The sequence below is a fragment of the Bradyrhizobium sp. ISRA442 genome (assembly GCF_038085055.1).
Lineage (GTDB): Bacteria > Pseudomonadota > Alphaproteobacteria > Rhizobiales > Xanthobacteraceae > Bradyrhizobium.
The window spans coordinates 115344-171815 of record NZ_JALGCN010000014.1; the positions used below are offsets into that span (position 1 = coordinate 115344).

The 56472-nt window shown below is 64.9% G+C and carries 52 protein-coding genes and 1 pseudogene (2 of these 53 running past the window's edge); 29 read left to right on the top strand and 24 right to left on the bottom strand.

What is annotated here, in order from left to right:
• Nucleotides 1-830: the 3' portion of a CHASE domain-containing protein gene (locus MTR72_RS26595; RefSeq protein ID WP_280966814.1), read on the top strand. The gene continues 829 nt to the left of window position 1, outside the view; only the last 830 of its 1659 coding nucleotides appear in the window; its start codon lies off the left edge, out of view; its stop codon occupies nt 828-830.
• Nucleotides 831-1068: 238 nt separating this feature from the next.
• On the opposite strand, the gene MTR72_RS26600 is transcribed toward MTR72_RS26595, so the two are convergent.
• Together MTR72_RS26600 and MTR72_RS26605 are read right to left on the bottom strand one after the other, a co-directional pair.
• Nucleotides 1069-1617, bottom strand: coding sequence for a sigma-70 family RNA polymerase sigma factor (locus tag MTR72_RS26600; protein WP_027521710.1), 549 nt, complete (start codon nt 1615-1617; stop codon nt 1069-1071).
• A complete protein-coding gene (locus MTR72_RS26605) occupies nt 1617-1847 on the bottom strand; it encodes a NepR family anti-sigma factor (RefSeq protein ID WP_280966813.1) in 231 nt (76 codons plus the stop codon). The genes MTR72_RS26600 and MTR72_RS26605 overlap by 1 nt, the downstream gene beginning before the upstream one ends.
• Before the next feature lie 236 nt (nt 1848-2083).
• Between MTR72_RS26605 and MTR72_RS26610 the strand changes: the two genes are divergently transcribed.
• The 3 genes from MTR72_RS26610 to MTR72_RS26620 all read left to right on the top strand — a co-directional run bounded on the left by MTR72_RS26610 (nt 2084) and on the right by MTR72_RS26620 (nt 4335).
• Complete coding sequence (locus MTR72_RS26610; protein ID WP_280966812.1) at nt 2084-2890, top strand: response regulator; 807 nt, start codon at nt 2084-2086, stop codon at nt 2888-2890.
• Between the two features lie 177 nt (nt 2891-3067).
• Nucleotides 3068-3688, top strand: coding sequence for a nuclear transport factor 2 family protein (locus tag MTR72_RS26615; RefSeq protein WP_341511555.1), 621 nt, complete (start codon nt 3068-3070; stop codon nt 3686-3688).
• 254 nt (nt 3689-3942) lie between these two features.
• Nucleotides 3943-4335 carry a hypothetical protein gene (locus tag MTR72_RS26620; protein WP_341511556.1) on the top strand — a complete coding sequence of 131 codons (393 nt, stop codon included), beginning with the start codon at nt 3943-3945 and terminating at the stop codon, nt 4333-4335.
• Between the two features lie 91 nt (nt 4336-4426).
• On the opposite strand, the gene MTR72_RS26625 is transcribed toward MTR72_RS26620, so the two are convergent.
• The 3 genes from MTR72_RS26625 to MTR72_RS26635 form a co-directional block, all read right to left on the bottom strand.
• Complete coding sequence (locus MTR72_RS26625) at nt 4427-4882, bottom strand: hypothetical protein (RefSeq protein WP_280966809.1); 456 nt, start codon at nt 4880-4882, stop codon at nt 4427-4429.
• Between the two features lie 79 nt (nt 4883-4961).
• Entirely contained in the window at nt 4962-5333 is a 372-nt protein-coding gene (locus MTR72_RS26630; protein ID WP_280971133.1) for a DUF883 family protein, read from the bottom strand.
• 78 nt (nt 5334-5411) lie between these two features.
• Complete coding sequence (locus MTR72_RS26635; protein ID WP_280966808.1) at nt 5412-6527, bottom strand: AI-2E family transporter; 1116 nt, start codon at nt 6525-6527, stop codon at nt 5412-5414.
• Nucleotides 6528-6740: 213 nt separating this feature from the next.
• Between MTR72_RS26635 and MTR72_RS26640 the strand changes: the two genes are divergently transcribed.
• Nucleotides 6741-7523: a L,D-transpeptidase gene (locus tag MTR72_RS26640; protein ID WP_280966807.1), complete on the top strand. Its 783-nt coding sequence runs from the start codon at nt 6741-6743 to the stop codon at nt 7521-7523.
• 22 nt (nt 7524-7545) lie between these two features.
• On the top strand, nt 7546-8202 hold the full coding sequence (locus MTR72_RS26645; RefSeq protein ID WP_280966806.1) for a DUF2865 domain-containing protein: 657 nt from the start codon (nt 7546-7548) through the stop codon (nt 8200-8202).
• 140 nt (nt 8203-8342) lie between these two features.
• Here the strand turns inward: MTR72_RS26645 and MTR72_RS26650 are convergent, their stop codons facing one another.
• Entirely contained in the window at nt 8343-10439 is a 2097-nt protein-coding gene (locus MTR72_RS26650) for a methyl-accepting chemotaxis protein (RefSeq protein WP_280966805.1), read from the bottom strand.
• 267 nt (nt 10440-10706) lie between these two features.
• Here MTR72_RS26650 and MTR72_RS26655 point away from each other — a divergent pair, with 267 nt between their 5' ends.
• A complete protein-coding gene (locus MTR72_RS26655) occupies nt 10707-10862 on the top strand; it encodes a Thivi_2564 family membrane protein (protein WP_341511557.1) in 156 nt (51 codons plus the stop codon).
• Nucleotides 10863-11139: 277 nt separating this feature from the next.
• Here MTR72_RS26655 and MTR72_RS26660 read toward each other — a convergent pair whose 3' ends face one another.
• From MTR72_RS26660 to cysD, 4 genes are all read right to left on the bottom strand, one after another.
• Nucleotides 11140-11340, bottom strand: a complete 201-nt coding sequence (locus MTR72_RS26660) for a CsbD family protein (RefSeq protein ID WP_280966804.1) — start codon at nt 11338-11340, stop codon at nt 11140-11142.
• A gap of 80 nt (nt 11341-11420) precedes the next feature.
• Nucleotides 11421-13586 (bottom strand): malate synthase G, encoded by a 2166-nt coding sequence (locus MTR72_RS26665; protein ID WP_280966803.1) that lies wholly within the window; start codon nt 13584-13586, stop codon nt 11421-11423.
• A 416-nt stretch (nt 13587-14002) separates the two neighbouring features.
• Complete coding sequence (gene cysC, locus MTR72_RS26670) at nt 14003-15940, bottom strand: adenylyl-sulfate kinase (protein ID WP_280966802.1); 1938 nt, start codon at nt 15938-15940, stop codon at nt 14003-14005.
• 20 nt (nt 15941-15960) lie between these two features.
• A complete protein-coding gene (gene cysD, locus MTR72_RS26675) occupies nt 15961-16755 on the bottom strand; it encodes a sulfate adenylyltransferase subunit CysD (RefSeq protein ID WP_280971132.1) in 795 nt (264 codons plus the stop codon).
• 244 nt (nt 16756-16999) lie between these two features.
• On the opposite strand from cysD, the gene cysG reads away from it, so the two are divergent.
• The 12 genes from cysG to MTR72_RS26735 all read left to right on the top strand — a co-directional run bounded on the left by cysG (nt 17000) and on the right by MTR72_RS26735 (nt 28335).
• A complete protein-coding gene (gene cysG, locus MTR72_RS26680) occupies nt 17000-18427 on the top strand; it encodes a siroheme synthase CysG (RefSeq protein WP_280966801.1) in 1428 nt (475 codons plus the stop codon).
• Nucleotides 18424-18741 carry a DUF2849 domain-containing protein gene (locus tag MTR72_RS26685; protein WP_280966800.1) on the top strand — a complete coding sequence of 106 codons (318 nt, stop codon included), beginning with the start codon at nt 18424-18426 and terminating at the stop codon, nt 18739-18741. The genes cysG and MTR72_RS26685 overlap by 4 nt, the downstream gene beginning before the upstream one ends.
• A 10-nt stretch (nt 18742-18751) precedes the next feature.
• Nucleotides 18752-20407: a nitrite/sulfite reductase gene (locus MTR72_RS26690; protein ID WP_280966799.1), complete on the top strand. Its 1656-nt coding sequence runs from the start codon at nt 18752-18754 to the stop codon at nt 20405-20407.
• On the top strand, nt 20394-20909 hold the full coding sequence (locus MTR72_RS26695; protein WP_280966798.1) for a DUF934 domain-containing protein: 516 nt from the start codon (nt 20394-20396) through the stop codon (nt 20907-20909). The genes MTR72_RS26690 and MTR72_RS26695 overlap by 14 nt, the downstream gene beginning before the upstream one ends.
• Nucleotides 20906-21637: a phosphoadenylyl-sulfate reductase gene (locus tag MTR72_RS26700; protein ID WP_280966797.1), complete on the top strand. Its 732-nt coding sequence runs from the start codon at nt 20906-20908 to the stop codon at nt 21635-21637. The genes MTR72_RS26695 and MTR72_RS26700 overlap by 4 nt, the downstream gene beginning before the upstream one ends.
• A 112-nt stretch (nt 21638-21749) precedes the next feature.
• Nucleotides 21750-22751, top strand: a complete 1002-nt coding sequence (locus MTR72_RS26705; RefSeq protein ID WP_445819641.1) for a sulfate ABC transporter substrate-binding protein — start codon at nt 21750-21752, stop codon at nt 22749-22751.
• A gap of 38 nt (nt 22752-22789) precedes the next feature.
• The gene (gene cysT, locus MTR72_RS26710) at nt 22790-23626 is read left to right on the top strand and encodes a sulfate ABC transporter permease subunit CysT (protein WP_341511559.1); all 837 of its coding nucleotides are present in this window, start codon (nt 22790-22792) and stop codon (nt 23624-23626) included.
• Nucleotides 23627-23636: 10 nt separating this feature from the next.
• Nucleotides 23637-24548, top strand: a complete 912-nt coding sequence (cysW, locus tag MTR72_RS26715) for a sulfate ABC transporter permease subunit CysW (RefSeq protein ID WP_280966795.1) — start codon at nt 23637-23639, stop codon at nt 24546-24548.
• Entirely contained in the window at nt 24538-25572 is a 1035-nt protein-coding gene (locus MTR72_RS26720) for a sulfate/molybdate ABC transporter ATP-binding protein (RefSeq protein WP_280966794.1), read from the top strand. The genes cysW and MTR72_RS26720 overlap by 11 nt, the downstream gene beginning before the upstream one ends.
• Nucleotides 25573-25787: 215 nt before the next feature.
• A complete protein-coding gene (locus MTR72_RS26725; protein ID WP_280966793.1) occupies nt 25788-26291 on the top strand; it encodes a CAP domain-containing protein in 504 nt (167 codons plus the stop codon).
• A 78-nt stretch (nt 26292-26369) separates the two neighbouring features.
• The gene (locus tag MTR72_RS26730; RefSeq protein WP_280966792.1) at nt 26370-27554 is read left to right on the top strand and encodes a DUF3734 domain-containing protein; all 1185 of its coding nucleotides are present in this window, start codon (nt 26370-26372) and stop codon (nt 27552-27554) included.
• Nucleotides 27547-28335: a 3-hydroxybutyrate dehydrogenase gene (locus tag MTR72_RS26735; protein ID WP_280966791.1), complete on the top strand. Its 789-nt coding sequence runs from the start codon at nt 27547-27549 to the stop codon at nt 28333-28335. The genes MTR72_RS26730 and MTR72_RS26735 overlap by 8 nt, the downstream gene beginning before the upstream one ends.
• 207 nt (nt 28336-28542) lie before the next feature.
• Here the strand turns inward: MTR72_RS26735 and MTR72_RS26740 are convergent, their stop codons facing one another.
• From MTR72_RS26740 to MTR72_RS26750, 3 genes are all read right to left on the bottom strand, one after another.
• Nucleotides 28543-29367 (bottom strand): sulfite exporter TauE/SafE family protein, encoded by an 825-nt coding sequence (locus MTR72_RS26740; RefSeq protein WP_280966790.1) that lies wholly within the window; start codon nt 29365-29367, stop codon nt 28543-28545.
• Between the two features lie 152 nt (nt 29368-29519).
• Complete coding sequence (locus MTR72_RS26745; RefSeq protein WP_280966789.1) at nt 29520-30923, bottom strand: flippase; 1404 nt, start codon at nt 30921-30923, stop codon at nt 29520-29522.
• 261 nt (nt 30924-31184) lie between these two features.
• On the bottom strand, nt 31185-32027 hold the full coding sequence (locus tag MTR72_RS26750; RefSeq protein ID WP_280966788.1) for a protein-disulfide reductase DsbD domain-containing protein: 843 nt from the start codon (nt 32025-32027) through the stop codon (nt 31185-31187).
• Between the two features lie 140 nt (nt 32028-32167).
• On the opposite strand from MTR72_RS26750, the gene MTR72_RS26755 reads away from it, so the two are divergent.
• Nucleotides 32168-32812, top strand: a complete 645-nt coding sequence (locus MTR72_RS26755; protein ID WP_280966787.1) for a YqgE/AlgH family protein — start codon at nt 32168-32170, stop codon at nt 32810-32812.
• Between the two features lie 194 nt (nt 32813-33006).
• On the opposite strand, the gene MTR72_RS26760 is transcribed toward MTR72_RS26755, so the two are convergent.
• Nucleotides 33007-33894: a TauD/TfdA dioxygenase family protein gene (locus MTR72_RS26760; protein ID WP_280966786.1), complete on the bottom strand. Its 888-nt coding sequence runs from the start codon at nt 33892-33894 to the stop codon at nt 33007-33009.
• A 98-nt stretch (nt 33895-33992) separates the two neighbouring features.
• Nucleotides 33993-34772, bottom strand: coding sequence for an SDR family NAD(P)-dependent oxidoreductase (locus MTR72_RS26765; protein ID WP_280966785.1), 780 nt, complete (start codon nt 34770-34772; stop codon nt 33993-33995).
• A gap of 101 nt (nt 34773-34873) precedes the next feature.
• On the opposite strand from MTR72_RS26765, the pseudogene MTR72_RS26770 reads away from it, so the two are divergent.
• Nucleotides 34874-35609: pseudogene (locus MTR72_RS26770) on the top strand (SDR family NAD(P)-dependent oxidoreductase).
• 64 nt (nt 35610-35673) lie between these two features.
• On the top strand, nt 35674-36051 hold the full coding sequence (locus MTR72_RS26775) for a CsbD family protein (RefSeq protein ID WP_280966783.1): 378 nt from the start codon (nt 35674-35676) through the stop codon (nt 36049-36051).
• 196 nt (nt 36052-36247) lie between these two features.
• Here the strand turns inward: MTR72_RS26775 and MTR72_RS26780 are convergent, their stop codons facing one another.
• Complete coding sequence (locus MTR72_RS26780) at nt 36248-37966, bottom strand: SGNH/GDSL hydrolase family protein (protein ID WP_280966782.1); 1719 nt, start codon at nt 37964-37966, stop codon at nt 36248-36250.
• 171 nt (nt 37967-38137) lie between these two features.
• On the bottom strand, nt 38138-39496 hold the full coding sequence (locus MTR72_RS26785; protein ID WP_445819642.1) for a lytic murein transglycosylase: 1359 nt from the start codon (nt 39494-39496) through the stop codon (nt 38138-38140).
• Between the two features lie 220 nt (nt 39497-39716).
• On the opposite strand from MTR72_RS26785, the gene MTR72_RS26790 reads away from it, so the two are divergent.
• Nucleotides 39717-40592, top strand: coding sequence for a UTP--glucose-1-phosphate uridylyltransferase (locus MTR72_RS26790; RefSeq protein WP_280966780.1), 876 nt, complete (start codon nt 39717-39719; stop codon nt 40590-40592).
• A gap of 230 nt (nt 40593-40822) precedes the next feature.
• On the opposite strand, the gene MTR72_RS26795 is transcribed toward MTR72_RS26790, so the two are convergent.
• Entirely contained in the window at nt 40823-42319 is a 1497-nt protein-coding gene (locus tag MTR72_RS26795) for a sensor domain-containing diguanylate cyclase (RefSeq protein WP_280966779.1), read from the bottom strand.
• A gap of 147 nt (nt 42320-42466) precedes the next feature.
• On the opposite strand from MTR72_RS26795, the gene MTR72_RS26800 reads away from it, so the two are divergent.
• Nucleotides 42467-42727 carry a DUF7662 domain-containing protein gene (locus tag MTR72_RS26800; protein ID WP_280966778.1) on the top strand — a complete coding sequence of 87 codons (261 nt, stop codon included), beginning with the start codon at nt 42467-42469 and terminating at the stop codon, nt 42725-42727.
• Nucleotides 42728-42916: 189 nt separating this feature from the next.
• On the opposite strand, the gene MTR72_RS26805 is transcribed toward MTR72_RS26800, so the two are convergent.
• Together MTR72_RS26805 and MTR72_RS26810 are read right to left on the bottom strand one after the other, a co-directional pair.
• The gene (locus MTR72_RS26805) at nt 42917-45793 is read right to left on the bottom strand and encodes an EAL domain-containing protein (RefSeq protein WP_280966777.1); all 2877 of its coding nucleotides are present in this window, start codon (nt 45791-45793) and stop codon (nt 42917-42919) included.
• 141 nt (nt 45794-45934) lie between these two features.
• Nucleotides 45935-46933 carry an NAD(P)H-quinone oxidoreductase gene (locus MTR72_RS26810; RefSeq protein ID WP_280966776.1) on the bottom strand — a complete coding sequence of 333 codons (999 nt, stop codon included), beginning with the start codon at nt 46931-46933 and terminating at the stop codon, nt 45935-45937.
• Nucleotides 46934-47047: 114 nt separating this feature from the next.
• On the opposite strand from MTR72_RS26810, the gene MTR72_RS26815 reads away from it, so the two are divergent.
• Together MTR72_RS26815 and rcdA are read left to right on the top strand one after the other, a co-directional pair.
• A complete protein-coding gene (locus MTR72_RS26815) occupies nt 47048-47239 on the top strand; it encodes a DUF1192 domain-containing protein (protein WP_280966775.1) in 192 nt (63 codons plus the stop codon).
• A gap of 536 nt (nt 47240-47775) precedes the next feature.
• On the top strand, nt 47776-48285 hold the full coding sequence (gene rcdA, locus MTR72_RS26820; RefSeq protein ID WP_280966774.1) for a protease adaptor protein RcdA: 510 nt from the start codon (nt 47776-47778) through the stop codon (nt 48283-48285).
• 115 nt (nt 48286-48400) lie between these two features.
• Here rcdA and rpmE read toward each other — a convergent pair whose 3' ends face one another.
• Entirely contained in the window at nt 48401-48628 is a 228-nt protein-coding gene (gene rpmE / locus MTR72_RS26825; RefSeq protein ID WP_063701089.1) for a 50S ribosomal protein L31, read from the bottom strand.
• A gap of 202 nt (nt 48629-48830) precedes the next feature.
• Here rpmE and MTR72_RS26830 point away from each other — a divergent pair, with 202 nt between their 5' ends.
• Nucleotides 48831-50678 (top strand): ABC transporter ATP-binding protein/permease, encoded by a 1848-nt coding sequence (locus MTR72_RS26830; protein WP_280966773.1) that lies wholly within the window; start codon nt 48831-48833, stop codon nt 50676-50678.
• A gap of 275 nt (nt 50679-50953) precedes the next feature.
• On the opposite strand, the gene MTR72_RS26835 is transcribed toward MTR72_RS26830, so the two are convergent.
• From MTR72_RS26835 to MTR72_RS26845, 3 genes are all read right to left on the bottom strand, one after another.
• Complete coding sequence (locus tag MTR72_RS26835; RefSeq protein WP_280966772.1) at nt 50954-51400, bottom strand: GNAT family N-acetyltransferase; 447 nt, start codon at nt 51398-51400, stop codon at nt 50954-50956.
• Nucleotides 51400-52428 carry a peptidoglycan -binding protein gene (locus MTR72_RS26840; RefSeq protein ID WP_280966771.1) on the bottom strand — a complete coding sequence of 343 codons (1029 nt, stop codon included), beginning with the start codon at nt 52426-52428 and terminating at the stop codon, nt 51400-51402. Before MTR72_RS26840 ends, MTR72_RS26835 begins: the two co-directional genes overlap by 1 nt.
• A gap of 104 nt (nt 52429-52532) precedes the next feature.
• Complete coding sequence (locus tag MTR72_RS26845) at nt 52533-53549, bottom strand: flagellar motor protein MotA (RefSeq protein ID WP_280966770.1); 1017 nt, start codon at nt 53547-53549, stop codon at nt 52533-52535.
• A gap of 412 nt (nt 53550-53961) precedes the next feature.
• Between MTR72_RS26845 and MTR72_RS26850 the strand changes: the two genes are divergently transcribed.
• Together MTR72_RS26850 and MTR72_RS26855 are read left to right on the top strand one after the other, a co-directional pair.
• The gene (locus MTR72_RS26850; protein ID WP_280966769.1) at nt 53962-55158 is read left to right on the top strand and encodes an efflux RND transporter periplasmic adaptor subunit; all 1197 of its coding nucleotides are present in this window, start codon (nt 53962-53964) and stop codon (nt 55156-55158) included.
• A gap of 6 nt (nt 55159-55164) precedes the next feature.
• Nucleotides 55165-56472: the 5' portion of a multidrug efflux RND transporter permease subunit gene (locus MTR72_RS26855; protein ID WP_280966768.1), read on the top strand. Its footprint extends 1842 nt past the window's final position; only the first 1308 of its 3150 coding nucleotides appear in the window; it begins with the start codon at nt 55165-55167; its stop codon lies off the right edge, out of view.

A 56472-nucleotide genomic window follows, 5' to 3' on the forward strand; every position in this document is an offset into this window, starting at 1 on the left:
GCGGCCGCGATTGGCAGCTCAGCTATTACGCGAAGACCAATTCGGCACGGCGCGCCGAGCAGACAGCCATCATCGTCGCGGCGATCGGTTTCGCCATCACGGCGATGGTGTGCGGCCTGTTCGGATATGTCGCCTACAACAATTTGCGGCTCAGCCGGGAAATCCAGGTGCGGATCGGCTTCGAGCGTCGGCTGACGGCGGTGATCGACGAGCTGAACCATCGCGTCAAGAACATCCTGGCTGTGATCCAGTCGATCGTGACGCGCACGCTGCGCCACGGCTCCGATATCGACGTCGCGCGCGAGCTGCTGATCGGCCGCATTCACGCCATGTCCAACGTCGTCTCGCTGCTGAGCGAGAGCCAGTGGCAGGGTGTCAAGCTGAAGGGCCTGTTCGAGGCGCGCGCCATCCCGCATGCCGATCGCATTGCCGTCAGCGGGCCCGACATCGCGGTGAGTGCGCGCGCAGCGCAAAGCCTCTCGCTGCTGTTCTTCGAGCTCGCTTCGCATTCCGACGAGGGGCTGTCGCTGGTCGGCAAGCATCCGCACATCACGGCGAACTGGACGGTGACGGGCGAAGAGGGCGAGGAGATGTTCCATTTCCGCTGGGAGGAGCTCAACACCAGCGAAGCGACGCGCCGCCCCGATTCCGATTTCGGTTTGATCCTGCTCGATCGAGTCGCCCCTGAAGCACTCGGCGGCACCGCCAAGCGCTACTTCACCGACGCCTCCTACATCTACGAGCTGACCGCGCCGATGGAGACGGTCGTCGACATGACGGAGCGCGATCGCACCGAGAAATTTTCGGCACCGGTGCGGCCGGTGCGCTAGAGCATGATCCGGAAAAGCGTGGAGCGGTTTTCCGAAAAAAGGTGGCGCGAAGCGCCGGATGAGGGGCTTTATCCGCGAGTTCAAATCGAGAGATTGATGCGCGGAGCGAGACCCCTCATCCGTCGCGCTTAGCGCGACACCTTCTCCCACAAGAAGGCGAGAAGGGAAGACACGCGCGTAGAGGCGGCCGCTCAAGCGGCCGCCTCTACCTTCGTGCGCTTGTTCTGACTGCCGGCCTCTAGCCGCCGCTGCCGCCGATCACGGCGCGCACGGTCTCGTCCGGGCCGAAATCCTCGGCGCCGTCGACATAGAGCAGGGCCGCGAGCTTCGAGCGGGCGCGGTTGACACGGCTCTTGATCGTGCCGACCGCGCAGCCGCAGATCGAGGCCGCGTCCTCATAGGAGAAGCCGGAGGCGCCGACCAGGATCAGTGCTTCGCGCTGGTCCTGCGGAAGCTTGTCGAGCGCCGCGCGAAACTCCTCGAACTCGAGATGCGCGTTCTGCGACGGCTGCGTCTTCAGTGTCTTGGCGTAGTTGCCTTCCGCATCCTCCACCTCCCGCCGCCGCTTGCGATAGTCGGAGCGGAACAGGTTGCGCAGGATCGTAAACAGCCACGCCGGCAGGTTGGAGCCGGGTTGGAACGAGTCGATGTTGGCGAGCGCCCGCAGCAGCGTTTCCTGCACCAGGTCGTCGGCGCGATCAGCGTTGCCGCTGAGTGAGATGGCGAAGGCGCGCAGGCTCGGCACGGCCGCCAGGATGTCGTCGCGCAGGGATTCCGTGAGGGGCATTAGTCCCTCCCATTGTTGTCATTGGTTCCCCCATCGTTTTCCACCTGGGGTGTCGCTCCCGGCGCATCAAGCTTTTTGATAAGCTCCGCGAACCGGTCGGGAACGCCCTGCCGCACGACATCGTCGTACATGGCGCGCAACTGGTGCCCAATCCGAGATTGAATCTCCGGCGTGAGGCCACCCTTGCCGGGGGTCGTGTTCTTGCTTGCTTGAGACTTTAGATCTTTCATGACCTGAGATCTTTCATGACCTGTTCCACGTTTCCCCGAGTTAAGTGACTGCAAAACAGAGGCTTTTTCTCAACCGGGAGCCGTTCCCTGGATAGGCCTAATGCAAGGGCGGAGGAAAAGTTCCAGCCGTCCCGGAACTTTTCTTGAGTTCGGGCGTAGACTGGGCGAGCAGGGGAGGTCCGGGCCGCCCTTGTGTGGGTCTCGTGCGGATTGGCCCGAAGATGAATGGAGTGGGGATGTCCCGTTCACAGCTTGTTGCTGAGCACTTGCCGTTATTGCGGCGGTATGCACGTGCCCTGACGGGCAGCCAGCCGTCCGGTGACGCCTACGTCGCAGCCATGTTGGAAGCCATGCTCGGGGATCCGTCGGTGCTCGACGAGAGCCACGGACCACGGGCCGGCCTGTTCCGGCTGTTCACCCAGATATGGAATTCGGTCTCCGTCAACGACGACGCCGAGGTCACGCCCTTGCCGATGCCGCCCGAGCGGCGGCTGTCGAACATCACGCCGCTGCCGCGGCAGGCATTCCTGCTGCTGTCGCTCGAAGGATTCTCCGAAGAGGAGGTCGCCTACATCCTCAATACCGATGTTGCGGAGACACGCCGGCTCGCCGACGCCGCGGGACGCGAGATGGCGGCCGAGATCGCTACGGATGTGCTGATCATCGAGGACGAGACCTTCATCGCCATGGACCTCGAGAGTCTGGTGAAGAATCTCGGCCACAACGTCGTCGGTGTCGCCCGCACCCATTCGGATGCGGTGGCGCTCGCCAAGAACAAGCGGCCCGGCCTGATCCTCGCCGACATCCAGCTCGCCGATGGCTCCTCGGGCCTCGATGCGGTCAACGAGCTCCTGCGCACTTTCGAAGTGCCGGTGGTGTTCATCACCGCCTATCCGGAGCGCTTCCTCACCGGCGAGCGCCCCGAGCCGGCGTTCCTGATCTCAAAGCCGTTCCAGCCAGCGATGGTGTCGGCAGTGGCGAGCCAGGCGCTGTTCTTCCAGCGCAACTCGCGCAACCGCACGCCCAAGGCGCCGGCGGCGTAGAGAAGGCGCCTGCAGCGTAAGGAAGGCGCCTCGGCGCTTGATGACGATCAGATCCGGCGTGCCGAAGGTGCGCCGGATTTTTGTTGCCGGCTTACCGCGCTTGACGGCCACCGAATGCATCGCTCATACCTCGTGGAGCAGCCGCGTTGCGGCCGCTAGGCAACCGGAGACGTGTTCATGGACCAGCCGCAGCTCGATCGCCTCGCCATCCGCGACCTCGTCGAGAACTGGGCGGTGTGGCGCGATGCCGGCGACTGGGAGCGCTTTGCCACCGTCTGGCATGAGGAAGGCTGGATGTCCGCCACCTGGTTTCAGGGGCCGGCGAGGGATTTCATCCGCGTCAGCCAGGAAGGCTTTGCGAAGGGCGTACGCATCCTGCATTTCCTCGGCGGCACCAGCATCGATCTCTCCGGTGAGCGCGCCGTCGCGCAGACCAAGATGACCATCTCGCAGCGCGCGGCCGTGCATGACGTGCTCTGCGACGTCGTCTGCACCGGGCGCTTCTATGATTTCCTGGAGAAGCGGCAAGGCAAATGGGGCATCGTCCGCCGCCAGCCGATCTACGAGAAAGACCGGATCGATCCGGTCGATCCGTCGGCGACGCTCCGCCTCGATGCGCACGCTCTGGCGGCACTGCCCGAGGGCTACCGCCACCTCGCCTACATGCAGGAGCTGATCGGCTACAAGGTCAAGCGCGACATGCTGGGCCTGACCGGCGCCGAGGTCGAGAAGCTTTATGCCGAGGGACGCGAGTGGCTTGTCGCGAAGGCCAAGGAAGGCCACGTAGGCCGCACATGAAAGTCAGCCGCAGATAAAAGTAAGGCGCGACTGGCATCACCACAGTCGCGCCCTACGTCGCCGGTTTATGGGGCAGGGGGGAATAACCGGCTGCTGAGACGACTCCCAGGCGCGAAAGTCGTTCCAAGCCATTCCAAGATTTTTTGCACCCCGCGATTTTTTCGCACACGGTTAAGTGATCGTAACAGCCAAGAACTTCGGACATTCCGGCAGCGTTGTTCCGTCGATCGCCATGGGGCGAGGGACGAACACTCATGTCACAGATTCAAAAGGTATTTTTGAGCGCCGTCGCAATTGCCGCGACGCTTGGTGCAATGCAGTTGGCCTCCGGCCATGATCTCGCCGACCGCTGGCAGGCGATTTCCGACAAGCCAGGCCACCTCGTCAATCGTGCCGGCAAGGCGGATCGGCTCGCCGAGCCGAAGCCGGCGGCGGTTTCCACCCGGACCGTCTCGATGCGGCTCAACGATCTCGCCGACACGTCGATCCTGCTGCGGGTTCCTGCGGTAATCGAGACCGGCAACGCCAAGCCTTCGCTTCTGCTGCAGAAGCAGGGTCGCAGCAAGCCGACGGTCGCCTGCGAGCCGATGGTGAGTTCGCTCACCGAGGTCGCAAAGCTGCTTCAGCCTGGTCGCTGCGTGACCTGATACCGCTCGTTGCGAGCCAAGAACGCGGTTCACCTTTTCCCGCTCGGGAGAGGTACCTGAGCAATAGGTCGTATTCAATTTGCTCTGGCGTTCATTCGGCCGGCTCGGCCGAGGCGTCTTCAGGCGCGCCAGCGCGGCTCGCCAAGATTCCGAGCGCGACGCCGCCGATGGCCAGGATCGGCAGCAGGCGCTTGACGCCGATGGCACGGACGATCTGAAGCCCGGTTGCGAGCAGCATGGGATCGGCCAGCATGCTGTGCGCCGCCGACTTCGCTGCGCGCTCGGCGGCGATGCGGGCGCGATTCTCCACGGCCCGCTTGTAGCCCAAATACGTGCCGGCCGCTGCGAGCGTGAGCAGGAAGAAGACCCCGGCGCCGGTGAGGCACGCCTGCACCGGACCATATTTCTCCAGGACCGCGATGAACGCTGCCGCGCACAGGAAGCTTGTCGTGATGAAGAGCGCGAGGGCGGCGCCTGCAGCAAGCGAGGTCAGCCGCAGCGTCGTGCCGGTCGAGGCGCTGATGCTGTCGATGATGCGCTGAAACATGGCCTTGCTCCTCAACCCCCACACGCCGGCGGCGGCGCGGAGCGCCGCCATCAATTCAATGAACGGTCGTTCCGCATCGTCAGCGACGCCAGGCGATGCCGATCAGGAAGCCGATGCCGAGTGCGAGCCCGACGGTCGCGAGCGGGCGCTGCGTGATCGCGTCCTCCAGCGTCTCCTCGATCGAGCCGTAGGCGTCCTGTGCAGCGTCCATCATCGCGCTGCCGCGGTCCGACATGTCCTCCATCGTCGAATCCATGTTCTGGCGCGCCTGGCGATAGCCGCGCCGCGCCTGCTTGCCGGCGGAATTGGCGAAGGTGTTGAGCGCATCGGTGATCTGTTCTGTGAGGGTTGCGATATCGCTTTTCACGGCTGCTACATCCTTCTCGAGGCGTTCTCTGGTGGCTTTGTCGGTCCAGTCGCTCATCCCGGTTTCGCCATTGGTCGTCGACATCACGAGCTCCGAATTGTTGGCGGCTGAGATGACCGGGAAACGTTTCGCCATCGCGTAAGTTCCGTTACCGGAAACCGGTCAGTCCTGCGGAAGCTGCGGCGAATCCGCCGGCAAAAGATGCTCCTTCACGATCAGGGCGACGATCAGCAGCGGCGACGACAGGAAGGCGCCAACCGGTCCCCACATCCAAGTCCAGAACGCCAGCGCGAGCAGGACGGCCAGTGCGTTCAGCGCCAGGTGCCGGCCGATGATCGTCGGCGTGACGAAGTGCCCTTCCATGAAGGTGATGCCGCCGAAGGCGAGCGCGGCGGCGAGGCCGCCGCCGATGGTCGGGAAGGCGACAAGCCCCACCACCACCAGCACCGCGAACATCGCGATCGGCCCGATGATCGGGATGAAGTTCAGCGTCGCGGCGAGTGCGCCGAGCCCGGCGGGATTGGGCATGCCGGTGAGCGCGCAGACGATCCCGGTGGCGATGCCGACGCCGATATTGATGACGGTCACGGTCAAGAGGTAATTGCCGAGATGAATCTCGATCTCGTTGAGGATCCGAAGCGTGCGCAGTCGCGCGTCGTGGTCGCTGAAAGTCATGATCAGCGCCCGCCGCAGGTCGCGCCAGCTCGCGATGAACAGGATCAGGGTGGCGAAGAACAACAGGAATTCGGTGAAGGTCGGTGACAGGAATTCCAGCGTCGGCTGCACCCATTCAAATTTCGGCATCTGGAAGCTCGGCAGCCCATCCGGGCTGCCGCCGACCATCGTCTGCAGCTCCTGCCAGAACGCGAGCGGCCGATCGAAGACGTGCAGCTTCTCCTTCAGCTCCGCACCCAATTCCGGCAGGCGCGAGCGCCACTCCATCGCCGGCGAGGCGATCAGCGCGACGACGAAGGCGACGACGGTGGTCACCGCGATCACGATCAGCACCGCGCCGAGCGCGCGCGGTACCTTCCGCCGCTCCAGGAAGCTCGCCGCCGGCGACAGCATCGTGCCGGTGACGAAGGCCATCACGACGGGCAGGAAGAACGCCTTGCCGACATACAGCACGGCGGCGATCGCAATCACCAGCAGCCCCGCCAGCGCAAACGCGACGAACTCGGTACGACGGATGATGGGCGGCAGCTCGCGGTGGCTGTCGGAAAGTGGTGCGCCCTCGCCGTTGCCGGGAATGAGACGTTCACTGGGAAGGACGCGCACAATACCTCTCCCGCACGGAAAATCTGCTCCGCGCGCCCATTGATGAAGCCACAACGCGCCAGGCGTATGTGGGTTCCGTCGCGCCTTCGCGAAGAAGCACTCGCTTGACTGTGACGTCGCTGCCGCAAATGGCCTCGGAACCTGAGTCGGTCCCGCGGCGTTTGTTGGGGCAGTGCGTCATCACCCAGATGCACACATCCCATGGGGCAGCACATGACAAAGTTATCTGCAGTCCGCCGCCGCTTCTCGCCGCGCGCCGCCACCGCGCTTGCCTTCGCGACCGCATTGTTGACCGCGCCGTTCGGCGCCGCGCACGCCCAGATGTTCGGTTATGCGCCGATGCAGCCGCTGGCGTATTCGCACGGCCAGGCTGCTCCGCAGGCCACCCTGAGCGAGGAGCCGCAAACCTCCGACGATACCGCGCTGCCCGAGCGCCTTCGCCGGCAGATCGTCAGCTTCGACCGCAGCGAGCCGGCCGGTACCATCGTCATCGATACCGGCAACACCTATCTCTATTATGTGCTCGGCAACGGCCGCGCCATTCGCTATGGCGTCGGTGTCGGCCGCGAGGGCTTCACCTGGTCGGGCGTGCAGAACGTCGCGCGCAAGGCGGAATGGCCGGACTGGCATCCGCCGGCCCAGATGATCGCGCGCCAGCCCTATCTGCCGCGTTTCGTCGCCGGTGGCCCGGGCAATCCGCTCGGCGCACGCGCGATATATCTCGGCTCGAGCGAATACCGGATCCACGGCACCAACGATCCCACCACGATCGGCAAGTTCGTCTCCTCCGGCTGCATCCGCATGACCAACGAGGACGTCATCGACCTGTTCGGCCGCGTCAATCTCGGCGCCAGGGTCGTGGTGCTGCCGAAGAACGCGCCGCTGATGGCCAAGGGAAGCGGGGGCGACAGGAGCGGCGATCCCGTGCGCAAGCGCCCGGCGGTGACGACGCAGCCTTCCGGCCGCCAGGCCCTGAACATCTCGGCGTCGTCGTGAACTGAAGAGTACATGAGGTCGCATGACGAGACGTTCGATCAGCAAACCGGCCCTGACCGCGGCGGCGCTATTTGCCGCCGCCTCCCTCAGCCTCGCGCTGACGACGCCGCCAGCGTATGCGGAGGATTTCTTCTCGGCGCTGTTCGGCGGTTTCCGCCTGCGGCCGCCGCCACAGATCCAGTTGCCGTTCCCGACCGACGACATGCCGCGTTACGACACACCACGCTCGCGGGCGGTCTACGGCGGCGGCGCGGCCTATTGCGTGCGCGGTTGCGACGGACGCTACTTCCCGGCGCAAGGGAATGACGCCGAGAGCAAGGCGCAATCCTGCAAGAGCTTTTGCCCGGCCGCGGAAACTTCGCTGGTCTATGGCAGCAACATCGACGACGCCACGACCGACAGCGGACAATCCTATTCCGACCTGCCGAACGCATTCCGCTATCGCAACGAGATCGTGACGGGCTGCACCTGTAACGGCAAGGACACGGTCGGACTCGCGCCGGTCAAGGTCGAGGACGACCCGACGTTGCGCAAGGGCGACATCGTCGCCGGCCGGAACGGCCTGGTCGTCGCCAATCGCAACGCCGACGATCGCGGTGGCGGCGCGATGAACTTCTCCCCGCTGCCGGCGAAGGTCCGCGCCAAATTCCGCCATCTGCCGGTGGTCGCGAAGGAGTAGGGACGGTGGGGTAGGGCGGTCGGGTCATCGCTCCACCGTCGTCCTGGCTTTCGCCAGGACGACGTCGCGTGAGTTGCGACACTCCCGCCTCAATCTCCGCCTTCGCCGGGACGACACTGAGGGTGTGACGCCGCCGCGCCCTACGCCGCCCGGATCTTGCCGAGGAAGTCGCTGACCTGCTGGTCGAGCTGATGGCTCTGGGTTTCCAGCATCTCCGAAGCCTGTCTCACGTTCTCCGCCGCGCCGGCCGCGGTGTCGGCGTCGGCTTTGACGCCGGTGATGTTGTCCGAGACGTTCTTGGTGCCCTGCGCCGCATATTGCGTGCTGCGGGTGATCTCCTGCGTTGCCGCACCTTGTTCCTGCACGGCGGCGGCGATGGCGGTGGCAACCTCGTTGACCTCGCCGATGATACCGCCGATTGCCTGGATCGCGTTGATGGCGTCGCCCGCGACCCTCTGGATGTCGGCGATCTGCTCGGAGATCTCCTCGGTCGCTTTCGCCGTCTGGCTCGCCAGCGACTTCACCTCGGATGCAACCACCGCAAAGCCGCGGCCTGCCTCGCCGGCGCGCGCCGCCTCGATCGTGGCGTTGAGCGCCAGCAGGTTGGTTTGGGCCGCGATGGTGTTGATCAGGCCGACGACCTCGCCGATACGCCCGGCAGACTTCGCCAGGCCCTGCACGGTGCCGTCGGTCTCGCGCGCCTGGCTGACGGCGCGGCCGGCGATCCCTGCGGCATGCGCGGCCTGCTGGCTGATATCGTTGATCGAGGCGCTGAGCTCCTCGGCCGCCGAAGCGACGCTGTCGACGCTCATGGAGGCGTCGCCTGAGGCCTTGCCGGCCATCTGTACCCGTTCGTTGGTCTGACGCGAGACCGCGGAGAGTTCTGAAGAGGTCTTGCGCATCTCGCCCGAGGCCTGGTTTAGCCGGTCGAGGGTGTTGCGCACCATGCCCTCGAACTCGCCGACATGAAGCTCGATTGCCCGTTGACGCGCTGCCGCGACCGAATTGTGCTCGCGCTCCTGCGCCTCGATTCTCAGCTTGTCGGCCGCCTGCTGCTTGAATGTCTCCAGCGCGCCGGCGAGCGCGCCGATCTCGTCCTGGCGGTCGAGATAGCCGCTGTCGACCGTCAGGTCGCCGCCAGCGACCTTGAGCACGGCGTCACGGATATTGTGCAGGGGGCGGATGACGCGGCGGGTGACCGTGATCATCGCGCCGGCCGTCAGCAGTATTGCGAACAGCAGCATCGCGAGCTGCACCGCGAGCGCACGACCCGCCGCCGCGTACTGGACGGCAGAATCGTCGCGGGCCTCGTCGAGCGCGCGCTCGGCCACCGCGACCGCGGTGCCCATGCGCTGCGAGGTCAGCGGCGTCCACTGATCGGCGCTCATGTCGGTTTTCGAGCCGACCATGATCTGGTCGATCAGCCGGTCGCGTAGCGCGAGATAGTCCGGATTGAAATAGGCGGCCTTGGCCGCGCCCATCGCGCTGGCGAGCTCCGGAGACAGCTTCATGCCCAAGGTCGAGGATTCCAGCCCGCTCCATGCGTTCTCGATCGCGCCGACGGATTTGGTGTAGGTCTGCTGCGCTTCCAGCGGCAGGCTCCCGGTCGCGACCAACCCGCTGGCGACGAGGTCCGAGGCCTCGCCAGCGGTATTGCGCAAGAGCCAGGCGGCCTGCTTGATCGACAGGAGCTGGTCGATCAGCGGATCGTTGTGATTGACGACTGCGGTCAGTCGCGCCGAGATCGTCTCGAGCGTTCCGAGCAGTGCGCCGGTCTGGTCCGTGTACTCCTTCGACAGCGCCGCCCGCCGCGCCTTCTTCGGCTTACGCATCTCGTCCCAGGCTTCGGTCTGGAGCGCCCCCAGCTTGTCGAGTTGCCGGTTCAACTGATCCAGCAGCGTCGCCTCCTCGGCGAACGGGATCGACGGCAGCAGCGCAGCGGTGGCGCGGATCGCCGGCACCTCGGCGTCGTGAATGCCACGGAGGAATTTTTCGATCTCGGGTGACACCGGCGCCTCGCCGTTCAGCACCCGGGGCGTCGACGAGCGGTCGGTGCGCAGATTGTGCATCGCCTTGAAGGCATTTGCGGAGGCCTCGGCGACGGCCGCGATGTGGCCGGTCGCGCGCAGCCGCTCCCAGGATTGCCAGGCGGTCGTTACCAGCAGCGCCACCACGCAAGCGGCGAGAAGTGCGATGACGGACTGGAGCAGCGCCGAAACAGTCAGACGTCGAAGCATGATGGAATCCCCCCGAACCCCGCATTTTTTCGCAAAAAGGGATAAATAGACCTGTAACGCGCACGTTACGTGCTCGACGAAGCCTGCGACTTGTGCGCGGAGAGCGGACAAGTCGCGGGCTTAACAGATCGTTACCGGTGAATTCTGCGAGCGCTCCGCCCGACGCCGGCTTGGCAACCGGAAATTGCAGTGACTTGCCGACGTGGAACCGGGAATGCGTGGCTCGCGTTAGGACATCGTTAGGAATCGCCTGAAGGGGGCTTTGCAATGCTGATCGGCGTACTTGTCACCTTTCTCGTCGTTATTCTCGTTCTTTATCTCATCAACATGCTGCCGATGTATGGCCGCGCCAAGCAGATTGCGCGCATCATCGTCATCATTATCGGTGTCGTGTCGCTGCTGAAATATCTCACGGTGTTCTAGCGGAGCAGCGAATCCAAGCTCAATTTGTTCGATGTCGTCCTGGCGAAAGCCAGGACCCATTACCCCAGGATTCAGTTGCGGCGCGGCACTGCGAGCAGCAAGTGTGCTAGCACGCAGAGCGGTGGTAATGGGTCCTGGATCGGCGCTCGCTATTGGACAACGCTGCGCGTTGCCAAGCGCTCGCTTGCCCAGGACGACGATGATGGATTCATCGGCGCAGCTACGAGCCTTCCAACAAAAAAGCCCCGGCGTGCGCCGGGGCTGGTTGCATGCCGCTCTAGTGCAGCGACTTGAGCCAGTCGTCGACGTCCTGACGAACCTGGTCCTTGGCTCTGCCGTAGCGTTCCTGGAGCCGGCCTTCGAGTTGTTCGCGACGGCCCTCGATCAGCCTGAGGTCATCGTCAGTGAGCTTGCCCCACTTCTCCTTGGCCGAGCCCTTGAACTGCTTCCAGTTTCCTTCGATCCGATTCCAGTCCATGACCATCTCCAATCGGTTGATGGCCGGACAACGCGACCGGCGCGCCGCCGTTCCGCTGCGCGCCGCGACGTTTCGCCTGATCAGCCCAGGGCCTTGGCCTCGCGGCGGCGGGCGGTGAGGATGTATTCGGTGTAGCCGTTCGGCTGCGTACGGCCCTTGAAGACGAGGTCGCACGCGGCCTTGAAGGCGACGCCGTCGAAGGACGGCGCCATCGGCTTGTAGAGCGCGTCGCCTGCGTTCTGCTTGTCGACGACGACGGCCATGCGCTTCAGCGATTCCATCACCTGTGGCTCGGTGATGACGCCCTGATGCAGCCAGTTGGCGAGATGCTGGCTGGAGATGCGCAAGGTCGCACGGTCTTCCATCAGGCCGACGTCGTGAATGTCGGGCACCTTGGAGCATCCGACGCCCTGGTCGATCCAGCGCACGACATAGCCCAGAATGCCCTGGCAGTTGTTGTCGATCTCCTGCTTGACGTCGTCGGGCGCCCAGTTCGACTTCGACACCGGAATGGTGAGGATGTCGGAAAGTTTCGCGCGCGGACCGCCCTTGGCGAGCTCCTGCTGGCGCGCGATCACGTTGACCTGGTGATAGTGCAGCGCATGCAGCGTGGCTGCGGTCGGCGAGGGCACCCAGGCGGTGGTGGCGCCGGCCTGCGGATGTGCGAGCTTCTGGGCCAGCATGTCCGCCATCTTGTCGGGCGCGGCCCACATGCCCTTGCCGATCTGGGCATGGCCGGGCAGCCCGTCGATCAGGCCCATGTCGACGTTCCAGTCCTCATAGGCCTTGATCCACGCTTGCGCCTTCATCTCGTTCTTGCGGATCATCGGACCCGCTTCCATCGAGGTGTGGATCTCGTCGCCGGTGCGGTCGAGGAAGCCGGTGTTGATGAAGACGATGCGCTTCAAGGCCTGCTGGATGCAGGCCTTGAGGTTGACGGTGGTGCGCCGCTCCTCGTCCATGATGCCGACCTTGAGCGTGTTCTCCGGCAGCGACAGCATCTTCTCGACGCGCCCGAAGATCTCGCAGGTCAGCGCCACCTCGTCGGGGCCGTGCATCTTCGGCTTGACGATATAGACCGAGCCGGTGCGACTGTTCTTGACCTTGGACAGGCCCTTGAGGTCGTGGATAGCGAGAAGGCCGGTGACGGCGGCATCGAGGATGCCTTCCGGAATCTCCTCGCCCGTCTCGTCCAGTACCGCGTCGGTGAACATGTGGTGACCGCAGTTGCGGATCAGGAGCAGGCTGCGGCCATGCAGCTTGACTTCGCCCTTGCCGTCCGGCGTCTTGTAGCTGCGGTCGGCGTTGAGCGCACGCGTCAGCGTCTTGCCGCCCTTTTCGAAATCTGCCGACAGCGTGCCGTCCATCAGGCCGAGCGTGTTGCGATAGACCAGCACCTTGTCCTCGGCATCGACCGCGGCGACCGAGTCCTCCATGTCGAGGATGGTGGAGACCGCGGCCTCCATGATCATGTCGGCGACGCCGGCCGGATCGTCCTTGCCGATCGGGTTATTGCGGTCGATCTTGACCTCGACGTGCAGGCCGTTGTTGACGAGCAGCACCGCGGAAGGTGCCGCCGTATCGCCCTGGAAGCCCGCGAACTGGCCTGCGTTCTTCAGCGCGGTGGCATTGCCGCTCTTCAGCTTCACCGCGAGCTGGCCGGCGACGACGCTGTAGGCGGTGACGTCGGTGTGGCTGCCGGTCGCCAGCGGCACGGCAGCATCGAGGAACGCCTTGGCCTTGGCGATCACCTTGTCGCCGCGCGCCTTGTTGTAACCCTTAGCCGTATTGGAAGGATCATGCGGGATCGCGTCGGTGCCGTAGAAGGCGTCATAGAGCGAGCCCCAACGCGCGTTCGCCGCGTTCAGCGCGTAGCGCGCATTGGTGAGGGGCACGACGAGCTGAGGGCCGCAGATATTGCCGATCTCCTCGTCGACATTGGCTGTCTCGACCTTCTGCGTCGCCGGCTCGGGCAGGAGATAACCGATCTCCTTCAGGAACGCGGTGTAGGCATCGATGTCGAACGGCTTGCCCTTGTTGGCGCGGTGCCAGTCGTCGATCTTGGCCTGGAGCGTGTCGCGAACCGCAAGCAGCGACCGGTTTTTCGGCCCAAGATCCCCAAGGATGGCGGCCAGCCCGGCCCAGAACGCGTCCGGCGCGATGCCTGTCTTCGGGGCCGCTTCCTTGGCGATGAAATCAAACAGGACCGGGGCGATCTTCAATCCATGGGCGTCGACGCGTTTCATGATGGGCTTTCTTGTTGGAATTGGCTGTTTTGGGCTGCTTTTGACCCGACAGCAGCAAAATGCGCCCGCAAAGGACGGCTTCGGGGCCCTATTAGCCCCAAAACCGGGGCCGTGAGAAGGCCCCTAAACGCTTGTCAAAATGTCAAGAAGTGGTGCGGCTTAGCGTGCTGAGCTCTTGCTCAGAAGGGAGCCTCGATCGCGAAGCAGGCACAGTGCGCTCCCTCCCCCTTGCAGGGGAGGGCGGGGGAGGGGGTAGCCCAAGAAAAGGTGTGTCCGAAATCGACGGAGCGAGCGCTTCGCTTAATGATTGAGAGAGTATGCCGTGTGGCACCCCTCCCTAGCCCTCCCCCGCAAGGGGGGAGGGGACGCGGTCGCTTGTGCGGATCAAGCGCGACGCCTCTCGCGAAAGAGCCGCCTCAAATATTCGCCGCGAGGTCGACCATCTCGTCGAACAGCACGCCGGTCGCCTTGAGCATGCGCTCGATCTCATCCGTCGCATCCGCGACCGTCCGCGCCGAGGTGTCGATCACGAGCTCGGCGGCCTTGGGCGTCTCGTAGTCGTTGCCGATGCCGGTGAAGGCGGCAAGCGCGCCGGCTCTAGCCTTCTTGTAGTGGCCTTTGGGGTCACGCTCCTCGCACACGGCTGCCGGCGTTGCGACATGGATCTCGCGAAACGCGGTGTCGGCGATGCGGCGCGCGGCGGCGCGGTCCTCGCGGGCCGGCGAGACGGCGGCGACGATCGCGATATGGCCGTTGCGCGCCAGATGCGTGGCGACTTCGGCGAGGCGGCGGATATTCTCGCTGCGATCGGCGGTGGAGAAGCCGAGATCGCCGTTGAGTCCGGCGCGCAGCGTGTCGCCGTCGAGCAGGATGGGAGAGCCGCCATTCGTAAACAGCCGCCGCTCCAGCGCCTTCGCCAGCGTCGACTTGCCGGATGCGGGCAGGCCGGTGAGCCAGATCACCGCGCCGTTGTGACGGTAGCGCGCGGAGCGCTCGTCGGGCCGCAGCGCCGATTCCACCGGCACGATGTCGACGGGCACGGCGCGCTGGCCGGCATCGACGGACAGCACCAGGCCGCCGCCGGCGATGCGTCCCGACACCTCGATCACGAGGCGCCCGGTGCGCGGATTCTCGGTGTAGGGATCGGTTGCGATCGGATTGGAAAGAGAGATGTCGATCTCGCCGACATGGTTGCGGCCGATCGCCTTGTTCTCGGTGCTCGACAATTCGCCGGGATCGACCGCCTTCTCGATCGCGACAACCGTGGCGCGGCTCTCCTTCGGTCCACAGCGCACCAGGAGCTGGTCGCCCTTGGCAAGCGGCTTGTCGTGCAGCCAGAAGATACGCGCGCGCAGCCGTCGCGTGTCGCGCGGCGCGGTGCCAGCATGCGCGACGATGTCGCCGCGTTCGACGAACAGTTCGCGGTCGAGCGTGATGCCGACCGATCGTCCCGCGCCCTGCCGCGTCGCGACCGGCGTCACCGGCCAGCTCTCGACCGTCTTGATCTTCGCGATCTTGCCGGCGGGCATGATCACGATCTCGTCGCCCGCTTTGAGGCTGCCGGATTCGATGCGGCCCGCGACGATGCGGCGGTCGTCGAACTTGTAGATCGCCTGAACGGGCAGGCGCAGTGCCAGCGTTTCGAGCGGGCGCGCAGGCTCGAGCCGGTCGAGCGCCTCGACCACGGTCGGACCTTTGTACCAGCCGATGCGGTCGGTACGTTCGGCGACGCCGTCGCCGTCACGGGCGGAGATCGGGATGATCGCGGTCGGCGTCACGCCGAGGCCCTCGAGATGTGTGGAGATCTCGTCGCTGATCGCCTTGAAGCGGTCGGCGGCGAAGTCGACGCGATCCATCTTGTTGACGACGATCGCGACCTGCTTCACGCCAAGCAGATGCAAGAGATAGCCGTGCCGCCGGGTCTGGTCGCGCACGCCTTCGAGCGCGTCGATGATCAGCACCGCGCCGTCGGCCTGCGAGGCACCGGTGATCATGTTGCGCAGGAATTCGGCGTGGCCGGGCGCGTCGATCAGCACGATGTCGCGCGAATTGGTGCGGAATCGGATCTGCGTGGTGTCGATGGTGATGCCCTGGTCGCGCTCGGTCTGCAGCGCATCGAGCAGGAACGACCATTCGAACGGCATGCCGCGCCGCGCGCTGACGGCTTTGAGCATCTCGAGCTTGCCTTCGGGCAGGCTGCCGGTCTCGTGCAGGAGACGGCCGACCAACGTCGACTTGCCATGGTCGACATGGCCGACGATGACGATGCGGACTTGCGGTCGCGTCGTGCCATTTGGCATCGACGTGGTGCCGTTCGGAGTGGCGGGCGAAGCCGTGGTGACGATCATGTTCATAGCCGCGTTACGTCCTGAGGTCAGAGATAGCCGGCGACGCGCAGGCGCTCGAAGGCGTCCTCGGTCTCGTGGTCGAGCGCGCGGCCGGCGCGCTCCGGCACCTTGGTCTGTTCGAGCTCGATCAGGATCTCGTCGATGTTCGCCGCCGTCGAATTCACCGGGAAGGTGATGTCGGCATCGCCCAATGAGCGGTAGCGCTTGCCGTTCTGCGACAGATAGAGCGGGATGATCGGAATGTTCTCGCGCTTGGTGTAGGCCCAGATGTCGGCCTCGGTCCAATGCAGGATCGGATGGATGCGCAGATGCGCGCCCGGGGGCGGCGAGGCGTTGAACTGGTCCCAGAATTCCGGCGGCTGGTCGCGCACGTCCCAATTGCCTTCGAGCCCGCGCGGCGAGAACACGCGCTCCTTGGCGCGCGTCGCCTCCTCGTCGCGACGGATGCCGGCGATCAGGCCGTCGAAGCCGTATTTGGCGAGCGCCATCTTCAGACCTTCGGTCTTGCGCGCGGCCGACCGCGCCGCCGGCGGCAAGGTCGGATCGACGGCATCGATCGGCGGGCAGGGATCGACGCGGAGGTCGAGCTCCCACTCTTTCCCGTAGTGATCGCGGAAGCGATACATCTCCGGAAACTTCTTGCCGGTATCGACGTGAAGGGCCGGGAACGGCATGCGGCCGAAGAACGCCTTGCGCGCCAGCCAGATCATGACGTTGGAATCCTTGCCGAGCGACCACAGCAGGGCGATCTTCTTCAGCCGGGCGAAGGCTTCCCGGAAGATGTAGATGCTCTGCGCCTCGAGCTGATCGAGGTGGTCCATGCTCGGGGCAAGGTCGGCAGAAAATTCTTGCGCGCGCACGCGCTCGGCGAGCGCTGCGCTGCTCAGTCCGTCGGCTGCGGAATCGTCCTTGAGAAGATGCATCTCTGCCACTTTGCGTTTGGAGGCGAAAATTCTATAGTTGCAGTGCAGAAGAGAAGAAAAAATTTTCTCTTTGCGCGCTAGAAACGACACATATATAGAAAATAATTCCAGTCAACCCCGAATTGGGGGAAGCGAGTATCGCATGCGGTTCTTGCCGGTGTTCCTCGATCTCAAGGCCGGTCCGGTGGTTCTCATCGGCGCGGGCGAGCTTTTGCGCGCCAAGCTGCGCGTGCTCGCCGCAGCCGGTGCGCGCATCCGCGTGCATGCGATCGACGGCAATCATGACCTCGGCGGGCTTGCTCCCGACGACGTGGCGCGCATCGAATTCGCTGTCGGCGATCCGTTGACTGCCGACCTTGCTGGCGTCATCGCCATCGTCTGCGCCGGGGCGGGCGACATTGGGGTGGCGATGTCGGTTCGCGCCAAGGCGCTCGGCCTGCCCGTCAACGTGATGGACGACCTCGAGCATTCCAGCTTCATCTTCCCGGCAATCGTCGATCGCGGCGATGTCGTGGTCGCAGTCGGCACCGGCGGCACCTCGCCGGTGGTCGCGCGGCGCGTCCGCGAGAAGATCGAGGCACTGCTGCCGGCCCGCATCGGCGAGCTCGCCGAGTTCATCGGCGGCTTCCGCAAATCCATCAACGAGCGCATCGCCGAGTTTCCGCTGCGCCGCCGCTTCTGGGAGCGCGTGATCGATGGTCCGATCGGCGCCTCCGTGCTCGCCGGCCGCAAGGGCGAGGCGGAAGCTGCGCTTGCGCAAATTTCCGATCCGTCCGCCTTCGCACGCGCTGGCAAGCCGGAGGGCTCCGTGACGCTGGTTGGCGCCGGCCCCGGCGATCCTGATCTGCTCACCATCAAGGCGCTGCGCGCGTTGCAGGATGCCGATATCGTCTTTCATGACGAGCTGGTCTCGGTGGAAATTCTCGACCGCATCCGCCGCGACACCACCCGCGTTGCCGTCGGCCGCCGTGTCGGCAAGCCCGGCATCGGACAGGACGCCATCAACAGGCGGATGATCGAGGCCGCACAGGCCGGACAGCGCGTGGTGCGGCTGAAGGGCGGCGATCCCTTCGTGTTCGGCCGCGGGGGTGAAGAGATCGAAGCGCTGCGAGCGGCTGGCGTTGCCTATTCGATCATTCCCGGCATCACCGCTGGCATCGGCGGCGCCGCCGATTTCGAGGTGCCGCTCACCTACCGCCATGAAGCGACCCGCGTCACCTTCCTTACCGCGCACAAGGCGCGCGACGCCGAGACCGTCGACTGGTCGACGCTGACCGACACCAGGATGACCGTCGTCGTCTACATGGGCATGACTGCAGCGCCCGCCGTGCGCGCAGGCTTGTTCGCCGCGGGACGTTCACCAGAGACGCCGGTCGGCGTGTTTGCCCGCGTCACCCGGCCCGATGCACAAGCCGCGATCGGCACGCTGCGTGACCTGCCCGAGCTCGTCAGGCGGACCAATGGCGGTCCTGCCATTCTCATCATCGGCGAGGTGGTCCGGCATGCCGGTTCCCTTCGCCGTGAAACCCCCAAGCAAATCATCTCAGACCTGTTGGATGCAGCCGAATGACCTCCCCACTTGAACAGAAGAAGATCCGCATCGCCGGCCCCTCGGTCGTCACTGCCAACCGCACCTGGGATGGTGCGGTGGTCTATCGCACCGCCGCCAAGGACTGGTCCGCCGACCTCTCGCAGGCCGCGATCGTGTGCAACTCCGATGACGCGAAAGCGTTGCTCGCGGAGTCCGTTGCTGATGACGTCGGCGCCGTGGGCGCCTATATCGCCCCGGTGCAGGTCGGCGACGACGGCAAGATCGAACCCGGCAATCTGCGCGAACAGATCCGCCGCACCGGTGTGACCATCGGGCAGCCGGTCCAGGCTTAAGGCACTTTTTATGTACGCTTACGATGAAATCGACCGCACGCTGGTCAACGAGCGTGTCTCGGAATTTCGCGACCAGGTGAAGCGGCGCCTTTCCGGCGAGCTCACCGAGGACGAATTCAAGCTCCTGCGGCTTCAGAACGGCGTCTATCTGCAACTGCACGCCTATATGTTCCGCGTCGCGATTCCCTATGGCACGTTGGCGTCGAAGCAGTTGCGACGACTGGCGCATGTCGCGCGGACCTACGATCGCGGCTACGGCCATTTCACCACGCGGCAGAACATCCAGTTCAACTGGATCAAGCTCGCCGAGCTGCCGGATGCGCTGGCCGATCTCGCCGAGGTCGGCATCCATGCGATGCAGACTTCCGGCAACAACATGCGCAATGTCACCTCGGACCAATGGGCCGGCGTCGCCCCGGGCGAGATCGAGGATCCCCGCATCTGGTCGGAGCTGATCCGCCAGCACACCACGCTGCATCCCGAGTTCTCGTTCCTGCCGCGAAAGTTCAAGATCGCGATCACCGCGTCGGACCATGACCGCGCCGCGATCAAGATTCACGACATCGGCCTCAGGCTGGTCAGGAACGAGAAGGGCGAGACCGGTTTCGAAGTGCTGGTTGGCGGCGGTCTCGGCCGCACGCCGTTCATCGCCAAGACCATCAAGCATTTCGTGCATGGCCGCGATATCCTGAGCTATATCGAGGCGATCTTACGCGTCTACAACCAGTACGGCCGCCGCGACAACATCTACAAGGCGCGCATCAAGATCCTGGTGCACGAGCTCGGCATCGAGAAATTCTCCCGCGAGGTCGAGGACGAGTGGCAGCACATTCGCAACTCCTCGCTCCAGATCGACGATGAGGTGATCGAGGACATCCGCTCGCGCTTCACCTATCCGGCCTACGAGAAGCTCCCGCACATGCCGGACGAGCTGCGCCAGGCCGCGGCCGATCCGGACTTCGAGGCGTGGCGCAAGAACTCGGTCGCCGCGCACAAGGTCCAGGGCTATTCCATCGTCACGATCTCGCTGAAGCCGACCGGCAAGCCTCCGGGCGATGCCACTGCCGAGCAGATGGATGCACTCGCCGATCTCGCCGACAAATATTCCTTCGGCGAAATCCGCGTCGGCCACGAGCAGAACCTGGCGTTGCCGCACGTCGCCAAGCGCGACCTGCCGGCGCTGTGGAAGGCGCTCGACAAGCTCGGGCTGGCTACGCCGAACGTCAACCTGATCACCGACATCATCGCCTGCCCCGGGCTCGACTATTGCTCGCTGGCGAATGCGCGCTCGATCCCGATCGCGCAGGAGTTGACGCGGCGGTTCGCCAATCACGAGCTCGCCAACCTGATCGGGCGGCTGCACATCAACATCTCGGGCTGCATCAATGCCTGCGGCCATCACCATGTCGGCCATATCGGCATTCTCGGCGTCGAGAAGAACGGCGAGGAGGTCTATCAGATCACCATCGGTGGCCGCGCCGACGAGAATGCCGCGCTCGGCAATCTGATCGGCCCCGGCGTGAAATTCGACGAGGTCGCCGACGTCGTCGAGGACGTCGTGGAAGCCTATCTCGCGTTGCGCGAACGTCCGGAAGAGCTGTTCATCGACACGGTGAAACGTCTCGGCGTCGAGCCCTTCAAGGAGCGTGTCTATGCCACTCGTTAACGGCGGAAAGATCGTCGACGACAGCTTCACCAAGCTCGCCGTCGACACGCCGCTGCCCGAAAGCGGCGACATCCTGGTGCCGGCTGAGCGCTTCCTCAGCGATGCGGAGGCCTTCCTCGCGCGCGCCGGCAAGGTCGGCGTGATCTGGCCGAACAACCGCGACGTCGACGAGCTCGTGCCCTATCTCGGCAGGCTTGCGGCGGTGGCGCTGGTGTTTCCGACCTTCCGTGATGGACGCGCCTACAGCCAGGCGCGGCTCTTGCGCGAGCGCTTCGACTATCGCGGCGAGCTGCGCGCAACCGGACAGGTGCTGCGCGACCAGTTCGTGTTCATGCTGCGCGCGGGCTTCGATGCCTTCGACGTCAAGAAGCAGGCCGACGCGGAAGCCTTCATGCAGACCGCCAAGCGCTATTCGGTGTTCTATCAGCCGACCGGAGATGGCCGCATCACGGCGCTGCACCGGCGCATGCAGCTCCGCCATTCCGAGGGTGTTGGCACGTGAACGCGATCGCGCCTCAGGTTTCGTCCACGCCGGTATCCGCATTGCCCTCGGCGGAAGAACTCGCCCGCAGCCTGCGCGATGCGTCACCCGCGGAGATCATCGCCGCGGCGCTGAAGGCGGTTGGCCGCGACAAGCTCGCACTGGTCTCGTCCTTCGGCACGGAATCGGCAACGCTGCTCAAGGTGATGGCGGACGTCGATGCCGCCATCCCCGTGATCTTCCTCGATACCGGCTGGTTGTTCGAGGAGACGCTGGCCTACCGCGACACGCTGATTGCGACGCTCGGGCTGCAGGACGTCCGTTCGATCAAGCCGGCGGAGGAGACACTGTCGCGCGAGGATCCGGACCGCGAGCTCTGGTTCTCCGATCCGGACGCCTGCTGCCGCATCCGCAAGGTCGAGCCGCTGGCGCGTGCGCTAAAGCCGTTCTCGGCCTGGATCAATGGCCGCAAGCGCTTCCAGGGCAACGCGCGCGCCGACATTCCAGTGGTCGAGGACGATGGCGCGCGGTTGAAGTTCAATCCCTTCGCGAATGTCTCGCGCGAGGAGTTGGAAGCGATTTTCATCCGCGCCAAATTGCCGCGGCACCCTTTGGTCGCGTCAGGATTCCTGTCCGTTGGCTGCATGCCTTGCACCAGCCGGACGGCCGAAGGCGAGGATTCCCGCGCCGGCCGGTGGCGCGGCCGGACCAAGACAGAATGCGGCATTCACACGATGAAGATTTCGTAGCACAGTCGGGCTGCCACGCTGCGAACAAGGAAATCCGGTTCCGTTGACTTAAGCGCATTTCGCCCCGAGTTATGTCTGCACGCCTTCGCTGACACTGACGTCACCGAAGTGAATGGAGATGGATATGATGCGTCGTATCGTTCCGCTCGCTGCAGGACTGCTCTGGGCAAGCTCGGCTCTCGCCGCTGACATCAATCTGTTGAACGTGTCGTACGATCCGACGCGCGAGCTCTACGTCGAATTCAACAAGGCGTTTTCACGCGTCTATCAGAAGGAGACCGGCAAGAGCGTCGAGATCAAACAGTCGCACGGCGGCAGCGGTTCACAGGCGCGCGCGGTGATCGACGGATTGCAGGCCGATGTCGTGACGCTCGCGCTCGCCTACGACATCGACGCCATTGCCGCCAAGGGGCTCACTGCCGCCGACTGGCAGAAGCGGTTGCCGCAGAATTCATCACCCTACACCTCGACCATCGTCTTCCTGGTGCGCAAGGGCAATCCCAAGGGCATCAAGGACTGGGACGATCTGCTCAAGCCCGGCGTTGCCGTGATCACGCCGAACCCGAAGACCTCGGGCGGCGCGCGCTGGAATTATCTGGCGGCCTGGGGTTTTGCGCAGAAGAAGTATGGTTCGGCCGACAAAGCCAAGGACTTCATCGGAAAACTCTACCAGCAGGTTCCGGTGCTCGATACCGGTGCGCGCGGCGCGACCGTGACCTTCGTCGAGCGCGGCGTCGGCGACGTCTTGCTCGCCTGGGAGAACGAGGCGTTCCTCGCCCTGAAGGAGTTCGGCGCGGAGAAGTTCGAGATCGTGGCGCCGCCGCAGTCGATCCTCGCCGAACCGCCGGTCGCGATCGTCGACAAGGTTGCCGACAAGAAGGGCACCCGCAACGCCGCCGATGCCTATCTCCAGTACTGGTACACGAGGGAAGGCCAGGAGATCGCCGCGCACAATTTCTACCGTCCGCGCGATCCGGAGATCGCCAAGAAGTACGAAAGCTCGTTCGCCAAGGTCGAGCTATTCACGATCGATGACGTGTTCGGCGGCTGGACCAAGGCGCAGCGGGAACATTTCGCCGATGGCGGCGTCTTCGATCAGATATACAAGAACTGATCGGGCATTGCGCAACGACGGCTGTCACAGGGGTTCTGGTGAGCGCAATCGCAACACGACGCCGGACGTTGCCGGGCTTCGGTCTCACGATGGGACTGACGCTGTCCTGGCTGTCGATCATCGTCCTGATTCCGCTCGCCGGGCTGTTCCTGAAGTCGCTCGAGCTTAGCCCCGAGCAGTTCTGGAACATTCTCTCCAGCCGCCGCACCCTGAACGCATTACGGGTCTCGTTCGGACTCGCCTTCGCGGCGGCCTGCGTCAATCTGGTCATGGGCAGCATCATCGTCTGGGCGCTGGTGCGCTACCGCTTCCCCGGCCGGCGGCTGTTCGATGCCATTGTCGACGTGCCGTTCGCGCTGCCGACGGCGGTTGCCGGTGTCGCGCTGACCTCGCTGTTCGCCGAGAAGGGTTGGCTGGGCGCACCGCTCGCTGCCCTCGGCATCAAGGTGGCGTTCACGCCGCTCGGCATCTTCGTTGCCATGATCTTCATCGGCATTCCCTTTGTGGTCCGCACCGTGCAGCCGGTGCTCCAGGATCTCGATCCCGAGATCGAGGAGGCCGCAGGTAGTTTAGGGGCGAGCCGCTGGCAGACCATCGTCCGCGTGATCCTGCCCTCGCTCGCGCCCGCGCTGCTGACTGGACTTGCGCTCGCCTTTGCGCGCGCCGTTGGCGAATATGGCTCGGTGATCTTCATTGCCGGCAATCTGCCCAACGTCTCCGAGATCGCGCCGCTCCTGATCGTGATCCGGCTCTCCGAATTCCGCTATGCCGATGCGACCGCGATCGCGGCCGTCATGCTCGTCGTGTCATTCGTGGTCATCTTCGCGGCGAACCGGTTGCAACGCTGGGCGCATACCCGGATTCCGGCACGTTGAGGCGGATGCGATGACCATGCAGATCGCAGATATCGTCTCGCTCTCGTCGTCGCAAGCGAAGGCGCGTGCGCACGCGGCGGCCGCGCAGGACAACCTCCGCACCGAACCGAAGGCGGTGCGCATCGCCATCATCACGCTTGCAGTCCTCTTCCTTACCGTCTTCGTCGTGCTGCCGCTGGTGGTGGTATTCACGCAGGCGTTCTCGAAGGGCATCCTGGCCTATCTTGCTGCGCTCTCCGAGCCCGAGGCGCTGGCTGCGATCAAGCTGACGCTGCTGGTTGCCTTGATCTCGGTCGGCCTCAATCTCGTATTCGGCCTGGTCGCGGCCTGGGCGATCGCCAAATTCGACTTCAAGGGCAAGACCTTCCTGATCACGCTGATCGACCTGCCGTTCTCGGTGAGCCCGGTGATCTCGGGCCTCGTCTTCGTGCTGTTGTTCGGCGCGCAAGGCTACTTCGGCGGTGCCTTGCGCGAGCACAATATCCAGATCCTGTTCGCGGTGCCCGGCATTGCGCTGGCGACCACCTTCGTGACCTTCCCGTTCGTCGCGCGCGCGCTGATCCCGCTGATGCAGGAGCAGGGCACGCAGGAGGAGGAGGCCGCGATCTCGCTCGGCGCCTCGGGCCTGCAGACCTTCTTCCGCGTCACGCTGCCCAACATCAAATGGGGCGTGCTCTACGGCGTCCTGCTCTGCAACGCGCGCGCCATGGGCGAGTTCGGCGCGGTGTCGGTCGTCTCCGGCCACATCCGCGGCGAGACCAACACCATGCCGCTGCTGGTCGAGATTCTCTACAACGAGTACCAGTTCGTTGCCGCCTTTGCGATCGCCTCGCTGCTCGCGATGCTGGCGCTGATCACGCTGATCGCCAAGACCGTTCTCGAACGTCATCTGCGCGAAGGACACGACGACCGTGACCATTGAAGTCAGGAATCTCGTCAAGAAGTTCGGCAGCTTCGCGGCGCTCGATGGCGTCGACCTCAAGGTCGACAATGGCGAATTGCTGGCACTGCTCGGCCCATCCGGCTCCGGCAAGACGACGTTGCTTCGGATCATCGCCGGACTCGACTGGCCTGATGCCGGCGAAGTCTCCTTCAATGGCGAGGACGCGCTGGCGCAGGGCGCGCGCGAGCGCCACGTCGGCTTCGTATTCCAGCACTACGCGCTGTTCCGCCATATGACGGTGTTCGAGAACGTCGCCTTCGGCCTGCGCGTGCAGCGGCGCGCCATCCGCAAGAATGAATCGACCATTCGTGCGCGCGTCAAAGAGCTGCTCGACCTCGTGCAGCTCGACTGGCTCGCCGACCGCTATCCGAGCCAGCTCTCCGGCGGCCAGCGCCAGCGCATCGCGCTTGCCCGTGCGCTCGCGATCGAGCCGCGCTTTCTGCTGCTCGACGAGCCGTTCGGCGCGCTCGATGCGAAGGTACGAAAAGAACTGCGCAAATGGCTGCGCTCGCTGCACCACGAGATCAACGTCACCTCGATCTTCGTCACCCACGACCAGGAGGAGGCGCTCGAAGTCGCCGACCGCGTCGTGGTGATGGACAGGGGCAAGATCGAGCAGATCGGCTCGCCCGACGAGGTCTACGACAATCCCGCCACCGCCTTCGTGCACGGCTTCATCGGCGAATCCATCGTGCTGCCGGTCGAGGTGGCGGGTGGAGCAGTCCGGCTCGGCGATCGCCCGCTCAATCTGATAGCCGAGGGCATCACGCCTGGCGCGTCACGACTGTTCGTGAGGCGACATGACATGCTGGTCGGCCCGGCCGGCAGCGGAGCCTTTGAGGGCGCCGTGCAGCAGGTCCGGAATTTCGGCCCGGTGCAGCGAGCCGAAGTGGCGCTGTTCGGTGGCGAAACCATCGAGATCGACGCCCCCCGCGACAAGGAACTTCGCGCCGGCGACACGATCGGCCTCGAGCCCCGTCGTTACCGGATATTTGCGGGCTAACCTCCGGTCATTCCGGGGCGATGCCGCCGGGTCCGGCGTTCGGCCGGTCCGATGACAGGCTCTGCATCGAACCCGGAATCCCGAGTTTGTGGCGCGAGATTCCCGGTCTGCGCGTCGCGCAGCCTGGAATGACGTCGGGTGCAATTTTCTTCAAAATTCACCTTTCAGCCACGGTTGGTATGCAACAACGGCCCCCTCATTTGGGGGCCTTACTCATGCGCGCCGCGGCCGCAATTCTCATTCTTTTGCTGCTCTCCGGCTGTGCGGGCAACGAAGCGCCGATCCAGCAACCGTCCATGTATGCGGACATGGCGGTCCCGGGCGCGAAGCTCGATGCGCAGGCGGCCGCAGTGATGATCTCGCAGTACCGGCAGAACAACGGGCTCGGCACCGTCATCATCGACCCCGACCTGACGATGCTCGCCGAATCCCAGTCCAACGCCATGGCGGCGGCGAACAAGATGGACCATGACGTCCGCGCACCCCTGGGCAAGCGCCTCAATGCAGGCGGCTATCCGGCCACCGTCGCGGTCGAGAACATCTCGGCCGGCTATCATACGCTGGCAGAAGCGTTTTCCGGCTGGCGCGACTCGCCTCCGCACCGGGCCAACATGCTCAAGAGCGGTGTCACAAAATTGGGCATAGCGGCGAGCTACGCTCCGGGCACCAAATACAAGGTGTTCTGGACCATGATCCTGGCCTCGACCGACCCCCGATAAGCCAGACTTGATCCCGGGATGCATTGACGCCGCGGCGGACTGTCGCCACGGTGGCTCGCCTTTTGCTATTGTTCCCGCATGACCGATCATAGCCCGGAAGTCGCCAGTGTCCCCGCAAATGCGCAACGTGTCCTGGTCTTGCAGGGCGGTGGCGCGCTCGGCTCCTATCAGGCCGGTTCCTATCAGGCGCTGTGCGGCTACGGCTTCGAGCCGGAATGGGTTGCCGGCATCTCGATCGGCGCCATCAACGCGGCCATCATCGCCGGCAATGAGGGCCTCACCCGCGTCAAGCGGCTGAAGGAATTCTGGGAGATGGTCTCGGCGCCGGTGCCCTGGAAGCCGATCGGCAAGAGCGATCACAGCCGCGAACTGTTCAACTCCACCAGCGCCGCACTGATCGCGACCTTCGGCGTGCCCGGCTTCTTCGTCCCGCGCGTCCCGCCCGCGCCGCTCTGGCCGCCGGGCCATCCCGAAGCGGAGAGCTATTACGACACCGCGCCGCTGAAGAAGACGCTGGAACGGCTGGTCGATTTCGACCGCATCAACGACCTGAAGACGCGCCTGTCGGTCGGCGCGGTCGGCGTCACCTCGGGCAACTTCAAATATTTCGACAATTACGAGTTCAAGAAGCTCGGCAAGAAGATCGGCCCCGAGCACATCATGGCCTCCGGCGCGCTGCCACCGGGCTTTCCCTCCGTCATGATCGATGGCGAGCATTATTGGGACGGCGGCATCGCCTCCAACACGCCGCTCGACTACGTGCTCGATGCCGAATCCCAGCGCGACATGCTGATCTTCCAGGTCGACCTGTTCAGCGCGCGCGGGGATTTGCCGACCTCGCTGCTCGAGGCAGCCGAGCGCGAGAAGGACATCCGCTATTCCAGCCGGACGCGGATGAACACCGACAAGAACAAGCAGCTCCACAATGCCCGCCGGGCCGTGCGCGACCTGATCGGCAAGCTGCCGGACTATCTGAAGAACGATCCGTCCGTCGAATTCCTTTCCAAGGCGGCGTGCGAAAGCACCGTGACCGTCGTGCACCTGATCTATCGCAGCAAGAACTACGAATCCTCATCCAAGGATTACGACTTCTCGCACGTCGCCATGGTCGAGCATTGGGAAGCCGGGGTGCGCGACGTCCATCTGTCGATGCGCCACAAGGATTGGCTCGAGCGGCCGCAGTCCGGCGAGACCATGGTGACCTACGATCTCACAGGGGACGTCTCCGCGCCCCCGGCCAAAAGGAGCGAACAAAATGGGTAGTCTGTCAGGCAAGAACGCCGTCGTGACCGGATCAACCAGCGGCATCGGGCTCGCTTATGCACGCGCCTTCGCCAGCGCCGGCGCCAACGTCGTCATCAACGGCTTCGGCTCGCCCGAAGACATCGAGAAAGAGCGCGCGAAGATCGAGTCCGACTTCAAGGTGAAGGCGATCTATTCGCCCGCCGATATGAGCAAGCCGGCAGAGATCGCGGAGATGATAGCGCTCGGCGAAAAGACATTCGGCTCGGTCGACATCCTCGTCAACAATGCCGGCATCCAGTTCGTCTCGCCGATCGAGGAATTCCCGATCGAGAAGTGGGACCAGATCATCGCGATCAACCTGTCTTCGGCCTTCCATGCCATCCGCGCCGCGGTGCCAGGCATGAAGAAGCGCGGCTGGGGCCGCATCATCAACACGGCGTCGGCGCACTCGCTGGTCGCCTCGCCCTTCAAGTCGGCTTACGTGTCGGCCAAGCACGGCATCGCCGGCCTGACCAAGACAGTGGCGCTGGAGGTTGCGACGAACAAGATCACCTGCAACTGCATCAGCCCGGGCTATGTCTGGACACCGCTGGTGGAGAAGCAGATCCCCGACACGATGAAGGCGCGCAATCTCACGCGCGAGCAGGTCATCAACGATGTGCTGCTCGACGCGCAGCCGACCAAGGAATTCGTCACCTCCGAGCAGGTCGCGGCGCTGGCGCTGTTCCTGTGCAGCGACGATGCCGCGCAGATTACCGGCACCAACCTCTCGATCGACGGCGGCTGGACGGCGGAGTAACGGACTGGCTCCTCGTCATGCCCCGGCTCGCCGCCTTCGCCAAAGCTTCGGCGGCCGAGCACCCTCGTGGCCCGGCGTAGCCTTGGCGGAGCCGGGACCGATGCATCCAGTACGCCGCGGCTTCTCCGTGTCCTCGTGCTGTCTCTGGAATACTGTCATCGCCCGCCTGCGCGGGCGATGACAGTGAGAGTGAGGCGCGCCGTTCGTTTAATGGCTCCAGGCCAGAGCCGTCACGATGGCGGATGACAGGTTCAGTTCCGTGAACATGATCTTGCTGGCGACCACGACGAGTACGCAGGCCAGTGCGAGGCGCAGCACCGTTTCCGGCATGCGGGTCGCGCTGTAGCTGCCGACGATGATGCCGGGCAGCGAGCCCATCAGCAGCACGCCCATCAGGTGCCAGTCGACCGAGCCGAGGATCCAGTGCCCGGTGCCGGCCACCAGCGTCAGCGGCACCGCATGCGCGATGTCGGAGCCGACGATGGTCGCCATCGGTAGGCGCGGGTAGAGCAGCAGCAGCACGGTCACCCCGACCGCGCCGGCCCCGACCGAGGAAATCGACACGAGCACGCCGAGCACGACGCCGGTGACGACAGTCGCAATCGCCGTGGCGCGGTCATCGAGCCGTTCCAGGCGCCGGCGATAACGCTCCATGATCGACTTGCGGAAGATCAGTGAAATCGCGGTCAGCATCAGCGCAAAGCACAGCACCAGATTGACCAGATTGCGCTCGGCATCGCTCTTGAGATCGAGCTCCCACAGCACGAACAGCGTCAGCGCGCTCGCTGGAATGCTGCCGCTGGCGAGCCGCAGCACCGCCGGCCAATGCACGCTGCGCGACCAGCCATGCACCACGCTGCCGCCTGTCTTGGTGCCGGCGGCATAGAGCAGATCGGTCCCGACCGCGGTCGATGGATGGACGCCGAACAACAGGATCAGGAGCGGCGTCATCAGCGAGCCGCCCCCCACGCCGGTCATGCCGACAAGCAGGCCGACACCGAATCCGGACGCGACGTAGAGTGGATCGATCATGCGAGGGAATCTTAGGTTTATCTCGTCATTTGGGCAATATGACGTAGAATAAACTTTCCCTGCGGCGCAACCGCTTGGATCAAATAAGAAAAATCATGCTGCGGGTCGGAGATGGGCAGCCATTTTGCCCTGTTCGCGTGCGTCCGGCGAAATCACTGTTCCCTATGGGGCAGGGCAGCCCCCACAGCCTGTTTGCCGAACGCCAGCACATGCAGCCCCAGCCGCTGCCTGACGATCCAGAACAGCAGCACCGTCTCGAAGGTGAGCGAGATCGAGGTCGCGGCCGCGGCGCCATGGCCGCCGAAGCGCGGCACCAGGGTCACGCAGAGCACCAAGTTCATCACGAAGGCCAGCGCATAGGCTAGCGCACAGATCCTCTGCTGGCCGAGCATGTTGAGCAGACGCTCGACCGGGCCGATCGCGGCGCGCACCACGAGCCCGATCGCGGCGACGAACATGATGTCGTAGCCGCCCACGAATTGCCGGCCGAACAGCCAGAGCAGCGGCCTGCCGAGCGCGAGCAGCACGATGGTCGCCGCCAGCGAAGGCCAGAAAGTCCAATTGATGGCGTGCGCGACGTAAGCCGACAGGCGCGCCTTGTCGCCGAGTGCGTTGTATTCGGCGAAGCGATGCGCCGTCGTCGCCGACATCGCATAGTGAATGAAGGAGACCAGCGCCAGCGTCTTCACCACCGCGAAATAGACGCCGACTTCGTTGGAGGGACGGAACTGCTGAAGGACCAGCACGTCGGTGTAGGAGAGCAGCAGGTAGAAACTCTCGACCAGCAGGATCGGCAGCGAGACGGCGAGCCAGCCGGTGACGTCATAGGCCTTGGGGCCGGGCTCGACGTGGTCGGCGAGCTTGCGGTTCAGCGCCACCATCTGGCCTGTCATCGCGATCCACACAGCGCCGGCGCTCGCGACCATGGCGGCAACGGCGCCCAGATGATAGCCGAGCAGGAAGGCGCAGGCCGTGATGCCGATGACGAGCGCCTGGCGGATGATGAATTGCGGCATCAGGCCGAGCTGCATCCAGTCGTGCGAGCGGGCGATGCCATCCTGGGTATTGGCAACGACGAAGGCAGGCAGCGTCATGCAGCCGATGTAGAGCGGAAGCTCCTCGGCGGGATCGATCCACGGCGAAAGCAGTTTTACGATACCGGCAAGTCCGAGCGAGGCCAGCGTGGAGACGGCGAAGGTCAGCCAGCGGCCGCCGGAGAGAAAGCCGCGCAGCAGCGCATGCTCGCCGCTGGTACGATACTCCGGAATGATCTTCTGCGCGGAGGCCGAGATGCCGAAATCCATCATGCTGCCGAGCAGCAGGACCCAGGTCCAGACGTAGACGTAGATGCCGTAGTCGGATGTGCCCATCCAGCGCGCGAGCAGCACCTGCGAGAAATAGGCGAGGCCCGCGCTGATCACGCGGATGACGAAGATGGTGCCTGCAAGCCGCCGCGTCAGCGACGCTTCGCTCGAGCCGCCCACCAGTTTGCCGCGCAGCCGCGCGATCAGGCCGGCCGGTCCGGTCGTTGCGGGTTGGGTGTCCGTCACGGCCACGTCGAAAATCCCTGGGCGAGCCGCATGCTGCAGCAGCCTTCGACCTAGCAACCATTCGTTAAGATTCGGTTGGGTGCGGGCATGCTGCAGCCCCAACGTCGTCCTGGCGAAAGCCAGGACCATTACCCCGGGGAGATGTCGTTTGAACGAGATAATAGACGCCGCGCCGCCAAACCGCCGCCGGTGGTCATGGGTCCTGGATCAGCGCTCGCTATTGGACAACGCTGCGCGTTGCCAAGCGCTCGCTTGTCCAGGACGATCTTACTGCAGATTGACGTTGAACTCGTACGACTTCTCCGGCCCGACCAGCGTGAACTTCAGCGCGGCGCCATCAGCCTTGGCGCCTGGAGGCAGTCCATCGAGTTCGAAAGAAAAGCGCTTGACGCCGGAGGGGCTGTGCTCGACCAGGGCCGGAATCGGCAGCGCCCAGTCGGGCGTCGGTCCTTCCACGAACAGGTTGACGTTGCGCGCATCCGCCGGCGCGACCACGTCGACGATCACCTTGGTGGCGCCGTCGCGCTTGACGTCGCGGATGGTGAGCGGATTGGGATCGCCGATATTGCCGGGCTTGGGTACCGTGTCCAACGCTGCACGCAGATTGGCGTCCTCGGTCGAGGCGACGCTGTTGAAACCGAGCTCGGCGCTGGCCTCGACGGGAATGCAGAGCTTCTCGCACACCGCGTAATTGATCTCGGCGCGCAGCGTCACCGGCTTGTCGGCCGCCTTGGCCACGATGCGCAGGGGCAGCACGACCTGGTCGTGGTAGCCGATCGAATGGCCGCCGGCACCGTCGTCGAATTTCTGCGGCGCCGGCCACATGACCGTCACCGCCTCGACATTGTCCGACTTCGAGAAGTCGAACCGCGGCGGAACACCGGAATCGCCGGGCGTGCGCCAGTAGGTCTTCCATCCCGGCTGGATCTGAAAAGCAATGCCGCCGAGCAGGACCGAGCCGCTGCGCGATCCCGCCAGCAGCCGCACCGCGGAATGTGCGTCGCGCTGCCAAGGCGAAGCGTCGTCGGCGTGGGCCGCAAACGCCAGCGACGACGCAAGCAGGGTTGTTGCGACGCCAATCGCCGCACGCATGGGAACTCTTGTGAGCATAGCACGTCTTTACAGGGTCACCCCGGGGCAAACCATTGAATTGCTTGTGATGGATGCACTTGAATCGGGTCTCTTCAAGCCTTGATTTGACAGCCGCCGGGCCCGACATCAGGATAGGAATTGAAACCGGAGTGCTTCCCATGGCTCCTGAAGGCAAAAGGACTGGCGAGAGCACCCAGACTGCGGGCTCCGCGCCGCATAATTCGGCCGGCTATCTCGACGGCCGCCTTCTGATCGCGATGCCCGTCATGGGCGATCCCCGCTTCGAACGCTCGGTGATCTATCTCTGCGCCCATTCGGCGGAAGGCGCGATGGGCATCATCGTCAATCATCCTGCCGGCAGCATCGATTTCCCCGAACTTCTGGTGCAGCTCGGCATCATCAAGAAGGGCGAGCAGATCAAGTTGCCGGAGAATGCCGAAAGCATGAAAGTGCTGCGCGGCGGCCCGGTCGACACCGGGCGCGGCTTCGTGCTGCATTCCAGCGACTTCTTTATCGAGAACGCGACGCTCAGGATCGACGACGGCGTTTGCCTCACCGCAACCGTGGACATATTGCGAGCGATCGCCAACGGCTCCGGGCCGAAGCACGCCATCCTCGCGCTTGGCTATGCCGGCTGGGCGCCCGGCCAGCTCGAGACCGAGATCCAGAGCAACGGCTGGCTGCACTGCGATGCCGATACGGATCTGATCTTCGGCGACGACGTCGACGACAAATATGCGCGCGCCCTGCGCAAGATCGGCATCGATCCCGGCATGCTCTCGAACGAGGCGGGGCACGCGTAAAAGCGCGAGCTGTCATGCCCCGGCTTGCCGCCTTCGCTGAAGCTTCGGCGGCCGAGCACCCTTGTGGCCCGGCGTAGCCTTGGCGAAGCCGGGACCGGGGCATCCAGTACGCCGCGGCTGTTTGACGACGACTGTCTCTGGAATACTGGATCGCCCGGTCAAGCCGGGCGATCACCACGTCTGCTGACTGAACCCTACTCCGCCGCCTGCTGTTGCACCGTCGGCTCGGTGCCGGCCACCGTTGCGCGGCGCATGTCGCGGGGCTGCGACTGGTCGTAGCGGCGGACGCGGTGCATGGTCTGGCGATTGTCCCACATCACGAGATCATGCAGCTTCCATTTGTGGACGTAGACGAACTCTGCTTGCGTCGCGTGCTCATTGAGGTCGCGCAGCAGCAGCCGGCCTTCGGGCACGCTCATGCCCGCGACCTTGCCGGCATGCGATGAGAGATAGAGCGACTTGCGGCGATGGACGGGATGCGTGCGCACCAGCCGCTGCAGCACCGGCTTGAACATTTGCTTCTCCTCGTCGCTGTATTCGGTGAAGCCGAGCGAGCCGCGCGAATACATCAGCGAGTGCTCGCAGACGAGATCCTCGATCTCCGCCTTGGTCTCGTCGTCGAGCGCGTCATAGGCCGCCCGCATGTCCGCGAATTCGGTGTTGCCGCCCTTCGGGTTCACCACGCGCGCCGACAGCAGCGAGAATTTTGCCGGGATCGGGCGGAACGAGCTGTCGGAGTGCCAGAGGCAGTTGCCGAGATTGAACAGGTGCGTGCGGCTGTCCTTCGCCAACGGCTTGCCGTCCTTGCCGAGATTGCTGACGTCGTTCAGGCCCGAGTTGAGCCGGTAGTCCTTTTCCTTGGTCACGGTGCCGCCGCGCGCGTCCTCGCGCTGGCCGAAATTCAGCGCAAACGCCATCTGCTGCTCGTCGGTGATGTCCTGGTCGTGGAAGACGAGCACGGCGTACTTGTCCATCGCGGCCTCGATCTCGCGCGCCTGCTCCGGGTTAAGTGGCTGACGCAGGTCGAGGCCCGAAACCTCGCCGACAAAATGCTTTTGAAGCTGCCGGATGGCGATCGTCATGGCGTTTCTCCCGCGGACCGCGAGCGGTTGGTCCCGCTCTGCTATCGAAAAAGGCTACTCACGCACCCGCCGATGTCAACGCCAGGCCTGCATGGCTCTTACGCGTTGCGCGCCATCAGGCCGCCGTCGACCGGGATCACTGCGCCGGTCAGGAACGATGCGGCCGGCAGGCACAGGCTCAGCGTCATGTGCGCGACTTCCTCGGGATCGCCGTAGCGGCCGAGTGCGGTGCGGCGCTTGGCATAGATGGTCTTGTGCTCCTCCGGGATGCGATCGGTGATCGCGGTACGGATCGGGCCCGGGCAGATGCAGTTGACGGTGATGCCTTCGCGGCCGAGCTCCACCGCGAGCGAGCGGGTGAGGCTCGCCACCCCGCCCTTCGCCGCCGAATAGGGGCTGTGCAGTGCGGTGGCGCCGAGCGCCTCGGTGGAGGCGATGTTGACGATGCGCGGGCTCTTCGATTTGCGCAAATGTGGAAGCGCCGCGCGGATGATGCGCGGATGCGCCGTCAGCATCACGGCGATGCCCTTGGCCCAAGCGTCCTCGTAAACTTCATCGTCGATCGCGACGCGCACGGAGATGCCGGCATTGTTGACGATGATGTCGAGCCCGCCGAAATGCGCCGCGACATCGCCGACCACACGCTTGATCTCACCGGCATTGGCCACGTCGAGCTTCCAGGCCCGCGCCGCGCCGCCGCTCGCGACGATCTCCGTCGCAACCGCCTGCGCGCCTTGCTCGTCAAAGTCGGTGACGGCGACGTTCGCGCCTTCGGCGGCGAACACGCGCGCCGTCGCGCGCCCCATGCCGCTCGCGGCACCGGTGACGAGAACGCTCAGGCCGTTCACGGACCGGCTGAGCTGCTTGAAGTCGGACATGCTGTTTCCTCGGACCTGCTTGCTTCTTGTTGCGAGATTGACAAGGCTTGCATCGATCCGCAGACAGGTCAAACAAGCAAAAGCAAAGGGAGAGCGGCGCGATGACGAACGAGCTCGATTTTACAGGCAAGCAGGTGCTGGTCGTCGGCGGTTCCAGCGGCATCGGCAACGGAATCGCGCAGGCCTTTCGCGCCAGGGGTGCGCATGTCGCGGTTTGCGGCACCCGCACCCACGCCACGGATTATTCGGCGGAGGAAGGCTCCGACCTCACGGGTCTCGCTTACGCGCAGCTCGATGTCAGTAGTGCCGGTGCGATCGAGACCTTCAAGCCGTCCTTCGAGCGGCTCGACGTGCTCGTGCTCGCGCAGGGCGCGGTGCTCTACCGCCGCGGCGAATTCGAGATGGCGGGCTTTCGCAAGGTCGTCGAGGTCAACCTGATGAGCCTGATGGCCTGCGCGAGCCGATTTCATTCCATGCTGCGGGAAGCCAAGGGATCGCTGATCATCGTCTCGTCGACCGCAGCCTATCACTCCACCATGGGCAATCCCGCCTACAACGCGTCGAAGACCGGCGCGGTCGGATTGACGCGGACGCTGGGCGAGGCCTGGGCCGAGGATGGTATCCGCGTCAACGGCATCGCACCCGGACTGGTCGACACCAAGATGACGAAGGTGACGACCGACAATCCCAAGCGGCTCGAAGGCGCGCTGGCGCATTCCGCTGCGCCGATTGGGCACGCCGGCCGATATGGCAGGTGCGGCGCTGTTTCTGGCATCGCCCTTGTCATCCTACGTCGTCGGCCAGACCATCGTCGTCGATGGCGGGCTCATTCTGTAGGCGAATACAAGGAACCGCGCTCAGCCTGATCGGTTACTTCGGCGGATCACCGAGGAGGAATATCATGGACCCGGATCGGATTATCGGATCGGCCAAGGAAATGGCGGGCGGCGTGGAAGGTACCGTGGGTGAGATGGCGGGAGATGCAAAGACGCAAGCGTCAGGCCGGGCACGCGAGGCTGCCGGCACGGTGCAGAACCTGTACGGCCAGGCAAAGGACACGGCGCGCGAAGCAGCGAACACCGCCACCAGCTACGCAAAAGATGCCTATGAGGCGAGCGGCGACACGTTCCGCGACGGCACGCAGGCCATCGCCAAGAGGGTGCAGGACAATCCGCTCGGCGCGCTCTTGATCGCCGGCGGCATCGGCTTTGCGCTCGCCTTGCTGATCTCGCGTCCTGCGCGCCGCCCGCCGCCGTCGCGCTGGCGCTACTACGGCTGAGAGCCCATCACGTCGTGTCTCGTGCCCCGGACGCAGTGCGGCGTGAAACGCGGCGCTGCTGAGCCGAGCCCATTCCTTTGTTGATGTCGCACGAAACTGGGTCCGGCTCTGCGGCGCATCACCCATAGCGTGTTGAAGACGCGCGCAAACGCGCTGATGGCGCTGCGCCGCGTCCGGGACAGGTCTCAGCGAAAAATCACCGGATCACTTCCGCCGCTCGTCCCACGTTCGCCGGCGGACGCGGGATCGCCGGGTTCAGATTCGGATTGCGCGGTGCGGGCGTGAACTGACGGGGCGGTGACGGAGACCCGAAGCCGAAGAAATCGCGGAATGAGGGCGTTGCCTGCGCCGGCTGCTGCTGTTGCTGCGGTGGTGCCGGAGGCTTCTTCGGCGCGGGCTTCGGCGGCGCGATCGCCGCGGCTGCGCCCGGCGAGCCCGAGGAACCGGGCGTGGCGCCGCTGCCCCCAGGTGTCGTCGTCGCCATCGGGGTATCGCCCTTGGCCTGCTCGCGGCCAACTTCGCGGCGCGGCCAGGAATAGTCGTCGGCACGGCCCGCAGGCGCCGTCAGCGGTTCGCCCTTCACCAGCGTCCTCGCAGCGAGCGCATCGACGGCGGCGGGACGCGAGCCCGGCCCGCCCAGCAATTGATCGGTCGAGATCGAGGCGGCAACCAGCGGCACGATCGGGCCCGCCAGTGGCCGCGGCGCAGGTTTGCCGGGCTCGGCGCTGGTGTCGGGAGTCGCCGGCTCGCTCGGCAACGCAATCGGACCGGAACGTCCTGCGAGCAGGCGCGTGATCTCGCGCTCGACATAGTGCGCGAGCTTGCGTGCGCCGGCCTTGGTGAAATAGACGCCGTCATAGCTGCGGAGCTGACGGATCTGGCCTTCGAAGTCGGGGCCCTTCTGCAGGAAGCGGCCGGCTTCGTCGACAAAACCGTCCCAGACGTCGACATAGGTGATGCCGGCCTTGCCCGCGCCCTCGCGATAGAGCGAATCCAGGAACAGCATGTCCGCCGTTCCCTTCTGGCCGCGGATCGCTGGCAGGCCGACCCAGAGCACCGGCACGCCCTTGGCTTTGAGGACGGCGGCCAGCTCCTCGATCTTCTTGCTGTAGAGTTCGACCCAGCGGTCGTCGCGGAATTCATAGACGCCGTTGGGCGAGCGCGCGGCCTTCTCAGGTGCCGGGGTTTGCGGCGCATCGGCGCTATCGGCGTCGTCTTGCGGCAGGTCACTGTCGGCCGGCTTGTCCTCCGGCTTGGCGGCGGTGTCGGGGCCGCTCGGTTTGGTCTCGCCGGGCTTTCCCTTGACGCGTGCGCCCTTGTCGTTCTTCTTGTCCGATGCCTTCTCCGTTTTGTCGGATGCAGGCTCGCGGATCTGGATGCGGTCGTTGAGGCCGAGCATCACGACGATGACGTCGGGCTTTTCGGTCTCGAGAATGCCTTTGGCCGCGGCTGCCCAGTCGGAGGGCTCGCCGCGCGGCTGATACTTGATCAGGCCGGACGTGGTCTTGTGCTTGCGGATAACGCCCATGTCGGGCTGTTCGGTGTAGGCGTCTTCGAGGCCATAGGCGAGCCAGTCCGCCATGGCATCGCCGATCACCAGCACGTTCTTCTCTGGCGTCGTGTCGCGCTTGGCCGGCGCGGGGGCGCGCGAAAAATCCTGACGCGGTGCCTGCTGTTGCTGCTGTGGCTGCTGGAACGGCGCGAAGAAGTCGCCGCCGAACCAGCCGCCGCCATGGCGCGGTGGCGGGGCCGAGCGCTGCGGAGGGCCGCCGCCGAAGCCGCCGAAACCTGGGAAGTTGAAGAACTGCGCCGAGGCGGGTCCTGCAACCGAGACCAGGATCGCAAGCGCCGTCCCCAGCGCGATCAACGGGCCGGTCTCGGTCAGCGCCTTGAACAGGGACTTTGGCTTCGACATGCGATCTCGGGCCGCAGCAACGGCTGTTGGAATAGGCTCGAATATAATAACGGAATCGGGCCGCAAACGGGCAGATTCTCTTGCAGATTCTTTGGGCCATACACGGGGATCGGCCGTCCCCGTCAAGGCCGGCCGTCAAAATTCCCGTTCAGGGTTACTTTCGCCTCGGTTTCAGCGTCCCCGCAGCCGTTCCAGCATGTCGGAGGAGGCAAATCCGTCCGCAGGCGCCCCGATCGAGGCCTGGAAGTTGCGCAGCGCCTCCCGGGTCTGGCCGCCGAACTGGCCGTCCGGGGTGCCCTTGTAGAAGCCACGCTGGGCGAGAAGCTGCTGCAGCTCGAGCCGTTCGGCGCGGGACAGTTCCCGTTCCTGCCGCGGCCAGGACTGGGTGAAGGGCTGGCCGCCGCGCAGGCGGTCGGCGAAATGGCCGATCGCCAACGCGTAGGCCTCGGCCGGATTGTATTTCATGATGACCCGGTAGTTCTGCAGCATCAGGAAGCCCGGCCCCTCGGCGCCGGCGGGCGCCAGCAGATAGGCCTTCTCGGCCGGATGCGGGAACGGCTGCCGGGTCGGACGGGTGATCCCGAGCTTCTCCCACTGCGCGATCGTCATCGCCTTGGCGCGATCGGCCAGCATGTAGTTGAAGTCCCTGGGCACGACGACCTCGAAGCCCCAGGTCTGGCCGGCCTGCCAGCCGTCCTTCTTCAGATTGTTGGCGGTGGAGGCGATCAGGTCCGAGGGATCGTCGACCACGTCGCGCCGTCCGTCGCCATCGGCATCGACGGCATAGCGCTTGAACGCGGTCGGCATGAACTGCGTCGGGCCGAACGCGCCGGCCCAGGAGCCACGCATCTGCTCCGGACTGAGATCGCCGCGGTTGAGGATCTCCAGCGCGGAGAGGAATTCATCCTTGAAATAGGCCTGGCGGCGGCCGATGCAGGCAAGCGTCGCCGTCGATTGCAGCACGCTGCGGTCGCCCATCTGCGTCGAGTAGTTGGATTCGATGCCCCAGATCGAGGCGACGATGTAGCGGTCGACGCCATAGGCCTTTTCGGTGGCGTCGAACTGCGCCTTGTACTTGGTGAGGATCTCGCGGCCCCTGGCCAGGCGGTTGTCGCTCACGAGGATGTCGAGATAATCCCAGATCGACTTGGTGAACTCCGGCTGTGAATCCAGGAGATCCATGATGCGCAGGTCGGGCGACAGGCCCGCGGTGAAGCGCTGGAAATTCTCCTGCGTGATGCCGCGCCGTGCGGCATCGGGCCACATCCCGGCAACGCAATTGTTGAAATTGCCCGCCGCCTCGCGGATTGCCGCCGCCGTCATCAGCGGATGGCCGGAGGCACCGTCTTCGCCGCTCCAGGGCTGGGCACCGCCGGGCGCTCCTTGCGAAGGCGCCGGGTTCGAGCCGGAAAAAATGCCGCCGAACAGATTCGACAGGCCGTTCTGGGCCTGCGCATGTGTGGGCAACGGGAACAGCAGTGCGGCGCCGAGCATTGTTGCGCCGGTCAAAGGCCTCGCGAATTTCGCCATTCCTGCCACTGATTGCCTCATGTCCCACCCGTCCGGCCGAAAATCCGCCTTCAGGAGGCCTCGTTACGGTTGCCAATATCTTAACAAAGGTGAAGTTTTGTAGGCGGCCTTGTTATCAAATCCGCCGGGCAAGGGCCCTACATCCGCCTTTGTTAGCGGCTGCAAACCGTCTAGCAAGCCGTCATTGCTCACGCGTCTCTCGAGGTATTCGATCAATCCCATGAAAATCCGCAAAGCTGTATTCCCGGTCGCCGGCCTCGGCACCCGTGTCCTGCCCGCCACCAAGGCGATGCCCAAGGAGATGCTGACCATCGTCGACAAGCCGCTGATCCAGTACGTCTATGACGAGGCCAAGGAAGCGGGCATCGAGCATTTCATTTTCGTCACCGGCCGCAACAAGAACGTCATCGAAGATCATTTCGACCGGATGTTCGAGCTCGACACCACGCTCGCCGCGCGCGGCAAGAAGGCCGAGCAGGAGATTCTGACGCAGAACCAGCCGGATGCGGGCGCCGTCAGCTTCACCCGCCAGCAGGCACCGCTCGGCCTCGGCCATGCGGTCTGGTGCGCGCGCGACATCGTCGGCAACGAGCCGTTCGCGGTCGTGCTGCCCGACGAACTCGTGCTCAATGCGCCCGGCTGCCTGAAGCAGATGATCGACACGGCAGCGACGCTCGGTGAAAAATCCAACCTGCTCGCGGTCGAGGCGGTGCCGGATCATCTGACCCATCAATACGGCATCTGCGGCGTCGGCAAGCGCAACGGCAAGATGTTCGAGGTCGACGGCATGGTCGAGAAGCCGCCGAAGGGCACTGCGCCCTCCAATCTGTCGATCACCGGCCGCTACATTCTCCAGCCCGAGATCTTCAAGATCCTGGAGACCCAGGAGCGCGGCGCCGGCGGCGAGATCCAGCTCACCGACGCCATGATCGGGCTCGCCAAGTCGCAGAAGTTCTACGGCGTCGAGTTCGAGGGCGAGCGCCATGATTGCGGCTCCAAGGCCGGCTTCCTGCGCGCCAACATCGCCTACGGCCTGAAGCGCCCCGACCTGCGCGACGGCCTGATCGCGGAGATGAAGAAGTATCTGGGGCAGTAGCGGGAGGTATCTCGCCACGCGTTATTTCGAATCCAACTCGCCAATCTCTCCTGGCGTCGTCCCGGCGAAGGTCGGGACCCATAACCACAGGGAGTAGTTTGGCGAAGACTCGTTGTTCGGTAGGACGACCGTGCGCAATCGATGGACTCCCCGGTATGGGCCTTCGCCGGGGCGACACCGAAGATGCGGGGATTGCTTCGCACTCAAAATGACTGCGTTGCGCCGGAGACTCACGCCACCAGCGACAGCTTCGGCAGGCTCGCGACCACGGACTGGTTGCGGCCGCCGGCCTTGGCGGCGTAGAGCGCCTTGTCGGCGGCGTTCACCAGGATCGACCAGTCCAGGCCGGCAGTGGGAACGATGCTCGCAACACCGCAGGACACGGTCGACATCGTCTGGTCATCGGACCAGCCTTGCACCTTGGCGCGGATCATCTCGGCGATCTTGAACGCGTCGGTCGCCGAGGTGTTCGGCAGCAGCACGGCGAATTCCTCGCCGCCATAACGCGCGGCGCAATCGCCGGCGCGACGCACCGAATCGGAAATGCAGATGGCGATGCCGATCAGCACCTGGTCTCCGGCCTGATGGCCGAACGTGTCGTTGTAGGCCTTGAAGTGATCGGCATCGATCATCAGAAGCGCGACGGGCGTCTGCTGGCGCATGGCGCGGCGCCATTCCTGGTCGATGACGGAATCGAACTTGCGCCGGTTGCGCAGGCCCGTCAGCGCGTCCGTCGTCGCCATCTCCTCGAGCTTGCGCTCGGCCTCGGCGCGCCGGCCGATCTCGCGGGCGAGCACGACCGTCGAGCCCAGCATGAAAAGTGCGAGCACCAGCACCACGACGCCGATGCGCAGGGCCTCCGTCTGCCACAGCGCAAAGACCACGTAGAGCGGCTTGCCGGCCACCACGAACAGCGGACTGGCCCCGCTGCTGCGGACGTAGAGGCGTGGCGTTTCGTCGATCGGTCCCTGTCCTGCGAACGAGCCGCCGGCCTTCAGATTGTCGGCCTTCCAGTTCTGGCGCTCGGACAGGTTCTTGCCGATCACGTCGAGGTCGAACGGCCGCCGCATCATGATGGTGCGGTCGCGCTTGAGCACGGTGATGGTGTCCTCGGGCCCGAGGTTCAACCGCTCGAACAGCTCGTGGAAATAGCTGAAGCGGATCGAGCCGGCGACGACCCCCATGAAGCCGCCATCGGTGTCGCTGATGCGTCGGCTCAGCACGATCGAATAGGCGCCGCGGAACAACATCGGACGGCTGATGAACAGTCCGGCGCCGGGATTGTCGCGGTGAACCCTGAAATAGTCCTCGTCGCCGCGGCTCTCCGGCAGCGGATCGAGCGTGGAGGCGTCGATGGTCAGCTTGCCTTCGGCATCGAACACCTGGATGGCGCCGAAGTGCCTAGCCGTAGTGGCATGATCGAACAGGATGAGCTGGCGGATCGGCTTCGAAACGGTCCCGATCTCGGGCAGCAGCATGCTGCTCGCGACCGCCTTCAGCGACAGGTCATAGATCTCGATATTGCGGCTGATGTCGGCCTCGATGGTGGTGGCCAGGTTTTCCAGCGTCTGGCGCGCGAGCGCCTCCTCGCCGCGCCGCATGTCCAGCATGACGTTGACGCAAATGGCGGAAAAGCCGATCACCGTCACGACCGACGAGATGATCAGCAGCTTCGCCGAAATCCGCCACGGCCGGCGGGCCATGGCTTCGCGCCATCCAGACAGCATCGCTTGCTCCCGACATTAGTGGATGCGCCCGAATGATTGCGTAGTGTTTAAGTCGGGACGGCGGTGGTGCAATGAGTTAAGAATTGGTTTCCGAAGCTCACGCTTTTGCGCAAAGCAGAGCTTCGGACCAGCGAGATGAGGACGGCGGTGAACGACTACGACGCGCTACGCGATTACCTGATGCGACAGAAGCAGACGGAGTTCGTGCTGAGCTTTGAGCAGATCGAGGAGATCATCGGTGCCGCGCTGCCGCGCGCAGCGCAGCGCGCCTCATGGTGGGATAGCCTGCGCAGCCCCGACATCCGGATGCCGCAGCGCGAAGCCTGCCTTGCCGCCGGCTTCGTCGCGACGCGGATGCCGGACGGCCAGAGCGTGCGGTTCAGGAAGCAGAAATCGGCGCAGAGGTGAGGGCGCGCTGTCTTTCCCTCTCCCCTTGTGGGAGAGGGTGGCTCGCCGCGTAGCGGCGAGACGGGTGAGGGGTCTCTCTCCGCGCGTCAATTCGTCGAGTTGAGTTTGCGGAGACAGACCCCTCATCCGGCGCTTCGCGCCACCTTCTCCCACAAGGGGAGAAGGCAGAAGAGCCCGCCTGCGTCGAGATCAGCTCGCCGCTTCCAGCCGCACTTCGGTGAGCAGCCGCATCGCGGCGTCGGCATCCATCGGCTCGCCGAAGGCAAAGCCTTGCGCGTATTCGCAGCCCATCTGGTACAGCTCGACCGCGTCGGAATCGGTCTCGGCGCCTTCGGCGACAACATCCATGCCGAGATCGTGCGCAAGCGCGATGATCGACTTCAGGATCACCGGCCGCGTGCCGCGGCTGGTGGTGCGGACGAAGGACTGGTCGATCTTGATTGTGTCGAACGGGAATCGCTGCAGATAGGCGAGCGAGGAGTGGCCGGTGCCGAAATCGTCGAGCGAGAGCCCGGTGCCGAGCTCGCGAATCCGCGTCAGCATCTGCGCCGCATGCTCGGGATTCTCCATCACCAGCGATTCCGTCAGCTCCAGTTTCAGCGTGCCGCGCGCGACCGAGGAGCGCGACAGCACGGTGCGGATGTCGTGGATGAGATCGTGGCGCAGCAACTGCCGCGAGGAGACGTTGACGGAGGCGAAGATCGGATCGCGCGAGCGCATCGCGCGCTGCCAGATCGCGAGCTGCTTTGCGGTCTGGTCGAGCACGAACATGCCGAGATCGACGATCAGGCCGGTTTCTTCCGCGATGCTGATGAACTCCGACGGCGACATGCGCCCGAGCTTGGGATGATCCCAACGCGACAGCGCCTCGAAGCCGGCGATCGAACGATCCTCCAGCCGCACGATCGGCTGGTACAAGATCGTGATCTCCTGGCGCTCGATGGCGCGGCGCAGCTCGCTTTCCAGCGTCAGCCGGTCGGTCTTGCGGGCGCGCATCACCGGCTTGTAGACGTCGATGCGGTCGCCGCCGATGCGCTTGGAATGATACATCGCAAGCTCAGCATCCTTGATGATCTCGTCGGTGAGCTGCACTTGCGGATCGGACAAAGCGAGGCCGATCGAGGCGGTCAGGAAGATCTCGCGGTCGTTGAAGGCGATCGGCGCGCGGATCGTCTTGCGGATGGTCTCGGCGAAGGCGGTGATGCGGGCGGGATCCTGCTCCGACAGCAGGATCAGGCCGAACTGGTCGCCGGCAAGCCGCGCCAGCGTATCCTGCGGCTTCAGGATGCGGGTGAGGCGGCGGGCGAGCGTTAAGAGGATGGAATCGCCGACCGCGATACCGACGGAATCGTTGACCTGCTTGAAGCGGTCGAGGTCGATCACCATCAGCGTCGGCCGTAGCGTCGGCATGGTCTTGGCGAAATGCGCGACCGCGCCGAGCCGGTCCATGAACAGTTTGCGGTTGGGCAGGCCGGTGAGGTTGTCGTGCACGGAGTCGTGCAGCAGGCGCTCTTCCGCGTTGCGCAGCTCGGTGACGTCGGTGAGGGTGCCGACCACGCGCGAAACCTCGCCGTCCGAGCCGACCACGGGACGCGCCTTCAGCGCGAACCACATGAAGTGACCGTCCGGCGTGCGCAGGCGGAAGTCCTGCACCAGGCGGCCGCGGCGCTGGTCGAGCACGCTGTCGAGCGCGGCGCGGAAGCGATCCTGGTCGAGCGGATGCAGCACCTCGAGCCACGACGCGGCCGGACCTTCCAGCGTGCCGCGCTTCAGGCCGAGCAGGGCCTCTGTCTCGGGGCTGGTGAAAACCTTGTCGGCCGACACGTCCCAGTCCCAGATCAGGTCGCCGGAGCCGGCCAGCGCCAGCGCCCGCCGCTCGATGTCGGAGACGACGCCGGTGGTGGCGCCACCGCCGGCGAAGGCGTGCTGCATCACCGTGAATCCGATCAGCATCACGATCAGTACGAGGCCGCCGAGCAGCGCCGGACCGACGATGTCGTTGGTGACCGAGCCGGCGACCGTCATACCGGCCGCGACCACCCAGACCACCAGCAGGAACCAGGTCGGGATCAGCAGCACGGCGCGGTCGAAGCCGTGGGTGGAGAGATAGACGATCAGCGCAAAGCCGGCGAAGGCAATCAGCACCAGCGACATGCGCGCGATGCCGGAGGCCACGGCCGGATCGAACAAAGCGAGCGCGACCAGCGAGCCCAGGAACGCGAGCCAGCCCACGGTGATGTGCGAATAGCGCACATGCCAGCGGCTCAAGTTGAGATAGGCGAACAGGAACACCAGCAGCGTCGCCGCGAGGATCGCCTCGCCCGCCGCGCGCCAGATGCGCTCGGCGTTGTTCGACATGTCGAGCACCTTGCCCCAGAAGCCGAAATCGACGCCGATATAGACCAGCACCGCCCAGGCCAGCGCCGCGGCCGCCGGGAACATGATGCTGCCCTTCACCACGAACAGGATGGTCAGCACCAGTGCAAGCAGGCCGGAGATGCCGATCACGATGCCCTGGTAGAGCGTGAAGGAGTTGACCTTGTCCTTATAGGCCTCCGGCTCCCACAGATAGAGCTGCGGCAGCTTGTCGGTGCGCAATTCCGCGACGAAGGTGACGACGGCGCCGGGGTCGAGCGTGATGCGGAACACGTCTGCGGTCGCGCTTTCCTGACGCTCCGGTCGGTCGCCGACCGAGGGCGTGATGGTCGCGATGCGCGACAGCCCGAGGTCGGGCCACAGCAGGCCCGATGACACGATGCGATAATGCGGGGCGACGATCAGGCGGTCGAGCTGGTCGTCGGTATTGTTGGCGAGCGCGAACACCACCCAGTTCTGGCCGCCTTCGCGGGCGCGTACCTCGATGCGGCGGACGATGCCATCGGTGCCGGGCGCGGTGGAGACCTGGATGCGGTCGGTGTCGCTGCGTTGATGTTCGAGAACGCCGGTAAGGTCGATCGCGGGCGCGTCGCTGCGGACGCTGACGGCGTCAAGCGCGCGCGCCGGGCACGCGCCGACAAGAATCATGAGGCCCAGCGCTATGGGCGCGAGGCACCTGATCAGACGCAAGGCCAGTTCTCCGCGTTCGACGCAAACTCTTCAGTGCAAGGCGTTTGTCCGAACGAACGAGACGGTTCGGCGCTCTGCGATAGATGCCACGAAAGCGAGGAAAATCAAAGGGTTTCCGCTTATCCCCTGTGGGCCGTTGGCCTAGACCTCCAACACAATTTTGCCAATATGTGCGCTGGTCTCCATCCGCCGGTGCGCGTCTGCGGCCTTTTCCAGCGGGAAACTGCTGTCCATCAGTGGCTTGACGCGGCCCTCGCTCAGAAGCGGCATCACTTTCGCCTCGATCGCGGCCACCATCGCCGCCTTGTCCGCATTACTACGGGGGCGCAGCGTCGAGCCGGTATGCGTCAGGCGCTTGACCATCACCTTGGCGATGTTGACGTTGACCTTGGGGCCGTTGAGGGTCGCGATTTGCACGATGCGGCCGTCGACCGCTGCGGCATCATAGTTGCGATCGACATACTCGCCGGCGACCATGTCGAGGATCAGGTTGGCGCCGGCATTGTTGGTCTCCGCCTTGACCACAGCGACGAAGTCCTCGGTCTTGTAGTTGATGGCGCGGTCCGCGCCGAGCTTCAGGCAGGCATCGATCTTGTCCTGCGAGCCGACGGTGACGATCACCTTCGCGCCGAACGCTTTCGCAAGCTGGATCGCCATGGTGCCGATGCCCGAGGAGCCGCCATGGATCAGCAGCGTTTCGCCGGCCTTCAGCCCGCCGCGTTCAAACACGTTGTGCCAGACCGTCATCAAGGTCTCCGGCAGCGCGCCGGCTTCCTTGATCGACAACGCCGGGGGCACCTTCATGGCCTGGCCGTCCTGAGCGATGCAATACTGCGCATAGCCACCGCCGGCGACGAGTGACATCACCTTGTCGCCGATCTTGTGCCGCTTGGCGTTGCTGCCGACAGCCACCACCTCACCGGCGACCTCGAGTCCCGGCAGGTCGCTGGCGCCGGGCGGCGGCGGGTAAGACCCGGAGCGCTGCGCCACGTCGGGCCGGTTGACGCCCGCGGCCTGCACCTTGATCAGGATCTCGTCGGGGCCAGGCTGCGGCAGCGCCCGCTGTTCCGGCACCAGCACCTCGGGTCCGCCGGGCTTGGAGATGGCGACCACGGTCATTTGCGCGGGCAGCTTTTCCATGATTTGTCCTTGCAAGGGTGCGAGATGGAAATGTGGGCCATTGATTAGCCAGCGCGCTTCACGCTGGCAACCGTCTCAGCCTCGTTTGGCCGCGCGAACGCAGGAGGAACGACGATGCCGATGGAAGACGACGACCGGCCTCGCAAGAAGATCAGCCACGAGATCGGACAGGATCTCTCACTATTGTCGGTGGAGGAGCTGACCGAGCGCGTCGCGCTGCTGAAGGCGGAAATCGCAAGGTTAGAGGAAGCCGCCACCAAGAAGCGCGCCTCGCGCGATGCGGCGAATAATTTCTTCAAGTCGTAGCAACGCGCGCATTTTGCGACGCGCGGCGTCGAACATCCCTGCGTCATTCCGGGGCGGCGCGCCAGCGCCGAGCACGGAATCCAGGCCTTTGAAACAGGCAGGCTGATAGGGCCGGGCCATTCCGTCCGCTCGTGGCTATGGATTCCGGGCTCGCGACTTCGTCGCGTCCCGGAATGACGGCGGGACAGAGAAACGCGCGGACCCCGCTCGGCCAATGACCGACATGGCTAACGAACTCTCAAAATATTTGCTCGTTTACGGTCGATTAAGCTTTCGGGTTTATGACTGGAACCGTCCTCGTTTGGACACCGAGTGGCTCCTGTCCACTCTGTTTGACGCCTCCCTGTTATCAACTTTCAAAGCCGCCGGTCTCCGGCGGCTCTTTTTTGTCTCGCGTCGGTTGTATTCCGAGGAAAGACCCGCGGAAACCATATCCGCGCTTGCCGCTGGACTCCGCCTCCCGCCCGCGCAATGATTTGTTCATCATAAGCCGGCGCCAAAGCCGGACGGTAACAGTTGCGTAAGGGGCGTTAACCATGGAACGTTTGCAAGCCGACGGCGCTCTCGTTCAACTCAGCGAGCGGTTCACCAATTCTGCGGCGTTCGGCGCCCTGTTCCGTGAGGGGATGGACCTCGTCGAAGAAACCGCCGCCTATCTCGACGGCGCCGGCCGCACTGAGGCCAAGGCGCTCGATCGTGCCGTCAGCCTCACCTACGCGACCGAGAGCATGCGTCTCACCACGCGCCTGATGCAGCTCGCCTCGTGGCTGCTGTTGCATCGCGCGGTCAAGGAAGGTGAGATGACGCTCGTCCAGGCCAACCGCGAGAAGACCAAGGTCAAGCTCACCGCCGCCGATCCCGGTCCCGCCGATACCATCGAGAAGCTGCCGGCGCAGTTGCAGGATCTGATCCACCGCTCGATGAGCCTGCAGGCGCGTGTGCGCCGTCTCGACACCACCATCCACACCCCGCCGACCGATCACGCCGCGATCGGCAACCCGCTGGTGCCGCACCTGAACGCGCTCAAGGCCGCGTTCGAGCGGTAAGTCCATTCACCGTCATTCCGGGCGCGCGAAGCGCGAACCCGGAATGACAACCCGGAAAACAAAAACGCCCCTGGTCTCCCAGGGGCGTTTTGCGTTCGCGGCCGAAGTGGCCGGATCAATCCTTTTTGAGAAAACCGGAAAATTTCTTCTGGAAGCGCGAGACGCGGCCGCCGCGATCCATGATCTGCTGGGCGCCGCCGGTCCAGGCCGGATGCGACTTCGGGTCGATGTCGAGGTGGAGCTTGTCGCCTTCCTTGCCCCAGGTGGAGCGGGTCTGGTACTCGGTTCCGTCGGTCATCACGACCGTAATCGTATGATAATTCGGATGAATTTCGGCTTTCATGGCAATTCGCCGGCGCCCGGCGCCTCTCACTTGAGTGACTATCGATGACGGATTTGGCCGGCTCTATACCGCACGGAAACCCCTAAAACAAGCCACTGCCGGACAAGCAGAACCGGGCTGTCACTTAAGGGACATCCCGGATTTGCCACTCCCCCGGCAACCGGCCTAGGTGGAGCGGAGTTGTCTATCGGGTCGGGATGTCATGAGCGCAGTGGAACGGCTTGACCATCGGTACCATGAGGGCGAAGCCGGGCCTGCCGAGACCCCGTCGATCGAGGCGGAGCTGATCGAGCAGCCGGCGAAGGGCCGGGCGCGACTGCGTCCGCTGCTCGCGCTCGCGCCCTATGTCAGCCGCTATCGCGGCCGGGCGGCGCTCGCTTTCGTCGCGCTGACGATCGCGGCGCTGACGACGCTGCTGGTGCCTGTCGCGGTAAGGCGGATGATCGATTTCGGCCTCACGCCGGAAGGCATCGCGCTGATCAACAGCTACTTTGCCGTGATGATCGCGGTGGTCGCCGTGCTCGCGCTCGCAAGTGCCTCGCGCTACTACCTCGTGATGACGATCGGCGAGCGCATCGTCGCTGACCTCCGGCGCGACGTCTTCGCCCATCTGCTCTCGCTGTCGCCGGCCTTCTTCGACTCTGCGCGCAGCGGCGAGCTGGTGTCGCGCCTCACCGCCGACACCACCCAGATCAAATCCGCGGTCGGCGCGTCCGTCTCAATCGCGCTGCGCAACCTCATGATGTTCCTCGGCGCCGCGGCGATGATGGTGATCACGAGTCCGCGCCTGTCCGGCTTCGTGCTGCTGGCGATCCCCCTGATCGTGCTGCCGCTGGTCGCGTTCGGACGCTGGGTGCGGCGGCTGTCGCGCAACGCGCAGGATACGCTCGCCGATGCCTCGGCCTATGCCGGCGAGCTGGTCGGCGCGATCCGCACCGTGCAGGCCTATACCAGCGAGGGGCTGGCGGAGAAGCGGTTCGGCGGCGAGGTCGAGCAGGCCTACGAGGCCGCGCGCACCTCGACCCAGGCGCGTGCGGTGCTCACCGCCATCATCATCTTCATCGTGTTCGCCAGCGTGGTCGCGATTCTCTGGATCGGCTCGCACGACGTGCTGACCGGCGCCATCACGCCGGGCCGGCTCGGCCAGTTCGTGCTCTATGCCGCGTTCGCGGCCGCCGGTCTCGGCCAGCTCAGCGAGGTCTGGGGTGAGGTCTCGGCCGCCTCGGGCGCCGCCGAGCGCCTGTTCGAGATTTTGCATGTGCAGCCGGAGATCACCGCGCCCGCTTCTCCGCGGGCGCTGCCGACGCCGGCGTGCGGCGAGGTCGGCTTCGATCATGTCAGCTTCGCCTATCCGGCGCGGCCCGACGTCAATGTGCTGGACGCCGTCTCGTTCACGGTGCGCCCCGGCGAGAAGGTCGCGATCGTCGGCCCGTCCGGCGCCGGCAAGAGCACGATCTTTCATCTGTTGCTGCGCTTCTACGATCCGCGGGGCGGCGCGATCTCGCTCGACGGCGTGCCGGTCATGGCGGCCGACCCGCGCGATTTCCGCGCACGCATCGCGCTGGTGCCGCAGGAGTCGACTGTGTTTGCCGCCAGCGCCCGCGAGAACATCCGCTTCGGGCGACCCGATGCGACCGATGCCGAGGTCGAGCGCGCCGCCGAGCTCGCCCACGCCGCCGAGTTCATTCGCCGCCTGCCCGACGGTTTCGAGACTCCGCTCGGCGAGCGCGGCGTGACATTGTCCGGCGGCCAGCGCCAGCGCATCGCGATCGCGCGCGCGATCCTGCGTGATGCGCCGCTCTTGCTGCTCGACGAGGCGACCTCGGCGCTCGATGCCGAAAGCGAGACGCTGGTGCAGACCGCGCTCGAAGAGCTGATGAGCCACCGCACCACGCTGGTGATCGCACACCGGCTCGCAACCGTGCTCTCCTGCGACCGCATCCTGGTGATGGACCAGGGCAGGATCGTCGAGCAGGGCACGCATGCAGAGCTGGTCGCGGCGAACGGGCTTTATGCCAGGCTGGCAAGGTTGCAGTTCGAGGGCGCGTAGTTCGAGAGCGCGTAAGGCGTTCTGACCGCGCCCCACTCACGGTGTCATCACCCGCGAAAGCGGGTGATCCAGTATCCCAGAGGCAGTGCGAGGATACGGGGAAGCCGCGGCTTACTGGATGCCCCGCCTGCGCGGGGCATGACTGCGGAGAGGACCTGGATTGCTCCATTGCGCCCGTAAATGATTGGGCTTGATGCACTTACGTCCCGCCGCCGGCGACTGCGGTTCTACTTTGCATGGGGTTGTTTTCGAGATTTTAGTTGGGACGCGGCGCGTTACGGCTTCCACGCCATCCGCAGCACCGGCCGTCCTGAGGTTGGGTTCACGTCGTCGCCCGCATGCGCAAAGCCGTTGCGCTCGTAGAAGCGGATGGCGCGGGCGTTGTCCTTGTTGACGAGCAGGGTGACGCCGGTCGGTGACAGGCGCTTGGCCTCATCCACCAGCAGCCGCGCTGCATCCGAGCCCCAGTGGTCGGGATCGACCACGAGCTGGTCGAGATAGCCTTCGCCGTCGATGGTGACGAAGCCGATCAGCGCGGCGTCCTGTTCGGCGACCACGATTGAGGCCTTCGGCACCAGGTCCTTGCGCCAGCGTTCGCGCCACCATTCGAGGCGCGCCGCGAAGTCGATCTGCGGATAAGCCTGTTGCCAGGTGCGATGCCAGAGGTCGATGGACGCGGCCTCGTCCTCTGCGCGGTAGGGGCGGAGGCGGAGGGCGCTCACTACCGCTCCGTCAGCTTCAGCTCGATGCGGCGGTTGCGCTTGTAGGCCTCTTCGGTGTTGCCGGGGTCGAGGGGCTGGAATTCGCCGAAGCCGGCGGCGACCAGGCGCTGGGCCGGCACACCGAGCGAGATCAGATATTGCACCACCGAGATGGCGCGGGCCGCGGACAGGTCCCAGTTGGACTTGAAGTTCGGGCCGTTGACCGGCCGCATGTCGGTATGACCATCGACACGCAGCACCCAGGCGATTTCCGTCGGGATCTTCTTGTCGAGCTCGATCAGCGCGTTCGCCACGGTATCGAGCTCGGCGCGGCCCTCGGGCAACAGGGTCGCCTGTCCGGTGTCGAAGAACACTTCCGACTGGAACACGAAGCGGTCGCCGACGACGCGGATGTCGGGACGATTGCCGAGAATGGCGCGCAGGCGGCCGAAGAATTCGGAGCGATAGCGCGACAATTCCTGCACGCGCTGCGCCAGCGCCACGTTGAGGCGCGCGCCGAGATCGGCGATCCGGCTCTGCGATTCCTTGTCGCGCTTCTCGGAGGCATCGAGCGCTTCCTCGAGCGCCGCGAGCTGCCGCCGCAGCGCGCTGATCTGCTGGTTCAGCACCTCGATCTGGGCGAGCGCCCGGGCCGAGACGGCCTTCTCCGAGTCCAGCGCCTTGTTGAGCTCGGTGGTCTTGCCTTGCGCGTCGTTGCCGGCACTGGCGAGCCCCTCATAGAGGCCCTTCATGCGGTCGCGCTCGGATTCGGCGGAAGCGAGGCCGGCCTTGAGCTGTGCCACCTGGTCGTCGAGGCTGAGCTTGCCCAGCTTCTCCAGCGACAAGAGTTCGTTGAGCTGCGCGATCTTGGCGTTGAGCTGTTCCAGCGCCTTGTCCTTGCCGGTCACCTCCTGCGACAGGAAGAACTGCACGACCAGGAACACCGACAACAGGAACACGATCGACAGCACCAGCGTCGACAGCGCGTCGACGAATCCGGGCCAGTAATTGAAGGGGCCGTCGCTGCGGCGGGCGCGGGCTAGAGCCATTTCGTTTATCTCCACTTCCGAGTCCCGGACGCGGCGCAGCGTGCAACGCTGCTCCGCAGAGCCGGGACCCACATCTTAAGTAACGCGCTGGGCTCAGCGAATCCTCAACTCTTCTCCGGCTGGCGCGCGATGCGTTCCAGAAGGCGCCGGATCTCGCGGTTCTGCTCGCCCTGGCCGTCGGCCCATTCGCGGATCATCTGCTGCTCGGTGCGCATGTGCGAGACCAGCGCCTGGATGGCTTCGGCAAGGCTTGCCATCGCGGCCGTGGTGCCGCGGCTCGCGCTGCCCTCTTCCAGCACCGAACGCAGCCGCTCGACCGCGGCCTGCAGCTCGCCGCCGGCGACGCCGCCGCCGGCTGCGACGGTCACCTCGCCGCGGCCATATTCGCGCACGGTGGTGGCGAGCCAGTCTTCGAGGTCGGTGTAGAAGCGGTTCTGGGCCTGGCTCGATTGCAGGTCGAGAAAGCCGAGGATCAGCGAGCCGGCGAGGCCGAACAACGAGCTCGAGAACGAGATGCCCATGCCGCCGAGCGGGGCGGCGAGGCCCTCTTTCAGCGTGTCGAACAGCGCGCCGGCATCGCCGCCGACCTTCAGGCCGCCAATAATCGCGCCAACCGAGCCGACCGTCTCGATCAGGCCCCAGAAGGTGCCAAGCAGGCCGAGGAAGACCAAGAGTCCGGTCAGGTAGCGGGAGATATCCCGGGCTTCGTCGAGGCGCGTCGCGATCGAGTCGAGCAGATGGCGCATGGTCTGCTGCGTGATCGTCATGCGTCCGGTCCGCTCGCCGCCGAGGATCGCCGCCATCGGCGCCAGCAACCGCGGGTGGCCGCTCGGCACCAGCCCCGGGTCGGCAATCCGGAAGCTGTTGACCCACCTCACTTCTGGATAGAGCCGGATGACCTGCCGGAAGGAGAGAATGATGCCGATGACAAGGACCGCCCCGATCAGCGCGTTGAGGCCCGGATTGAAGAAAAAGGCATTCGCTATCTGCTTGTAGAGCACCACGGAGATCAGAGTGCAGAGCACCAGGAAGACGAGCATCCGCACGAGAAACACGCTGGGCGACGACAGTTTGGTGAGTTCGATGTCCATGTGAGGCGAGGTGCCTGACGGCGTGCGCATAGCCGATGTCATCCGTTACGAAAGCCTGAGCGGCCCGCACTATGGCACAGCGCGAGCCCAAAAAAAGCGCCCGATCGCCGAATTCGGGCAGGCAGGGAACCCAAGGCCGAAACCGCACTTCGATCGCGCAGCATTTCCTCAGCGGCGCGTCGGCCACGATCGGACGATGGCAGCCGAATTATTGCGATGTTCTGTCGCAGCGCGCAGCGATGGAACCCGACTCACAATCCGGTGAATCCAGAAAAGCGGCCTGAACTCAGCACGATAGGCCGTGTGACATTGAGCCGCCCGGATCATGCGTTGCGTCGCAGCACGTCCATTCTATTTTGACGGCATCAACCGCGCGGAATTGCCCAGAACGGGCTCGCGCGGAGCGTGATTCAGTATCAACAACTTCGGGGCACTTCTCTCCATGTCAGGACTTCGTGCGCGATCGGCATGCGTTGCATTGATGCTCGCGGCCCTCGCGCCGCTGCTTGCAGGTTGCGACGAATCCAGCTCAGCCATCTCCTCCGCCACCCAGCCCGCCGACCCCGATGTCAGCATCGTCGTCGTCAAGCCGCAGCCGCGCGCCGTGGTGCGCGAACTGCCCGGCCGCATCGCGCCGACGCGCGTCTCCGAAGTGCGGCCTCGCGTCTCCGGCATCGTGGTCGAGCGCCTGTTCCGTCAGGGCAGCGAGGTGAAGGCGGGTGATCCGCTCTACCGGATCGATCCGCGCCCGTTCGAGGTCGAGGTGATGGCCAACGAAGCGGCGCTCGCCAAGGCCGAGGCGGCCTTGATGCAGGCGCAGCAGCAGGCGCGCCGCATTGCCACGCTCACGAGCCAGCGCGCTGCCCCCGAAGCCGAGAATGAGAAGGCGGTTGCGGCCGAGCGCCAGGCCCATGCCGAGGTCGAGGGCCGCAAGGCCGAGCTCGCGCGCGCAAAACTCAATCTGGACTACGCCACCGTGCGCGCGCCGATCGACGGCGTGGTCGGCGCGGCCCTGGTCAGCGAGGGCGCGCTCGCGGTCCAGAACGAGACCAATCTCGCCACCATCCAGCAGCTTGATCCGATCTATGCCGACTTCACCCAGTCGGTGACCGAGCTCAACCAGCTCCGCCGCGCCTTCGAGAGCGGCGACCTCGAGCGCATCGCCGCCGATGCCGCCAAGGTGCGCCTCGTGCTCGACGACAACACCCTTTATTCGCTCGACGGCAAGCTGCTTTTCTCCGATGCCAAGGTCGACGCCCATACCGGGCAGGTGACCCTGCGCGGCGAGTTCCGCAATCCCAAGCGCGAGCTCTTGCCGGGCATGTATGTCCGCGTGCGCATCGACCAGGGTCTCGACTCCGACGCGATCGCGGTGCCGCAGCAGGCGATTCAGCGCAATGGCGGCGGCGGCAGCGAGGTGTTCGTCGTCAAGGACGACAATCGCATCGCGGTGCAGGCGGTGCGCACCGGTTCGGTGCAGGACGGCATCTGGTTCGTCACCGACGGGCTGAAGGCCGGCGACAAGGTCGTGGTCGAAGGTTTCCAGAAGTTCGCGGCCGGCGACAAGGTCAAGCCGCAATCCTGGTCGGAAGCGGATGCGACCGCGGACAACCGGCACGCGCAGCAGGTCACGCGGTAACGCGCCATGCCGAGCTTCTTCATCGACAGGCCGATCTTCGCCTGGGTCGTCGCGCTATTCATCTGTCTGATCGGCGCGATCGCGATCCCGCTGCTGCCGATCGCGCAATATCCGATCATCGCGCCGCCCTCGATCTCGATCTCGACGAGCTACCCGGGCGCCTCGCCGGAAAACCTCTACAACAGCGTTACGCGCCTGATCGAGGAGGAGCTCAACGGCGCCTCCGGCATCCTCAATTTCGAATCCACCAGCGACTCGCTCGGCCAGGTCGAGATCATTGCCAATTTCGTGCCGGGCACCGACACCGGCGCGGCCTCGGTCGAGGTGCAGAACCGCATCAAGCGCGTCGAGGCGCGCCTGCCGCGTGCGGTGATCCAGCAAGGCATTCTGATCGAGGAAGCCTCGAGCGCAGTGCTTCAGATCATCACGCTGAACTCGACCGACGGCAGCCTGGATGAAGTCGGGCTCGGCGACTTCATGATCCGCAACGTGCTCGGCGAGATCCGCCGCATCCCCGGCGTCGGCCGCGCCACGCTTTATTCGACGGAGCGGTCGCTTCGCGTCTGGGTCGATCCGGCCAAGCTCGTCGGCTATGGGCTGACGGCCGACGACGTCAACAAGGCGATCGCGGCGCAGAACGCGCAGGTCGCCTCGGGCAGCATCGGCGCCGAGCCGTCGACCGCGAACCAGCGCACGTCCTCGCTGGTGCTGGTCAAGGGCCAGCTCTCCTCGCCCGATGAATTCGGCGCCATCATCTTGCGCGCCAATCCCGATGGCTCGACCGTGCGCCTGCGCGACGTCGCGCGCGTCGAGGTCGGCGGCCTCAGCTACCAGTTCAATACGCGGCTGAACGGCAAGCCGACCGCGGGTCTTTCGGTGCTGCTGTCGCCGACCGGCAATGCGCTCGCGACCGCGAGCGCGGTCGAAGAGAAGATGAAGGAGCTGTCGCGCTTCTTCCCGGCCAATATCAGCTACGAGATCCCCTACAACATCACGCCCGTGGTCGAGGCCTCGATCAAGAAGGTGCTGACGACGCTGGTCGAAGCCGTGGTGCTGGTGTTCGTGGTGATGTTCCTGTTTCTCCAGAACATCCGCTACACCATCATCCCGACTATCGTGGTGCCGGTGGCGCTCCTGGGCGCCTGTACCACGCTGCTGCTTGCCGGCTACTCCATCAACATGCTCTCGATGTTCGGCATGGTGCTCGCGGTCGGCATCCTCGTCGACGACGCCATCGTCGTCGTAGAGAACGTCGAGCGTATCATGGCCGAGGAAGGCCTGCCGCCGAAGGAGGCGACACGCAAGGCGATGTCG

What these genes read in the sequence shown, in the direction of transcription:
- MTR72_RS26600 (WP_027521710.1), bottom strand. Translation starts at nt 1,617, where the DNA reads ATGCCCCTCACGGAATCCCTGCGCGACGACATCCTGGCGGCCGTGCCG.
- MTR72_RS26605 (WP_280966813.1), bottom strand. Translation starts at nt 1,847, where the DNA reads ATGAAAGATCTAAAGTCTCAAGCAAGCAAGAACACGACCCCCGGCAAG.
- MTR72_RS26610 (WP_280966812.1), top strand. Translation starts at nt 2,084, where the DNA reads ATGTCCCGTTCACAGCTTGTTGCTGAGCACTTGCCGTTATTGCGGCGG.
- MTR72_RS26615 (WP_341511555.1), top strand. Translation starts at nt 3,068, where the DNA reads ATGGACCAGCCGCAGCTCGATCGCCTCGCCATCCGCGACCTCGTCGAG.
- MTR72_RS26620 (WP_341511556.1), top strand. Translation starts at nt 3,943, where the DNA reads ATGTCACAGATTCAAAAGGTATTTTTGAGCGCCGTCGCAATTGCCGCG.
- MTR72_RS26625 (WP_280966809.1), bottom strand. Translation starts at nt 4,882, where the DNA reads ATGTTTCAGCGCATCATCGACAGCATCAGCGCCTCGACCGGCACGACG.
- MTR72_RS26630 (WP_280971133.1), bottom strand. Translation starts at nt 5,333, where the DNA reads ATGTCGACGACCAATGGCGAAACCGGGATGAGCGACTGGACCGACAAA.
- MTR72_RS26640 (WP_280966807.1), top strand. Translation starts at nt 6,741, where the DNA reads ATGACAAAGTTATCTGCAGTCCGCCGCCGCTTCTCGCCGCGCGCCGCC.
- MTR72_RS26645 (WP_280966806.1), top strand. Translation starts at nt 7,546, where the DNA reads ATGACGAGACGTTCGATCAGCAAACCGGCCCTGACCGCGGCGGCGCTA.
- MTR72_RS26650 (WP_280966805.1), bottom strand. Translation starts at nt 10,439, where the DNA reads ATGCTTCGACGTCTGACTGTTTCGGCGCTGCTCCAGTCCGTCATCGCA.
- MTR72_RS26655 (WP_341511557.1), top strand. Translation starts at nt 10,707, where the DNA reads ATGCTGATCGGCGTACTTGTCACCTTTCTCGTCGTTATTCTCGTTCTT.
- MTR72_RS26660 (WP_280966804.1), bottom strand. Translation starts at nt 11,340, where the DNA reads ATGGACTGGAATCGGATCGAAGGAAACTGGAAGCAGTTCAAGGGCTCG.
- MTR72_RS26665 (WP_280966803.1), bottom strand. Translation starts at nt 13,586, where the DNA reads ATGAAACGCGTCGACGCCCATGGATTGAAGATCGCCCCGGTCCTGTTT.
- cysC (WP_280966802.1), bottom strand. Translation starts at nt 15,940, where the DNA reads ATGAACATGATCGTCACCACGGCTTCGCCCGCCACTCCGAACGGCACC.
- cysD (WP_280971132.1), bottom strand. Translation starts at nt 16,755, where the DNA reads ATGGACCACCTCGATCAGCTCGAGGCGCAGAGCATCTACATCTTCCGG.
- cysG (WP_280966801.1), top strand. Translation starts at nt 17,000, where the DNA reads ATGCGGTTCTTGCCGGTGTTCCTCGATCTCAAGGCCGGTCCGGTGGTT.
- MTR72_RS26685 (WP_280966800.1), top strand. Translation starts at nt 18,424, where the DNA reads ATGACCTCCCCACTTGAACAGAAGAAGATCCGCATCGCCGGCCCCTCG.
- MTR72_RS26690 (WP_280966799.1), top strand. Translation starts at nt 18,752, where the DNA reads ATGTACGCTTACGATGAAATCGACCGCACGCTGGTCAACGAGCGTGTC.
- MTR72_RS26695 (WP_280966798.1), top strand. Translation starts at nt 20,394, where the DNA reads ATGCCACTCGTTAACGGCGGAAAGATCGTCGACGACAGCTTCACCAAG.
- MTR72_RS26705 (WP_445819641.1), top strand. Translation starts at nt 21,750, where the DNA reads ATGGAGATGGATATGATGCGTCGTATCGTTCCGCTCGCTGCAGGACTG.
- cysW (WP_280966795.1), top strand. Translation starts at nt 23,637, where the DNA reads ATGACCATGCAGATCGCAGATATCGTCTCGCTCTCGTCGTCGCAAGCG.
- MTR72_RS26725 (WP_280966793.1), top strand. Translation starts at nt 25,788, where the DNA reads ATGCGCGCCGCGGCCGCAATTCTCATTCTTTTGCTGCTCTCCGGCTGT.
- MTR72_RS26730 (WP_280966792.1), top strand. Translation starts at nt 26,370, where the DNA reads ATGACCGATCATAGCCCGGAAGTCGCCAGTGTCCCCGCAAATGCGCAA.
- MTR72_RS26735 (WP_280966791.1), top strand. Translation starts at nt 27,547, where the DNA reads ATGGGTAGTCTGTCAGGCAAGAACGCCGTCGTGACCGGATCAACCAGC.
- MTR72_RS26740 (WP_280966790.1), bottom strand. Translation starts at nt 29,367, where the DNA reads ATGATCGATCCACTCTACGTCGCGTCCGGATTCGGTGTCGGCCTGCTT.
- MTR72_RS26750 (WP_280966788.1), bottom strand. Translation starts at nt 32,027, where the DNA reads ATGCTCACAAGAGTTCCCATGCGTGCGGCGATTGGCGTCGCAACAACC.
- MTR72_RS26755 (WP_280966787.1), top strand. Translation starts at nt 32,168, where the DNA reads ATGGCTCCTGAAGGCAAAAGGACTGGCGAGAGCACCCAGACTGCGGGC.
- MTR72_RS26760 (WP_280966786.1), bottom strand. Translation starts at nt 33,894, where the DNA reads ATGACGATCGCCATCCGGCAGCTTCAAAAGCATTTTGTCGGCGAGGTT.
- MTR72_RS26765 (WP_280966785.1), bottom strand. Translation starts at nt 34,772, where the DNA reads ATGTCCGACTTCAAGCAGCTCAGCCGGTCCGTGAACGGCCTGAGCGTT.
- MTR72_RS26775 (WP_280966783.1), top strand. Translation starts at nt 35,674, where the DNA reads ATGGACCCGGATCGGATTATCGGATCGGCCAAGGAAATGGCGGGCGGC.
- MTR72_RS26780 (WP_280966782.1), bottom strand. Translation starts at nt 37,966, where the DNA reads ATGTCGAAGCCAAAGTCCCTGTTCAAGGCGCTGACCGAGACCGGCCCG.
- MTR72_RS26785 (WP_445819642.1), bottom strand. Translation starts at nt 39,496, where the DNA reads ATGGCGAAATTCGCGAGGCCTTTGACCGGCGCAACAATGCTCGGCGCC.
- MTR72_RS26790 (WP_280966780.1), top strand. Translation starts at nt 39,717, where the DNA reads ATGAAAATCCGCAAAGCTGTATTCCCGGTCGCCGGCCTCGGCACCCGT.
- MTR72_RS26795 (WP_280966779.1), bottom strand. Translation starts at nt 42,319, where the DNA reads ATGCTGTCTGGATGGCGCGAAGCCATGGCCCGCCGGCCGTGGCGGATT.
- MTR72_RS26810 (WP_280966776.1), bottom strand. Translation starts at nt 46,933, where the DNA reads ATGGAAAAGCTGCCCGCGCAAATGACCGTGGTCGCCATCTCCAAGCCC.
- MTR72_RS26815 (WP_280966775.1), top strand. Translation starts at nt 47,048, where the DNA reads ATGCCGATGGAAGACGACGACCGGCCTCGCAAGAAGATCAGCCACGAG.
- rcdA (WP_280966774.1), top strand. Translation starts at nt 47,776, where the DNA reads ATGGAACGTTTGCAAGCCGACGGCGCTCTCGTTCAACTCAGCGAGCGG.
- rpmE (WP_063701089.1), bottom strand. Translation starts at nt 48,628, where the DNA reads ATGAAAGCCGAAATTCATCCGAATTATCATACGATTACGGTCGTGATG.
- MTR72_RS26830 (WP_280966773.1), top strand. Translation starts at nt 48,831, where the DNA reads ATGAGCGCAGTGGAACGGCTTGACCATCGGTACCATGAGGGCGAAGCC.
- MTR72_RS26840 (WP_280966771.1), bottom strand. Translation starts at nt 52,428, where the DNA reads ATGGCTCTAGCCCGCGCCCGCCGCAGCGACGGCCCCTTCAATTACTGG.
- MTR72_RS26845 (WP_280966770.1), bottom strand. Translation starts at nt 53,549, where the DNA reads ATGCGCACGCCGTCAGGCACCTCGCCTCACATGGACATCGAACTCACC.
- MTR72_RS26850 (WP_280966769.1), top strand. Translation starts at nt 53,962, where the DNA reads ATGTCAGGACTTCGTGCGCGATCGGCATGCGTTGCATTGATGCTCGCG.